This is a genomic window from Moorena producens 3L (assembly GCF_000211815.1).
GTDB classification, from domain to species: domain Bacteria; phylum Cyanobacteriota; class Cyanobacteriia; order Cyanobacteriales; family Coleofasciculaceae; genus Moorena; species Moorena producens.
The window spans coordinates 1-56369 of sequence record NZ_GL890907.1; the positions used below are offsets into that span (position 1 = coordinate 1).

Here is a 56369-nt window from a genome sequence, read left to right on the forward strand (position 1 = left end):
CTCCCTTATGGGGTATTTAGGGATGAAATAACTAAAAGCCAATACACTCGAAAATGTGTCGATGACCTAAAAAATCGATTTAACATACCAAACATTTATATTCATATTGGGGATGCAGACGCGCTTAGTCTCAAAGTTCCAGAGGAGCAATCTCGACACGGTCATTATCAACCCATGGGTTTATTTTCCAAGTACGACCAACTCCTTACACGTCATCAGACTAAAGGAAGACAACTCCCCTATCTTGCCAGCGGTGGGTACGAGCTGCGTCAAGGGGCTCAGGGTGGAGATTTGCCTGCTGATGACGATTTGAGTGTACTGGCTAATAAAATTGATATGAAGGTTCGTCGGATTATTTCAAAAGTAGATCCCAGGGCACCATATTTTCCTGAACCTAATACACTTATAAAGTATGAAGCACTCTTAAATGATCCAACAGACCGTAACAGCGGACTCAAAAATCGATTGTTCGGTATCAAAGGTGGGGAAGGAAGGGAGCTTATGAAAAATGTACTCGGCGGCCTCCGAGGAGATCTCAAGGAATATGCCTTCTTCAAGCCCAAGGCGGCAATAGCTACATCAACAGCAGGTGGAGGCGAGCGCCTCAAAGCAAGACCCCTACCAAACTACAACCCTCGCGAGAAGCAGTTGATTTTAAGAAGGAATATTCCTCCAAATATACTCCGATCTGCTTTGAGAAAGGTTTTGACATCGGCACAGTCTCATGCCCACCCAAGAGGCTGGATAACTCAAGTCGGAATGGGTCTAGGTTTAGATTGGTATGGAGTTCAGCAAATTTATCAACAACAGGTTAATAACTCTGGAAATGCTGAGATTATAAAAGTTTTAAATGACTTGCTCCCAAATTTTAATCAAGGAAGACCACGAAGGATAACCAATGCTCAGAGAGGTCTAGTTGAAAGGATGGCACAATCAACAATTACTGCCATCGAGAGTTTCTTAGCAGAATTGGAACAGATCATCATAAAAAAAGCCCAATAGTTGAAGTGGATGGGGATATTCCCAATCCAGACTGACAGTTTCACTCCCCTACACCGATAACCTACTCGGTAATATGATTGGTTGTTAATTTCGCAAACTATTTAAGATTTAGTCAAGCTCATGGGTAATCTACGACAAAGCCAAACCAGAAAGACTCTAACTCGAGATCAGTCTCAAGTATTAGGAAGTAGAAAGCCAACATACCACCCAATCGAGGAACTGCAAGGGATAATCGGCAACCGAGCACTGGGTAATCTAATTAAATCCCAGCAATACAAATCTGGAGAAGTTCATCGTTCCCAAGATCCTCTGCTGAGTAGTGTCTCCCCTGTTAGTGGGCAACCAATCCAACGTCAGCCAATGTTTAGGGGACTTTCCCATGAGTTAATGGGCCATTGGCAGCAGGGCAATCCAGTACAGGCGAAGCTGACTATTGGTGAAGCTGGGGACAAGTATGAGCTTGAAGCTGACCGAGTAGCATCGGAAGTAGTGGATCGGATCAACACACCAGTTACTAGTCACAGCACTCAACCAGACTCAATTCAAGCTCAAGGTCAGCAAGATGAACTGATGAGGAAGCCAATGGTGCAGCTAATGTCTGTTGAAGGTGGGATGGCAGCTACCCCAGAGTTGGAAAGCTCAATCCAACAGGCAAAGGGGTCGGGGATGCCCATCGCCGAAAGTATCCGGAAACCAATGGAACAGTCGTTTGGGGCAGATTTTAGTGGGGTGAGGGTTCACAGTGATGCCCAATCTGACCAGTTGAATCAATCTATTCAGGCTCGTGCTTTTACTACAGGTAAAGATATCTTCTTTCGGCAGGGGGAATACAACCCTGGGAGTCGAGGAGGGCAGGAATTGATTGCCCATGAGTTGACTCATGTGATTCAGCAAGGAGGTGGCAAAGTTGTGACTAATCAATCGGTTAGGGTCAGCGCAGCTCCTGTAGCTAGGATCCAGTGTATGTCTTTGATGGAGTTCCAAAATAGATACGAACTAAAAACTGTTAAAGATCACAGACAAAATCCTCCTCGGACTTCCTATGTACATCAAAAGTTAGTTGGTCATCGACCCAATCAACCATATCCCCAGTTTAATTACGGCTATGTGGCAAATGTTCCTACCTATCCGGGAGGTACAACTCCAAACGCAATCGCTACTAAGTATGAGGAGGGGTTTGAAGATAAAACAGAGATGTCTTATCGATTTAGGCTAGTAGTTGGGGTGAATAAATACAAAAGCTTAATGAGGGCTAGAAGTGAGGATGAAATCAGAAATGTGATCGATAATACAGGCAATTTTAACTATCCAGGGATTGTTTTTGGATTTACATGGGAACCGTTTTGGTTGGACAACTCTACAGGGATACAGGCTAATTCACATAAGATAGAAGCAGACTTCCGGACACTTGCTGCTGCCGATCAGCAAGAAGCAGAACGCCCATTAACACAAGCCGAGTATCTCCCTTATGGGGTATTTAGGGATGAAATAACTAAAAGCCAATACACTCGAAAATGTGTCGATGACCTAAAAAATCGATTTAACATACCAAACATTTATATTCATATTGGGGATGCAGACGCGCTTAGTCTCAAAGTTCCAGAGGAGCAATCTCGACACGGTCATTATCAACCCATGGGTTTATTTTCCAAGTACGACCAACTCCTTACACGTCATCAGACTAAAGGAAGACAACTCCCCTATCTTGCCAGCGGTGGGTACGAGCTGCGTCAAGGGGCTCAGGGTGGAGATTTGCCTGCTGATGACGATTTGAGTGTACTGGCTAATAAAATTGATATGAAGGTTCGTCGGATTATTTCAAAAGTAGATCCCAGGGCACCATATTTTCCTGAACCTAATACACTTATAAAGTATGAAGCACTCTTAAATGATCCAACAGACCGTAACAGCGGACTCAAAAATCGATTGTTCGGTATCAAAGGTGGGGAAGGAAGGGAGCTTATGAAAAATGTACTCGGCGGCCTCCGAGGAGATCTCAAGGAATATGCCTTCTTCAAGCCCAAGGCGGCAATAGCTACATCAACAGCAGGTGGAGGCGAGCGCCTCAAAGCAAGACCCCTACCAAACTACAACCCTCGCGAGAAGCAGTTGATTTTAAGAAGGAATATTCCTCCAAATATACTCCGATCTGCTTTGAGAAAGGTTTTGACATCGGCACAGTCTCATGCCCACCCAAGAGGCTGGATAACTCAAGTCGGAATGGGTCTAGGTTTAGATTGGTATGGAGTTCAGCAAATTTATCAACAACAGGTTAATAACTCTGGAAATGCTGAGATTATAAAAGTTTTAAATGACTTGCTCCCAAATTTTAATCAAGGAAGACCACGAAGGATAACCAATGCTCAGAGAGGTCTAGTTGAAAGGATGGCACAATCAACAATTACTGCCATCGAGAGTTTCTTAGCAGAATTGGAACAGATCATCATAAAAAAAGCCCAATAGTTGAAGTGGATGGGGATATTCCCAATCCAGACTGACAGTTTCACTCCCCTACACCGATAACCTACTCGGTAATATGATTGGTTGTTAATTTCGCAAACTATTTAAGATTTAGTCAAGCTCATGGGTAATCTACGACAAAGCCAAACCAGAAAGACTCTAACTCGAGATCAGTCTCAAGTATTAGGAAGTAGAAAGCCAACATACCACCCAATCGAGGAACTGCAAGGGATAATCGGCAACCGAGCACTGGGTAATCTAATTAAATCCCAGCAATACAAATCTGGAGAAGTTCATCGTTCCCAAGATCCTCTGCTGAGTAGTGTCTCCCCTGTTAGTGGGCAACCAATCCAACGTCAGCCAATGTTTAGGGGACTTTCCCATGAGTTAATGGGCCATTGGCAGCAGGGCAATCCAGTACAGGCGAAGCTGACTATTGGTGAAGCTGGGGATAAGTATGAGCTTGAAGCTGACCGAGTAGCATCGGAAGTAGTGGATCGGATCAACACACCAGTTACTAGTCACAGCACTCAACCAGACTCAATTCAAGCTCAAGGTCAGCAAGATGAACTGATGAGGAAGCCAATGGTGCAGCTAATGTCTGTTGAAGGTGGGATGGCAGCTACCCCAGAGTTGGAAAGCTCAATCCAACAGGCAAAGGGGTCGGGGATGCCCATCGCCGAAAGTATCCGGAAACCAATGGAACAGTCGTTTGGGGCAGATTTTAGTGGGGTGAGGGTTCACAGTGATGCCCAATCTGACCAGTTGAATCAATCTATTCAGGCTCGTGCTTTTACTACAGGTAAAGATATCTTCTTTCGGCAGGGGGAATACAACCCTGGGAGTCGAGGAGGGCAGGAATTGATTGCCCATGAATTGACCCATGTGGTGCAGCAGAATAGAGCCTCTGTGCAACGCCAATTAAACCAGCATAATGGGAGTGAATTTGACCATAACGATAAAATTAGTACTAATGAAAGTGCTCCCGTAGATGTTGTACAGCGTCGAGTGGGATATGAATTTGAAGCACAGTGGAATGTGCGAAATGTAAGTAACTGGCAACAAGCCCAGCAAGACTTTCAACGTGCTAAGACTCAACGGGATTTAGCGATCAATATTAAAGTGGCTAAAGTAATGGCTGAACAACCTTCCATAAAAATAGTTGAGCTTACTAACCACGAAAAGGGATTGGATCAACAAGGTCGTTTAGACCTATGGTTTACTGACGATAGTCAATCTACTCTAACTAATGCCGGTCAAGCACTAATGACCAGAGTAAATGAGGACAGTCAGGACTACCAGGCAATGGTTTTTAGCATGTATGTAAATAAACAACTTAGTGAGCCTCCATTACTCGGTCAGAATGTTCCCAAAGCAACAGCTTTTATTCGAGGTGATAAATTTGATCTAACTGCTGATGCAAGTCCTTCAGGAGGCTCTAACTTAGAATGGGTCACAGAGCCACTAGAAAGTAAAAGTGAAGTTGAATCAGTAATGGATAACATTGTGGCAATGGCAAGTTATCTGAATAGTCGTAAAGGAGAGGAGTTTATTCCATCAGAGGACGTAACAGCAGGTGGAGGAGAACCTGATTCTAATCTCCGAATTTATCCAGATGGAAAGGAATTAAGCTTTTCCCCTCAGCTTACGGCTGGTTTACATATTGGAAAGATTAGCGATCTTGTCGAATACGTTACTGTTAAGGAAGACTTGAATGTCACTGGATGGCTCAATCAAAATCTCTTTAAAAGAGAACGTCATAAACAACAATCTCGTAAGCAAAAAGCAAATAAAGATTTATTTGGTAAAGGAGACTTATCATTTTTATCTAAGGCCGATGCATGGGTCAATGATCAAGTAAAGAGATTAAATGTAGGGGGAATTGATGATAGTGTCAGTAAAAAAGAATTAATGGGACTAGTGACTATCTTGGTAAATTATCTCCACAAAGCAACAAACATGACGGATAGAGATAACTCAAAAGCCATTGCGGGAGCGATGATGGCTCGAACTGATTTTGCCCACAACTTTGGATTAATTCCCGAACCCTACAGGAATTACTTTAAAACTAATCCTAATCAATTCGCTGAGTTAGTCTTAAATGCTGCTGGGTTCACAGGTGAAGGGGGACAACCGATTTTCCCAAAAACAATTGAGAAAGGTATGGTGGGAAATATTCAAGAAGTCCGGATTACTTTAACTCGTCAAGAATGGCTAGAACATATTCCTACTGGATATGACCTGTTAAAGAACTATGTTAACCTTCCCGAGGAAATTAAAGCAGCGGATGAAGATGAGTCAGCAGACAACTTAGTCAAATTAGTCAAAGACAAGCGAGCTGATTTTGAGGCAATTCATAACTCCCTTGGAGCTTTAGGAAGTGTTGACGATTTGGTTGGGCTGAGTGACAAACCAGTTAAAGCCTTGGTGGTTGAACTTCGTCGGATGCAAGATGACTTGAAAGTCGGTGATCTAAAGCCGATGGCAGTTTCTGCCTATAATCTAATTGAGCGACTTAATGAGAGTAAAAAGCTCAAATACAAGAAATAGTAGGTGTGAAGGAAGCATTCGGAGTAAAACTTTAAGGGATTAGGAAAACTTCTAACTAGATACAAAAATGCACCATGCTTTAAAAGCCAATGTCAGTCAATGTAATGCGATCGCTCCCGTCCTCCCACAATCCCTTTGATCTCAAAGGCTATATGATAATTACACTGTGATTGATTGTTGCCGACTCTTAATTTAACCAAGCTCATGGGTAATCTACGACAAAGCCAAACCAAAAAGACACAAGCTCGAGATCAGTCAATAGTATCAGGAAGTAGGAAGCCAACATACCACCCAATCGAGGAACTGCAAGGGATAATCGGCAACCAGGCACTGGGTAATCTAATTAAATCCCAGCCAGACTTATCTCGACAAGTTCATCGTTCCCAAGATCCTCTACTGAGTAGTGTTTCCCCTGTTAGTGGGCAAACAATCCAGCGAATGCCAATGTTTAGGGGACTTTCCCATGAGCTAATGGGTTCAAGGTCCGATGGGAATTTAGTGCAGGCCAAGCTCACTATTGGTCAAGCTGGGGATAAGTATGAGCTTGAAGCCGACCGAGTAGCATCGGAAGTAGTAAGACAGATTAACGCACCAGTTTCTAGTCTGTCAACTCAAGCAGAATCGATTCAACCTCAACAAAAGCAAGATGAACTGATGAGGAAGCCAATGGTTCAGCTTGACTCTGTTGAAGGTGGGATGGCGGCTACCCCAGAGTTGGAAAGCTCAATTCAACAGGCAAAGGGGTCGGGGATGTCGATCGCTGAAAGTATTAGGAAACCAATGGAACAGTCGTTTGGGGCTGATTTTAGTGGAGTGAGGGTTCACAGTGATACCCAATCTGACCAGTTGAATCAATCTATTCAAGCTCGTGCTTTTACCACAGGTAAAGATATCTTCTTTCGACAGGGAGAATATAACCCTGGGAGTCAGGAGGGGAAGAAGTTAATTGCTCATGAATTGACCCATGTGGTGCAGCAAACTGGGGGGCAAATCCAGTGTAAGTCTCAGAGTGATAGTGTGCCGAGTTCTCCAACATTCCAGGTACACTTAGAGCAGAATAAAACTCTACAGCGGGCACCAAGCAAAAAAAAATACCCGAAAGAAGAACACCCGAAAAAATGGACGGATTCTCCAAATTGGCTTTCAATACATGACATACCCTTGGAGGAAGCAACACATGACATACCCTTGGAGGAAGCAACGCCGAGAATTAAACCGGAAGTTTTAAAGCAACTTGGGTTCGGCAATAAAGATGTTCAGAAGCAGTTTCAAAAATACTTTCAAGATATATACCTCAAAAAAAGAGGTGTTAATAAGCTCCTAAGTATTAATGAGCTAAATGTGATTCAAAATATGGCTAACGATGAAGAGGGTAAGCGATATCTAGAAAGCTTACAAATGTTTTCTTTGGAAGAAGCTAAAGAATACTTAAGAAAAAAAAGTGAGAATGACTGGCTCAAACTACATCCCAATCAAAGACTAATTGTGGCTAGCGTAGCTTGGCTATGCCGCTCAAACACTCAACTATTACAAGAACTTAGTCTCAGCAAAGAGTACTTATTTAAAACTCGTCCTTATCAAATGGCTTTACATTTCAAAGCTAATCAGCCAGGAGGTAATGAGTATCTGGATGAAATTCGGAGTAACACTGGTGAAGTTTGGCAAAAAACCCTTGATTTAGGGGAAAAAGGGAGTGAGAGAAAAGCCATAATTATTGAGGAAGCCAAGAAGCGTCAGCAAGAAATACATCAATACGGTAAGGCGAAAGGTAAGAAAGTTGATATAGGTGAGGCGATTGAAAAACATACAAAAGCCATAGGGGTGCTTAAAAAAGTATTTTTACTCATGCAAGCTGGATTAAAAGAATGTACTGATATTGGAACCGAGGGTAACTTGCCCAGATATGAAAAGTGGTCGGAAAATGTTGCTACCGCCCTATCTCATGGTGGCAGAGTCAATATTGTAATTCCTAAGCTAGCGAAAAAAAGTGAAGCAGGCGTAAGAGACCCCTATGCCTTACTCAATTGGCTTGGTGTAACTCAAGCAGGAAAAATAGACGAAAGTATCGGAGCGTTTAAACGTTCTTTCGGTACACACTTCATGAAAAGGTCGAGGCAGGAAGAAAAAGTTCGAGAGCAAGGAGGAAAGCTAGCAGCAATTAAAAATAAATTTTATGGAACAGAACTTTATGGCATAAATTTAGCTGTTGGTGGTATTGGTCAGACAGATTTCAACAGTGATATAATTTTGCCAGATGGAGCCCACGGACATTTGCTGATTGTTTTTCGACCTCCAACTACAGAAAAATTCGGAGCTCTAGAGGTTGGAGTAGAAACAACTGCTCCAGGTGGTGCGAGTAACGAGGGATATGTTCATAACTGGAAGTCAACAGAAGCAACCGCAAACCCTCTATCTAGTGCGGGAGGTGCTAAAGCTGAAAAACACGGAAAAGGAAAGCTCGATTGGAATCGCCTCAGTATAGTTTCTCTCGACGAGATAGATCAAACTACAGTAGTAGCAAAGGAAATGGAAAATTGGCTTGAAAAATTGGAAAGACTAAAAGCTTTCTATGATTTATTGAAAAAAAATGAGAGAATAATTACTCAAGACTTAGTTGGTAAACGAGACAATTTTAGGGGTAAAATCACCTCATAATATACAAACTATTAAATATTTCGTAAAACTCATGGGTAATCTACGACAAAGCCAAACCACAAAAACACTCACTTCTCAACAGCAACAACCATCACCTAGTACCAAGCCAGAGCTCCACCCCATAGAAGAATTGCAAGGGATAATCGGCAACCGGGCACTAGGTCATCTAATTAAGTCCCAGCACCAAAACTCTCAGTCAGAAGTTGGTTACCAACAGAAAGTTGCTCGAACTATTGACCCTCTGCTGAGTAGTGTTTCCCCTGTTAGTGGGCAGCCAATCCAACGTCAGCCAATGTTTAGGGGACTTTCCCATGAGTTAAGGGGCAATTGGTTCGAGGGGAATTTAGTGCAGGCGAAGCTGACTATTGGTGAAGCTGGGGATAAGTATGAGCTTGAAGCCGACCGAGTAGCATCGGAAGTAGTAAGACAGATTAACGCACCAGTTCCACGTCAAACCACTCAACATCAGTCGATTCAAGCTCAACAGGAACAAGATGAACTGATGAGGAAGCCAATGGTGCAGCTTCAATCCCAGGACGGTGGAATGGCGGCTACCCCAGAGTTGGAAAGCTCGATCCAACAGGCAAAGGGGTCGGGGATGCCGATCGCTGAGAGTATCCGGAAACCAATGGAACAGTCGTTTGGGGCAGATTTTAGTGGAGTCAGGGTTCACAGTGATACCCAATCTGACCAGTTGAATCAATCAATTCAAGCTCGTGCTTTTACTACAGGTAAAGATATCTTCTTTCGGCAGGGGGAATATAACCCTGGGAGTCGAGGGGGGCAGGAATTGATTGCTCATGAATTGACCCATGTGGTGCAGCAAACTGGTAGTACAGTACAGCGATCGCAATCGCAGAAGATTGGAAGAGTCTTCGACGAAGTAAAGCAGTTATCTTCTCCAGTCATTCAGAGAGCTCAGGCATGGACACGACGGGCAGATGATAACTTTGACAGCTTTGTCTTAGAGCTAGACAAACTTGTAAATAATCTTGCCGACAATATCCTAAAAAATCCCCTCAGAATTCCAGATGTAGATGGTTACACAAAACGATGGATAGCTCTAGTTACATCATTTACGGATACATACAAGATGAGTGGCAGCTTGGATGATGCCCTTAAAAAGGAGCCATTCATTTATGCATCCTACGGTTATGCAGTTGAATCCCTAACTAATGCTTCAATAAAAACAAACAAACTTGACCCCTATCTGCCAACAGGAATGCAGATTGTACTTCAGGGGACACGGGGTCATACTCGACCAGATCTTGTTATTAAGGAGCAATTAACTGACAAGGATATCGCTTGGTTTGACATTACAGCATCACAAAGCGAGGCACACATAGATCAGAAGACAGGTAGTGGTTGGTCTAATCGCCCATATGTGGCTGAGGTAACCTATCCGTCTTTAACTAGGAAAAGTCTTGAGGAATTAGCTGACGCAGTGCTTAAAAATCATCTATCACCTCAGGAATTGGAAGACTTGAAAAAACTTGTGGAAGCACATAAATTTGAACAAGATAAGCAATTAAATAAGGCAGCTGACTTAGTTAAGCAAGCAGTAGACTCGGTGCAATATCAAACAAATATGGCAAAGAGAAGGACAGAATTTGAAACAGAAATGGCACGATTGCTTGGCGAAACGAAGAAATTGCGTCCGCAAGAGGCAAAAGGATGGATTACTGTGGTACATTCTAGGTTAGGTTACTCCTACACCAAACTTGCCGCAGAAGCTGGTTACAAAGGTGAAACCGCCAGAGGACCCAATACAGAGCGAGCAGCGAGTATTATATATAGTCTATGATCAAACATGATTACGCCTCGCTTAGGATATTGCTCTGTCTAGAAAGTTGTATCTGGAGCCAGCAGTTCTTGACTAACTAACCTGCGGAATGTGGAATTACTCCACTAAGTGTTTCCCTAAAACCTAACACCTTAATAATGCGATCGCATAAGCGCGGAAGCTGAGGCCTTTCGGCCACGCTTTGCGAACGCTTCCGGAGCGTAGCGTGGCCTACGGCCAATCGCTTTTGTCGGGTGGGCAAATGGACATAATTCCGGATTCAATTGCCAAACTCTCATTATTTGCCCACCCTACGCTACTGTGGAACGGGCAACCCTACTGTGGAACGGGCATCTTGCCGTGGAATGGGCATCTTGCCCGTTAAAATCTTCCGGCGGGCAGGATGCCCGTTCCACTCCTATTAATCCCGCCCCTCAGCAATGCCAAAAAATAAGTAGTCCCCGGTATAATTTGAATATATCTGTCAAAAATTAGGGCTTATGAATAAGAGTGACTTAGGGGAAATTGAACGTGCTGTCAGTCAACTTTCTAGGGAGGATCTAGCCAAATTTCGGGCTTGGTTTGCAGAATTTGATGCAGCAAATTGGGATCGACAATTTGAGACAGATGTTGCGGCTGGTAGACTTGATGCCCTAGCAGATAAAGCACTGAAAGATTCACGACAAGGAAATTGTACTGATTTGTGAAACATCTTGCTACACCTGATTTTTGGTATTCTTATCGACACCTACCATCGTAAATCCAAGAACTTGCCGATAGATGTTATGAGTTGCTCAAACAAGATCCTCGATATCCCTCACTACATTTCAAGAAAGTAGGTCGGTTTTGATCAGTTCGAGTAGGTTTACATTACAGAGCGATTGCGGTGGAAAAGGATAATGATCTAGTTTGGTTTTGGATCGGAACACACGCCGAATATGACAAAATATTAGGCTCAAAGTAGCGTACGCCTAGACTTGTAGTGCTTAGGCTCAAGTCCGGTGGGCAAATGGACATGATTCCTAATTAAATTGCCAAACTATCATAATTTGCCCACCCTACCCCTGAGGTTAGCAAATCCACTACCGTCTACCCTGTTGTTAATTGGTTTATCGGTTAAAATTGTAGAGCAAGTCAAAAAAATCTTAACCTGCTGAATAGGTGACAAGCAAGACCGATCGCCTGATTTTGTAGGGTGGGCAAATGGGCATCAGAGCTGATGAAATGATCAAATTCTCAAAATTTGCCCACCCTACCCCTACTGGCACAATTGGAGACAACCCTGAAATGGTACAATCACAACCAAAAATACTGACATTGGAGGAGTTTCTGAAACTACCGGAAACAAAGCCTGCTAGTGAGTACCTTGATGGAAAAATTATTCAGAAGCCCATGCCTCAAGGAAAACATAGTCGTCTTCAAGGAGAACTAATACCCGCAATCAATAGTTTGGTAAAAGCTAAAAAAATTGCTTGCGCTTTTCCTGAATTACGTTGTACCTTTGGGGGTCGCTCAATAATACCTGACATTTCAGTATTTCTTTGGAACCGAATTCCCTGTGATGATAATGGAGAAATTGCCAATGTATTTAACCTGACTCCAGATTGGACTATTGAAATCTTATCTCCAGACCAAAGTCACACAAAAGTAACCAAAAATATTCTTCATTGCCTCAAGCATGGAACCCAGATCGGTTGGTTGATTGACCCAGAGGAAAAAACTGTGTTTGTTTACCATTCTAAACAAGAAATTGAGGTATTCGATCAACCCGATATGTTACTTCCTGTACCATCTTTTGTAAGTGAGCTAAATCTTACAGTTAAGGATTTATTTGCCTGGTTATTACTGTAACTATGGAGTCCTATAGCATTTTTATTTTAGTTGTGAACATAGATTTTGTAGGGTGGGCAAATGGACATGATAGTAAGCATTCAGCTATCAGCTTAAGCGCTACGCGCACGCTACTTGAGGTGCTATCAGCTATCAGCTTATGAGCTATGGGTAAGTTACGGGAAAAGTGCTATGAATCTTGTCAGTGCGATCGCATAAGCGCGGAAGCTGAGGCCTTTCGGCCACGCTTTGCGAACGCTTCCGGAGCGTAGCGTGGCCTACGGCCAATCGCTCTTGTAGGGTGGGCAAATGGACATGATATTTGATCTAATTGCCTTTCTCTCATAATTTGCCCACCCTACCCTACGGAATGGGTACGCCTAGCCAATAGTATTGTAGATCATGCAGACAGACACGGTTTTAAAGGGAATTATTTAAAGTATCTCAGAAAAGCCGCTAATTTTAACAAAAAATGGTCGCGAAAAACCCAATTACCCAATGGGGCATTCAGATGGAATAAAGGAACTGAATTTCTTATAGAAAGAGACAACAAAATTATTTATTACGGCTAAACTTAAAAAAATCATGCCAAACTTAGATATTTCCAACAAAGCTGATAATACCATAACAGCCAAAGGATATATTGAGCAAATCTTAAATCAATTGCTCATTGACTATCAAGCTACTCAGGCAGAAAGAGTAAAAATTTACCGATGGGAATAAAATCAAGACGTTAGTATATTAGGGATTATTGAACTATTAACCGATACTATTAGAGGATACGCCTTTCAAGTGATTAATGATAATTCATTAAATACCCAATAAATTAGTAATGAATTACAGAAAATAAAACTAGTAGAAATCCCTAAATTTACTGAATGGTATTTTTCACAATACTTTGATTATCCTAAAATGAAACACTATGTCGAAACCCTGAACTATTTACGTTTATTAATAATCGAATATATCAGGGATATCAAAGCTCTTGTAGAGTGCGTTAATGAAGTGTAACGCAGCTGTCAATGTCCGCTTGAAAGTGAGTACGCGAATAGTGTAGGTTGGGTTGAGACAACAAAACCCAACAAACCGATGATATGACACAATAAAGGTAGTGAAGTGCGATCGCTTTTGTCCGGTGGGGAAATCGACATGATTCCTAATTAAATTGCCAAACTATCATTATTTGCCCACCCGACCACTTGTCCGGTGGGCAAAGGCACATGATAACTGATCTAATTGTCAAACTATCATCATTTGCCCACCCTACCCTACTAAAAACTCTATAATTTGAGTATATCTGTCAAAAATTAGGGCTTATGAATAAGAATTCCTTAGAGGAAATTGAACTTGCTGTCAGTCAACTTTCTAGGGAGGATCTCGCCAAATTTCGGACTTGGTTTGCAGAATTTGATGCAGCAAATTGGGATCGACAATTTGAGACAGATGTTGTGGCTGGTAGGCTAGATGCATTAGCAGACAAAGCACTGAAACATTTACGACAAGGAAATTGTACTGATTTGTGAAACATCTTGCTACACCTGATTTTTGGTATTATTATCGACAGCTACCGTCTGAAATCCAAGAACTTGCCGATAGATGTTACGAGTTGCTCAAACAAGATCCTCGATATCCCTCACTACATTTCAAGAAAGTAGGTCGGTTTTGGTCAGTTCGAGTGGGTTTACATTACAGAGCGATTGCGGTGGAAAAGGATAATGATCTAGTTTGGTTTTGGATCGGAACACACGCCGAATATGACAAAATATTAGGCTCAAAGTAGTGCGATCGCGTAGCGTGGCCTACGGCCAATCGCTCTGGTAGGGTGGGCAAAGGGACATGACAACTGATCAAATTGCCTTTCTCTCATTATTTGCTCACCCTACCCCTGATTTTGTTGGGTGGGCAAATGGACATGATATTTGTTCAAATTGCCTTTCTCTCATTATTTGCCCACCCTACGCTACTACTAAGCTGACCGCTGACCGCTGACCGCTGACCGCTTACTCTAAAATCTAAAATTTCAATCTTCTGGCTCTACACCCATTGCTCGCAATTGAGCTGCTAGACGTTCAGCTCGTTGATGTTCTCGTTCAGCTCGTTGACGTTCTTTTTCAACTAGCTGTCTTTCTTTCTCAACCGGTGTAGGAATCCAATTTTCTGCTGCATCGTACCAACGCAACCAAAGTCGGTTTAACTCTTGATAGTTTCCTGACCACAATCCTAAACCTAGTTCTATTTCTGGAAGCCAGAATTTGTCACCGTTGAGAATCACTTCCCGATAGCTGCTGCGCACTAATTCAAACAAGCGCAGTTTATTGCTATTACCATTGAAGACCACGTAATAGGGAATCCGTAGCATCCGTTCGTAGACTTCCCATTTAGTTGGGGGTTGGTTGGCTTGTGGTCTAACTTCTCCTAAGTCTTCTTTCTGTGTACTAGGAGAAAGTAATTCGATGGCAATAAAAGGAGCTACTCCTTCCTGCCAGATCACGTAACTCAAGCGGGATTCTCTTTGTTCGTACAAACGATCCACTCCCAAGACAGCAAACCAATCGGGACGTTTATACCAAGTAGGATGTTTGAGATTGTAGTAAATATTCAGATCGCTAGCAACGAGAATTTGGTTTCTAGGATAATTGGGTGGGAAAAACGTTTTCTCCAGTAAGTCTGCTTGCCAAATATGGTATTGATCTGGCAATCCTGAATCCTCCTTTTCTTCGCTAGGTAGATCGTACATTGTCGGTAGGATTTCTTTCGGGGGTCGGGGCGGATCTGTTTGTTGATACATATAGAGCAAAGGGAACAGGGAATCGGGAATCGGGAATCGGGAATCGGGAATCGGGAATCGGGAATCGGGAATCGGGAATCGGGAATCGGGAATCGGGAATCGGGAATCGGGAATCGGGAATCGGGAGTAGGGAGTAGGGAACAGGGAATAAAATTCCCACAATTCCTACACGGATTGTTATAACTTCGATTTTAGATATTAGATTGATGATTGGGCGCAGGTTGGTGCGCCCCTACTCCTGGGTTCCCGCTACCCTTTGGTTTGGCCAAAGTGCGTACGCTCTTGTCGGGTGGGCAAATGGACATGATCACTGATCCAATTGCCAAACTCTCATCATTTGGCCACCCTACCCCTTCTCCCTGCTCCCTGCTTCCTGCTCCCTGCTCCCTGTTCCCTGTTCCCTGTTCCCTGTTCCCTTGCTATAATCCATGATTAACCAAACCGAGGCTTTCCCTCCCAACCCCCAATTTCACCAACTCTTTCTGCTGTTACAGCGCTTAGACCGACTGCTAGAAAGAGCTCTAGCTGCTGCTCAAGTTACCTATGGTTCCATGGCTGCAACTAATCCCTATCGGGGGATGCAAGTTGACCAGGAAGAAGTGGAACAGTTGATGACTCGGCCACCAGGAACACCAGTATTGCAGGTAGATACAGAAACATCACAGGAGTTACCCTCTGATGCTATCCTGGCAGGCTCTTCACTAGCATGGCTGCAAGAAACCTTTGCCCTCTCTGCTTTCGATGTCGATATTATTGCGATCGCACTCGCCCCGGAACTAGACCGGCGCTATGAACGAATTTATACTTATCTCCAAGACGATATCCGGTGTAAACGACCCACTGTGGATCTCGTCCTGAATCTGCTCTGTCCAACTGGGGAAGCGAAACTGGCGCGCCGTAGTCACTTTACCCCGGAAGCTCCTCTCCTACGTCATAGTCTACTACACCTGGTCTCGGACCCTAATCAGCTCCAACCAACTCTGCTCGCTCACAATCTTAAACTGGATGGGCTAGTCCTGGCTCTGCTGTTGGGAGAAAAAGGATTAGATCAGCGACTAAAACGCTTCTGTACGTTACTTGAGCCGACTATTTCCCTGGAAGAACTACCGTTAGCTCAAGAAGTAAAGCAGGCTTTATTAACACTGGTTGTGGAAGATTGGCAAGCAAGCAAACCCCTGGCACTGTATTTTGAGGGTGCAGATAGTAGTGGTAAACACCGTGCCGCCCAAGCTATTGCCAGGGCTGTGGAAGCACCATTGCTAACCGTAAATTTAACTGGGATTATAGAAGCCAAAGCTGACTTGGAGCTAACCCTGAAACTAGCTTATCGTCAAGCCTGGTTTCAGAAGGCTTTGCTTTACCTAGAAGGACTAGAAACTCTACAACAAACTATACAAGGTTCCGAGAATTCCAGTCAATATCTATCTCTGCTAAGAATCATAGCAGACCATCAAGGAATTACTATCCTCGCTGCTGAAAAACCCTGGAGGCCAGAGAAAACTATCGCAATCGGAATAGTTACTGTTCCTTTTCCCATCCCTGAGTTTACTGTTCGTCGCTGTTGCTGGCAGAATCAACTAACGGCAGCTGGTATTTCCCTAGATGGACCAGAGCTAGATGCTTTATGCGATCGCTTCCGCCTCAATTCCGAGCAAATTACCGATGCCGTGATTGATGCCTGTAATCGAGCCCGTTGGCGCATTGCCCAAAACACCTCCCCCACTCCTCCCACTTCCCACACTCCCCATCAAAAACCAACCTTGTCCGAACTATTTGCAGCAGCTCGTGCCCAATCTGGTCATGAACTAGGTTCCTTGGCACGTCAAATTCAGCCTAAGTACAGCTGGGATGATATTGTCCTGCCAGTTAATCAAAAGGCTCAGTTGCAGGAAATTTGTAATCAAGCCAAATATCGACAGCTGGTGTGGGAAGAGTGGGACTTCCAGAGCAAGCTTTCCCTGGGCAGAGGACTGAATGTCATGTTTTCTGGCCCACCAGGGACTGGTAAAACCATGGCAGCGGAAATTATTGCCCACGAATTAGAGCTTGACCTCTATAAAATTGACCTGTCCCAAGTGGTCAGTAAGTATATCGGGGAGACAGAAAAAAACCTCAATCGCATCTTTACAGCTGCTGCCAATGCTAACGCCATTCTCCTGTTTGATGAGGCAGATTCCCTCTTTGGCAAGCGCTCTGAAATTAGCAGTGCCCATGACCGCTACGCCAATATTGAGGTTGGCTATCTCCTGCAAAAGATGGAGGAGTACGAAGGAGTGGCGATTTTGACTACCAACCTCCGCACTAATATGGACGATGCCTTTGTCCGGCGGTTACGTTTTATTATTGAGTTTCCTTTTCCTAATCTCAAAGACCGCCGCCGGATCTGGGAGCAAATCTGGCCTAGTCGTGTACCTCGCTCTGAGGAACTGGATTTAGATTTTATCGCCCGTCACTGCGAGATTGCTGGGGGCAATATTCGTAATATTGCTCTAGCTGCTGCTTTTATAGCAGCAGATGATGGTGGAATTGTCAAGATGAATCACCTGCTTCGTGCAGTCCGGCGAGAGTATCAGAAGATGGGAAAAGTGTTAATAGAGGGGGAATTTGGTCAGTATGCTGGGCTGATGTGATGATTCGTAATAACTTAAATAACTGTGCAACCGATTCACTAAGTACTGATAACTTGTATTTATTTTTGTTACGGAGAAGACTTAAGGGGCAGAAAGCATTCTAAGGTTGATACTTGGTAACGCTAAATTGCCAATTGACCTCAGCTAGTTGGCTGATGATTTGGCGACCTGCGCGCTTGAGTGAGGGAATGAGATGATTCACGACCTGGATAAAACGTTGGAGGAATTGCTCAAGGGCGAACTCCCTCCTGACCTAATCTCGTCAGTTACGATTAGCTTTGCCACACCTGACAAGGATTTTAGTGTCAAGCCAGCGATTAATCTCTTTCTTTACGATGTGCGTGAGAATCTGGAGTTACGCAACACCACCTGGTCAACAGAACGCAGTAATGGCAGGGCGACCAAAAGGCGTAATCCAGTGCGAGTGGACTGCTCTTACCTAATCACCGCTTGGTCTGCTCTTACAGGTACAGGTAATGGTCAAAGACCAGAGCAAGAAGAGCACCAATGGCTGGGGGAGGTAATGAAAGTGCTACTGCGTCATCGTATGATTCCAGCGGCTGTATTACAGGGAAACCTCAGGGGGATGGAACCTCCGATCAGGACAGTTAGTCTCAGTCAGAGCAACCTACAGAGTTTGGGGGAATTCTGGCAAGCAATGGGAGGAAAGCCCAGACCAGCATTGAACTACACCCTGACTATGGCTGTGGAAGTCGATGATCCGGTTGACGCAGGAACCTTGGTAACCGATATGAGGATTGGGTGAGGGTAGGCAACAGGCAACAGGCAACAGGCAACAGGCAACAGGAGACTCGTATCTATGGTTTTTATTTGATTTCAGCAATATGCAGTTTAAATGCACAACAGCTTACTACTCTCAAAGTCCCCCGCCCCCCTAACCCCCCAATACTGGGGGGAATTAGCGGATGCTTCGCTTTTTGACAGAGGGGGATTGAGGGGGCGATGTTTAAATCCTGTAGTTGACTAAGGAGATTGTGCTGGTGTCAAATAAGATCAGGTTGGAGACAATCCGCCATCGGGTCGCGATCGCTGGGCAGGTTAAAGATGCCCAAACTGAGCAGGTGATTCCCGGAGCAGTGGTCGAAATTGCCGATATGCCCGAAAGCTTGAAAAGCAAGATAGATCTGCTAGCTGGCCTGTACGGAGATGACTGGGAAAAGAGGGTCGAGCGACCTGACCGCACTCGTACCAGAGTTGACGGCTATTTTTACTTCCAGGATCTCCCTGATGGGAAATATACCTTGACGGCTTCCTTGCCAGGTACGGGTACTCGCTATAGTGCTGACCCAACCATCAAAACTATACCGCCTGGTTCTGATCCGGAATCCGATCAGACCGAGGTTGAGGTGTCAAGAGATCCAGAAACTGGTGCGATCGCGATACCTACTGTTAATTTCTATTTCCAACCAACTGCTCTCGAGGGTAACGTCACCAACAACTCAGACGATCAAGCTGTCGTTATGGCCAAAGTCGAGATTGAGGGGAGTGGTGAGTATACCTTTGCTGACAACGATGGGAACTATCTCCTGAGTGGTTTAGAAGCATCTAGGGATACATCAAGTCCTCGCCAGGTTATAGTTAAAGTTGTTGCCCAAGGCTACCAGCAAGAAACCTCTCAACTTGTAGACTTGAACCAAGGGCAAGTGACCATTCAAGATTTTTCTCTGACCAGAAAAAATGGGGTAGTAAACACCTAGTTATATCAACCGAAGAGTTAGAGAGCTTTAAAGATTTTTCTCTGACCAGAGTAAATAAACTAGGAAACACCTAGTTATATCAACCGAAGAGTTAGAGAGCTTTGCTCACATCCAGCCTTTGATTTGACTTATTCAAGGAGTAGAGAAAATGCCAACCTATTTATCGCCCGGTGTATACGTCGAGGAAGTTTCCTCCGGTTCTGCTCCAATTGTGGGAGTGGGGACCAGCACAGCAGGTTTTATCGGTGTCGTACCGGACTCGATAGACGTTCCAGAACCAAACCCTGCCTATGACCCAAGCCAAGACATAGATCCAACCAATAATCCAGCTCATATTACAAAGCCTTTTTCATCTCCTGTTACTAGTGGTGAGGTAAAGCTGTGTACTAACTTTGGTGAGTTCAAGAAGTTCTTTGGAGACTTCTCAACCGATCCAGGTCAGCGTCAGCTAGCTCACGCCGTCTATGGATTCTTTAACAACGGTGGTACTCGCTGCTATGTGGTGCGGGCAGCAGCAGAGAGTGAGATTACGGCTGACTTCCTAGAAAATACATTTGAGCCTATTGACGAAATTGCGATCGTTGCTGCCCCTGGCATTACCAACAGCAGTGTTGTCGATGCCATCATCACTCACTGTCAACAGAAGACCCAGGATCGCTTCGCTATCTTGGATAGTCAGGAAAATTTGGATGATACTTGGAAAACCATGCAACCAGGGGATGGCAATGTACCTAGCAAATCTGATTATGCCGCTTTTTACTTCCCCTGGATTCAAGTCTTCGATCCAGCCACCAACACACAGAACCCCAAAGGCGATGGTCTGCTCTATGTAGCGCCCAGTGGTCATCTCGCCGGTCTCTATGCCCGCGTCGATACACAACGAGGAGTCCACAAAGCCCCAGCGAATGAAACAATATTAGGAGCATTGGGTCTCAAGTACAACATCAGCAAAGCCCAGCAGGATGGACTCAACCCTCAAGGCATCAATTGCATCCGTAATCTCAATGGCAATATTCGAGTCTGGGGAGCACGCACCATCGGTGGTGATGCCAATGGAGAATTTAAGTACATCAACGTCCGCCGCCTGTTCAATTATCTGCGGGAATCTATTGACGAAGGTACTCAGTGGATGGTATTTGAACCCAATAATCCTGAACTTTGGGCGCAGATTACCCGTAATATTAACGCCTTCCTAACCAATGTCTGGAGTACAGGGGCTTTATTTGGGAATACACCTGAGGAAGCCTTTTACGTCAAGTGTGATGAAGAGACCAATCCCCCAGAAGTCAGAGATTTAGGTCAGGTGGTAACAGAAATTGGTGTAGCAGTGACCAAGCCAGCTGAATTTGTGATCTTCCGCCTGAGCCAGTGGGCAGGACCTAGTGGTAGCTAGGCCAGTAGGGAGTAGGGAGTAGGGAAGTAGGGAGTAGGGAGTAGGGAGTAGGGTTTTTTTGCTCAAAATCTTCCCACAGCGCGCGCCCGGGTCCCACCCCAAAGCTTACACCCCAAAGCTTACACCCCAAAGCTTACACCCCAAATCCATAGGAACAAGGAAGATCAAAGTATGGTAACTTCCCAGCAACTGACACCAGGTGTCTACCGAGAGGAGATATTCCCTAAACCAGCCCCTGGACTGTTCACAGGTGTACCTGTATTCCTAGGGTTTGCCGAGACTGGACCAATTAACTCCCCGCAGTCACTTACCCTATGGTCCCAATTCACAGAAACTTTTGGTCAGCCTCTAGCTGACGGTTACCTAGCTTATGCTGTGCGTGGGTTCTTTGAGAATGGTGGCAGCTTCTGCTTGGTTGTGCGGCTAGAAGACACAGTTTCTATCACAGAAGCACTGGGAGGACCGGGAGATGATAGTGGAGGACTAGGAGCGATCGCATCCTTGAATGAGATCGATTTGGTCTGTGTGCCAGATCTAATGCGGGGAAACCCTGACCAGGATGACGTGTTGAGGATGCAGAATGTCATCTTAGAACACTGTGATCTGCTTGGCGATCGCTTTGCCATCTTAGACTCGCTCCCTCCAGTAGCAGTACAGGTGACTCAGTCTCTAGAGAGGGTAACAGAGCAAAGGTCGAAACTGCAAGGCAAAAACGGTGCTTTGTATTATCCCTGGATTAAAGCTGAAAACGGTCCCGACTGGATGCCCCCCTGTGGTCACATTGCTGGAGTTTACGCCCGTAGCGATCAACAATTTGGCGTTCACAAAGCACCAGCCAACGAAACTATTGAAGGAATAGTGGATCTAAAGTTCAATCTGACCAATCGCGAGCAGGACATTCTCAATCCCCTTGGGGTTAATTGCCTGCGTGCCTTTCCCGGACGAGGTATTCGAGTTTGGGGAGCACGTACCCTCAGCGATGAAGCGAATTGGATCTATGTCAACGTAAAACGGCTATTCCTGACAGTGGGCAGATGGCTGGAACTGAACCTAGCAGATCTGGCCTTTGAGCCAAACGAGCTGAAGTTATGGGTACGGATTGAGCGAGAGTTGACCGCCTATTTTGAAGACTTACTCCAGCAAGGTGCCCTTAAAGGACCAACAGAACAAACAGCTTTCTACATTAAATGTGATGCTGAAACTAACCCACCCGAAGTGCGGGAAGCAGGGATGGTAGTCACAGAAATTGGTCTAGCACCTGCTATTCCCAGTGAGTTTATTACTGTGCGTATTATTCTCGGTGCTAGTGGTGTGAAAGTAGCAGCATAGGTCTGGGTTAGCAAGGCAATAGGCAACAGGCAACAGGCAATAGGCATGCTAGCAACAGTCAACAGCAATTATTAGGATATTAGGAGGTTTTTGACGATGGTATTTTCTCGAAAAGATCCATACAGAGGTTACAACTTCAAAGTAGAAATCGATGGTATCACCCGCGCCGGTTTCAGAAGCTGCTCAGGGATAGACACCACTCAGGAAATTAGCACCTATCGAGAGGGTACCGATAGAATGCTGAATATGCGCCAAATCCCTGGTATGCTCACCCTCTCCCAAGTCACTCTCAGTCGCGGCATTACTGATGACAGGGAATTATGGGACTGGCGAACCAAGGTAGCAACCGCGAAAGACCCCTCCGAGTATCGCAAAAATATGTCTATCGTCCTCTGGGATGATGCCGGAAATGAAAAAGTGCGCTGGAACCTGATCAACTGTTGGCCAGTTAAGTGGACAGGCCCAAGCCTTGATGCTACTTCCAATGAATTAGCCATTGAAACCCTCGAAATTGTCCACGAAGGGGTTACCGTAGAAAACGGTAAATGGCAGTAGGGAATAGGGTGTAGGGTGTAGGGTGTAGGGTGTAGGGTGTAGGGTGTAGGGTGTAGGGTGTAGGGTGTAGGGTGTAGGGAGTAGGGAGTCGGGAGTCGGGAGTGTCAATTAGGTTTCGTTAGATTCCGCGCTTTGCTGCAAGCAACCTACACCTGTTACCAACTGCCAATTCCCAATTCCCAATTCCCAATTCCCGTTCCCCTCCTGGGAGGGGTTAGGGGTGGGTTCCGATTCCCGATTCCCAATTCTAAATTCTAAATTCTCAATTCCCGACTCCCGACTCCCGATTCCCGACTCCCGATTCCCGATTCCCAATTCCCGATTCCCAATTCTAAATTCTAAATTCTCAATTCTAAATTCCCCACAAGATAATGCAGACAGAGTTTCCTTTTACCCTACCCCAGGGCTACGTAGATTCGGAGGGTAATCTCCATCAAGAAGGCATGATGCGGATGTCCACAGCCTACGATGAGATTATGCCCTTAAAAGACCCTAGGGTTCAGGCTAATCCAGGTTACTTGGTGATTATCCTGCTGTCGCGGGTGATCACTCGTCTGGGCAGCTTAGACTATATCAATCCCGTCATGATTGAGGGTCTATTCTCGGCTGACTTAGCCTATCTGCAAGACCTCTATCAACGGATTAACCAAAATGGTCACAGCCGCCTTTTAGTTTCTTGTCCTCATTGTCAAGGAGAGTTTGAAGTGGAGACTGCTACGTTGGGGGAGTAACTTGCTACCCCTCCGAGAGGCTGTTAGAGGAGGTAGCCTATATTGCTTATCACTTGCACTGGTCCTACGACCAGATTATGAGTCTGGATCATCAAGAAAGACAGCGCTGGGTGGCACAAGTGGCAAGTATTAATGAGAAGTTGAATGAGCAGATAATTGGGTAATGGGTAATGGGTAATGGGTAATGGGTAATGGGTAATGGGTAATGGGTAATAGGTAATAGGGAATAGGGAATAGGGAATAGAAAATAGGGAATAGGGACTTCGGAGCAGGGACTTCGGAGCAGGGAGCAGTGAAACAATTATGTGTACCTCATTTGCTAGTCGCAATCGCGCCGAAGCGTGAGGGACTAAGATCTGGCACCAGTACAAAAAAACTTAATAACGGCAGTGATAACAATCAATTTCAGTACTTAAAAAGTCAAATCTTATCACTGTTCCCTGTTCCCTATTTCCTGTTCCCTACCTTGACAGGTAAATTTTAAACTTGAATTGTAGGAGTGAATGATGGCAAGTTTAGCATCGGTTGTGCCTTTAGGAGCAAACGCGGCTTACGCTGGAGTAACTGGGGCGTTGGGAGCTCGCCTTGATCCCTACCAAGGCTTTAACTTCCTGATTGAAATTGAGGGGTTAGTGACTGGTGGGTTTATCGAAGTCAGGGGTCTAGAAAGTGAGATTGAACTAGAGGAGCGTCCTGAGGGAGGTCAGAATCGGTACGTTCATCAGCTACTAGGTCGAACCAAATATCCGAATTTGACCCTCAAACATGGTTTGACAGGTATTGACAGTTTGTGGACTTGGTATCAGGCCACTAGCCGGGGTGTAATTCGGCGCAAGAACGGCACAATTATGCTGCTAGACCGCCAACAGATACCAGCCATGTATTGGAATTTCAAGCAGGCTTTGCCAGTGAAGTGGACTGGTCCAGAGTTTAATGCCAGCAGCAATGAAATTGCTTTCGAGACCATTGAGTTAATTCACAAGGGGATTAGCAAACCACTTCTGAGTCAAGCACTATCTGGAGGACGAGCCGTTGCTGGACTAGCGGGAGCATTGTGATGGCATCTCAACCTCAGGTCAGTAACAATCAGACTTGGTCAGAGAGTCTCAACCCACAACTGACGAGGCGACTTCTGCGCCCAATCGTCAGCCCTGGTGTGATTGGTACTCAAGTCGCAGGGTCAATTATCTCCCGGGTCCAAGGGATGACCAACCAACTGCCCTTAATGGCTAAGTTGATTCAACGCCAGCATCGGTTAGAGGGTCAATCAGCAGAAGCAGTTCCTATCGTCTATGCTCAGCCAATCCGGCCAGCAGCAGAACCGGTAGAGACGGGACATGTTACTTCTCCAATTACCTCTACCAATGTGGCCTCTGGAACTAAAGTAACAGGAGAAGAACTACCTTTGAGATCAACTAGATTTCAGGTGGAAAAAGAAACCTCAGTACAAAAAAGTACAGGGTCAAATTCCCAGAAATCTACAGAAAACCCTACACCCCAAACTTCAAGTTCAATCCCCTCTGAAAGGGGCAAATCTGGGACAAAACCATTAATTGTCCAGGCAAAATTTGTCAACTCCACTAAGAGGAATTCCCGGAGAGTAGATTCTGATAACAAACCCCTAGTTTCTGGTCTTGAATCGTCTAGGGAAACTAGACTATCCTCTGACTTATCCTGGCCAGTTGTGCAAGCCAAACCCATAGACTTCTTGCAGAAGTCGGGAACAGGGAACAGGGAACAGGGAACAGTGGACAAGAATTTAGACAAACACTATCAGAAAACTACTTTACAGTCTAAGCGATCGCTAGGCAGTTCCGGAAACCTGACCCAGTCGCCAGTGATTCAACGCTCCCCAAAGCGATCGCTAATTAAAGAGATAGTTTCTAGCCCATCCCAGGGAAACCAGCCACTGATTCAACGCACTCCGGAGCGACCAGTGATCAAGGAGATAGTCAACAGCCCATCCCAGGGAAACCAGCCACTGATTCAACCCACCCCCGAGCGACCAGTGATCAAAGAGATAGTCAAGAGCCCATCCGAAGGAAACCAGCCACTGATTCAACGCTCCCCGGAGCGACCAGTGGTTAGAGAAATTTCAGGAAAAGATGGTTATCAATTATCTGCTCCCCTGATTTTTTCTGCCTCTGGGGTCAATAGAACGTCAGTTTCTGGCAACGGACTAGGAGTTAGTAGTGGCCCATCTATGGCTCATAATGGCTCTGGAGTTATCCAAAGAATGCCATCTGTCAACGGTGCATCAGTATCAACACCTGTATCAACTACTAGGTTACAGGCAAATACCGTGATTCAGAAAGCATCAGAAAATACTTCAGCCGCTACCACAAATAATCAGTCTGTGGAGGACATTGATGTTGATGAACTAGTAGACAAAGTACACCATAAACTGATGCAGCATCTGACCATAGAAAGTGAGCGGAGGGGATTAACACAATGGCATTAACAGGGTTTAAGAATCTAGCCCAAAAAACACTAAACCAAACCAAAGGATTAACAAGTAGCCTCTTCGGCGCAGAGTTAGATAAATTAACCATCCTCAAGGAGCAGCCAGGAAAAAGATGGCAGATGGTTTTTCCAGAAAACAAACCAATGCCTCTATTCAATCCTAATGAAATTCAAATTACCAAGACAACCCAATGGCGTCATGAAACTCTCAAAAACCGCGATCGCGGTGATACTAAATTTATTGGTGGGGATCCAGCAACCCTGACTCTCGACCTGTTTTTTGACACCTACGAGGGACTACCTGAGAGTATATCCGGGGGCGGCAGCTCTCCCCTCAAACGAGTTGCATCGGGAGCGGCAACAGCGGCTTCATCTTTAACTGGTGTGTATGGATTATCAGCACCCAATGCCGTAGATGTTCGAGAGTATACGAATAAGATTTTTGAGTTGACTCTGATTGACTCTGATTTAAAACGCCCCCCTGTATGTGAACTGTGGTGGGGGGCATTTAACCTGATTTTTAAGGGGTATCTCGGACAACTAACCCAGCGCTTTACTATGTTTACCCCTAATGGGATGCCAGTCAGGGCCGCTCTCAACTGTACTTTCCAGCAGTTCATCCCTGAAGAGGATGAGGAACGGGAAAAGCCCAGTTCTCTAGCACGGGATGACGACCCGATCCATGTTGTCCGACGTGGAGAAACCCTGAGCAGCATTGCGGGTGTTGAATATAATGACCCGAGCTTCTGGCGAGAGATTGCCAAGGCTAATGGGATTACTAATCCCCGTAACCTGACACCAGGTCAAGTTCTGACCATCCCGGTACTTAATCTAACCTAAAATTAACCATGCTCTCGACACCTCCTCAAGCTAGTACCAATAGCATCGCTACCTCAGTCCCTGGCTTCAGAATTCTGATCAGGGGACAACAGTTGCGGTCTGATGTGATGGCAGTAATTGTGGATGAAAACGTTAGTACTCCCACTATGTTTACGATCAAGCTTGCCAACTGGGATCAAGAAAATCAGGAGTGGATTGATCCGCAACTGTTTAAGCTAGGCAATGAGGTAACGATTTTTATGGGCTACGGGGGTAGTGGAGGGAAACTGCAAAAATTGATGATGGGTCAGATCACCGGTCTGGAACCAGAATTTGCCCATGGGGAAATTCCTCTGTTGACAGTGCGGGGCTACGACTACAGTCATCGATTGCTTCGGGGTTACAACACTCGCTCGTTTACTAAAAAGAAAGACAGCGATATCGCTAGAGATATTGCCAAAAAAGCGGGTCTAAAGTATGGGGGAGTAACCACAAAGCTGGTTTTGGACTATGTACTACAGCATAACCAAACAGATATGGAGTTTCTTCAGACCCGTGCTCAACGACTTGGTTATGAGGTTGTGGTTCAAGATAAAACATTATATTTTCAGCCCCATCAGGATAAATCCAAGTCAGTGTTGACTCTAGTTCAACGAAAGGATCTGCTCAGTTTTTCTTCCCGACTGACCAGCTTGACCCAGGTGGGACAGGTGGAGGTGCGCGGTTGGAACCCGAAGGACAAGAAAGCCTTCATTGGGCGATCCAACCCTGGTTTTAGTACTAACAAAAGCGGTGCTAAGGCTGTAGATCCGGCTTTGGGTAGTCGAAAAAAAACCAGCGAACGTTTGTATCGCCCTGTGTTTAGTAGAGAAGAAGCTGAGCAAATCGCTCAGGGGGGATTTAATAACATGGCTCTGGAATACATCAGTGGGGAGGGCTTGTGTGTCGGACGCTCTGACTTGCGAGCAGGTACCGTTATTACTATCCAAGGGGTGGGCAAACAGTTTAGTGGTGACTACTATGTGACCTCCACCACCCATACCTATTCCCATAAACGAGGTTATCGCACAGCATTTAAGGTTAGGAGGAATGGGACATCATGATCTTTTATAGGGAGATGGGGAGATGGGGAGGTGGGGAGGTGGGGAGATGGGGAGTGTGGGAGATCACGAAAGTATAGCGGTTTCTAGTCTAATCAGGTACACAGGATTTTTTCACTATTCCCTGTTCCCGATTCCCGATTCCCGATTCCCGACTCCCGATTCCCGATTCCCGATTCTAAATTCTAAATTCGCGCATTCTAAATTCCCGATTCCCGACTCCCGATTCCCGATTCCCGATTCCCGATTCTAAATTCGCGCATTCTAAATTCTAAATTTCCGATTCCCTATAAAACCCATAACTATCTACTTAACAAACTATCAATTATGACAAGCATCGATTTACTAACTAATTTGCTAGGTCCCCCTGAAATACGAGGTCGTTTCTATGGGGTGACTATGGGAATAGTGACTAACAATGGCGATGAGGAAAACTTAGGCCGAGTCAAGGTCAAGTTTCCTTGGCTCTCAGATGATGATGAAAGCTATTGGGCTAGGGTGTTAACTCCCATGGCTGGTAATGACCGTGGTATTTACTTTTTGCCGGAAGTTAACGATGAGGTGCTGGTAGCTTTTGAACAAGGTGATATCAATTTTCCCTATATCCTAGGGGGGTTATGGAATGGCAAAGATCAACCCCCTGAGTCTCCTGAAAAAGACAAAGAAGATAGTAAAAAAAAGACTATTAATAAGCGTACAATAAAATCCCGTAGTGGTCATATTATTCGCTTAGATGATACTAAGGATGAAGAAAAAGTTGAGGTTATTTCCCATAATAAACATACTATCCGTTTAGATGATACTAAGGAAAAAGGTAAAATTGAAGTAATTGCTCAAAGTGGTCATGCTATTCGCTTAGATGATACTAAAGGTAAAGAAAAAATTGAGGTGATTGATAAAACTGGCAAGAATAGTATCATTATTAATACCAAAGACAATTCAATTACCATTGAGTCTAAGGAAGGTAAACTTAAACTTGGTGGTAAGGGGATCGAAATTATTTCCGAGGAAGATATCAAAATTACTGCCAAGAATAACCTGGATATGAAGACAGATAAGTCATTTAAAGTTGATGCTAATGGTAGCAAAATTGAAACTAAGAAGGGGATGCATTTTAAAGCTAGTAAAGACGTGAAGATTACCGGTAATACGGTATCAATTAATTAAGCAATCAGCTTTCAGGAATCAGCTTTCAGCAATCAGCTTTCAGGAATCAGCTTTCAGGAATCAGCTTTCAGCAATCAGCTTTCAGCAATCAGCTATTAGCTTATACCTTAACTTCACAGCGTCGAAGCTTGTGCCACTCTACTTGAGGTGCTTTTGAATAAAATATAGCGCAAGGCAATAGGCAATAGCTGAATATAATAGCTTTTGCTGCTTTTATAAATGTCAAGTGCTATAACCTAACAGCTGACCGCTGACTGCTGACCGCTGACCACTGACCACTGACCACTGACCGCTGACCACTGACCACTGACCACTGACCACTGACCACTGACCGCTGAAAGCTGAAAGCTGACCGCTGTTATTTAAGTTTTATGGAGTATGAAAAATCATGGGTAAACCGGCAGCCAGAAAAGGCGATTTAGTGGTGACATCTTGTACGCACCAAGTCCAGGGTCAACCACCTGCTCCTGCGCCGCCTATTGTAGCGCCAATGCCAATTCCTTTCCAAGGAAAATTCGAGCAAAAGTTGAGTAAAAAGGTCAAGATTGGTGGTAAATTGGTGGCCTTAAAGGGCAGCCAGGGAAAAACCCAGGTACACCCACCGATACCGCCACCGGGAACGTCACCAATCAAGTTTGTCAAGGAACCTAACAAAACAGCTGAAATTACTAAGGGTAGTTCTTCTGTGAAAATTGAGGGTAAACCAGTGGCGCGCATTGGTGACCCAGTTAAGACCTGTAGTGAATTACCCCCTCCCCACGGCACAGTATCCCCTGGGCCTGGTAAGCCGACGAAGGTATTTATTGGCGGTTGATAAGGAGATGTAACCATGACGACTACTGATTTTCTCGGAGTGGGATGGAATTTCCCCGTAGTACTCGACGAAAATAAACAAATCGAAATGGCCCAATATGAGGATAGTGTCCGCCAGTCGATTTGGATGATTCTGAGTACTTCTCCAGGAGAACGACTGATGCGCCCGGATTTTGGCTGCGGTATTCATGATTTAGTATTTGCCAGCAACAGCGCTGGGACAGCTGGACAATTAACAGTGGAGGTACGCCGAGCCTTGACCCAGTGGGAACCGCGCATTGAAGTTCTAGATGTAGGTGTCTACCCGGATGAGACCCAATTTAATCGTCTCCTGATAGAAATTAACTACCAAGTGCGCCGTACTAATAATCGCTTTAATTTAGTTTATCCATTCTATTTAGATTATTAATTTGGAGTGTGGGGTGTGGGGTGTAGGGTGTGGGGTGTGGGGTGTGGGGTGTGGGGTGTGGGGTGTGGGGTGTGCCACAGAATGCGATCGCATTCAAATTAATCACTCGGTTAATCTTCGGGTGGGCAGTGCCACAAAACGCGATCGCATTCAAATTAATCAGTCTCAAGCACTGCCCACCCTACATCTAGATCAACTTGTGATTAATCAAATGGTGGGGTGTGCCACAGAATGCGATCGCAACCAAATTAATCTTCGGGTGGGCAGTGCCACAAAACGCGATCGCATTCAAATTAATGCCATGATGCACTGCCCACCCTACATCTGTTCCCTAGGTGGGCAGTGCCAACAAATGCGATCGCAATCAAATTAATGCCATGATGCACTGCCCACCCTACATCTACTGTTCCCTGTTCCCTGTTCCCTGTTCCCTACTCCCTACTCCCTACTCCCTACTCCCTAATTTCTTATGCAAGCTCCAAAGATTGATCAACGTAGCTATGAAGACATCGTTACCTATACGGAGGCGTGCGCTAAGGCGTTCACAGACTGGCGTCCTTTGGCAGATAACAAGCCGGATGGTGGTCGGTCACTAATTCGTATTTTTGGTCATCTGGCAACGATTGTCAGCGATCGCATCAATCAAGTCCCGGATAAAAACTTCCTCGCCTTTCTGGATTTGATTGGCACTAGCATTGGACCACCTAGACCAGCGCGAGTACCCTTGACCTTTTATTTGGCAACTGGTAGCACAGAAGCCTTGGTTCCTGCTCAGACGGAGGTGGCAGCACCGCCCACAGAAGGAGAGGAAGAAGAGGTCATTTTCGAGACCGAGCGTGATTTAGCCTTGACCAATGTGCAGCTGCAAGCAGTGTTTGTGCGGGAACCAGAACAAGACCGCTATAGCGATCGCACTCAGCAAGCAACGGGTCAAGAAGATGCTGCTTTTCTAACCTTTGCAGGGGATCAGCCCATCGAACATTCCCTCTATTTGGCTTGTGACGAGCTGCTCACCTTACCTGAATCGAAAACTCTCACCCTAACCATTGACTCTCCTAATGCAGTTGGGTTAGCAGCAGTACCAATCACTTGGTCTTACTGGAATGGTGAGGTTTGGAAACCAATACTAGGAATTATTGAGGGCTTAGAGGTTGAAATTGGCTATGGTGAAGTTATCGTCCAACCTGGAAAGGCGATAGATTACCAAGGTCGAGAGATTAATCTCCTTGAAAAATATGACCTTGACCTGAGCAGCAACACCAATCAAACTAGGCTAGTAGTAATTTCCTACAGTGACTCAGAACCAGTGGTGGAACTGATTGCTGAGACCGATACTAGCAAACCAGCGAATAGTCATATCCGTTTGGCCCGTCTAGACATTGACGACCAGAACCAAATTAGCAAGTCCTTCCCAAGCTTGACTAATTCAGGTGACAGTGAGTGGGAAGTGTCCATTGAGAATCTGCCAGTCCCCAGTCAGGAGAGTATTAATGGGATCAATGCTGCCTGGCTTAAAGCTCAGCTTACCAATACTCCTTTACCTCCACCTCAGTTATTGCCACAGATCAATCACATTAGTGCCAGTGTGCAGATTAATGGCAGTGATGTAGCACCAGAGTTGTGCTTTTTCGATACCGATGAACTGGATCTGAGCAAAGATTTCTATCCCTTTGGTGAGGAACCTGGTTTCAACGATACCTTTTATCTGGCTAGTCAGGAGGTTTTATCCAAACCTGGAGCTGAAGTTACCGTTGATTTGGTTTTAAGTAGTGATGCTCCACCGGTTAATACCACTGGGGGTGTGGAAGTCCGCTGGGAAGTCTGGAATGGTAGTACTTGGGAGATAGTTAAACATAATAGTTCTGGTCTGTCTGCTGCCAACTTCACGATTGGCGGTGCATTTACTTTCACCCTCCCTGACCAGATGGGACCCCAGCCAGTAAATGGGGAAAGTAATTATTGGCTTCGTGCTCGGATTATCACGGGTAATTATGGTACTGAGGAAGCTACCGCAGAAGAAACCAGTACCACACTCCAGCCATCTCGTGCCATTAGCACCACACTCACTCAAGCTGTCAGCAGTGGAGCCAATACCCTACAGGTCAGTAGCGCTAGTGGCTTTCAAGATAATGACTCTATTCTGATTGGGGCAGACACTAGTCAACCGGAATATGCGCAAATTAGTAGTATTAGCTCTAATACCCTAACTCTGACCAATACTATCTATTCCGACCATGCCAGTGGAGCAACGGTGGAACTTTTTGAACAAGAGGTCAGCAGTGGTATCAACACCATCAAGGTAGATAGTGTCAGAGGTTTTTTGCCTAGCGATCGCATTCGGATTGATCCAGGTACTGACAAGCAGGAAGACTTGGAGATTGCTAGTATCAATTTCAACGAGAATACCCTCACCCTGACGAGCAACCTCACTCAATCTCATCCAGTGGAAACGAGTGTGGTACTCCTACCAGCCTCAGCTTTAGCTCCACCAGTGCTAAAATCCCTCACCCTAAGCTATAGCTACAACTCAGGTGATTCCCCTCTCTCAGCTTGCTTGACCTACAATGATTTCACTTATGTAGATTGCACCACTCAAGCTAACCAAGATGGCTCCCCCTTTGAGGCTTTTACTCCCACTCAAGACCTGAGACCCACCCTTTACCTAGGCTTTGACGCCCCCTTCGCCAACCGCTCCACCACTATCTATGCCCAGGTAGAACCCCCAGCACCAGGGGAATTGGCCACAAGTCCTACCATAACTCAGCCAGCAGTGGTAGTAGGAGAATATTCCAGCCCTGAATATACCAGTCCTGACCGTTGGATGCGTTTAGGCGTGGAAGCTGATGAAACCGCTGCCATGAGTCAACCGGGTTTAGTCCAGTTTATTGGACCAACTGACTTGACAAAGCAATCAGAATTTGGTAAAGAATTATATTGGCTGCGAATTCGCTGGCAAGGGGGTGATTTTAGAGTGCCACCCCGACTACGGCGGTTGCTGCTGAATACAACTTGGGCAACCCAGGCAACCACCATTGAGAATGAAATCCTTGGTTCGAGTAATGGGAATCCCAATCAGACCTTCTCCACCCTCCAATTTCCTGTGTTAGACGGTCAACAACTAGAGGTCCAGGAAGAGGAAGAAACGGATCTACAAGAGGAGGTGTGGTTAGTTTGGCAAGAAGTATCAGATTTCTATGGTTCCGGACCGGAAGACCGTCACTATGTTCTCAATCACCTGACGGGAGAAGTAAGCTTTGGCAACAACCAACAGGGAAGGATACCACCCCTAGGTAGCAACAATATCCGTATGGTTTACTACCGCACTGGTGGTGGTAAACAGGGTAATAAAGCAGCTGAGACTATCACCGAACTCAAGACCACAGTGCCTTATGTAGATAGTGTCACTAACCTAGAAGCTGCTAGTGGTGGAGCCGATCAGGAGTCTCTAGAGTGGGTGAAGGAACAAGGGCCGAAGACATTGCGCCATCGGTACAAAGCTGTAACTGCCGAAGACATTGAGGATTTGGTCTACCAAGCATCTACCGATGTAGCTAGGGCATGGGCAATTACTCCTGAATTTAACCCAAAAGACTTACAGTGGTTGCCAAACTACTACCTGCCGTTGGAGCAATCAGGGACGATCACGGTCAGTTTATGGTCCCAGGGTAATAATCCCCCAACCAGCTATCAGCTACAGGTCAAGATTAATGGTCCAGGACAGACCATAGCCTATGAGGAAAAAATCTTTACCGAGGAAGCTAGCGGACGCGAACTGAGTTACCCAGTCACACCCAGCCAATTCAGTCTTGGAAGCGAATGGTACGTGACTATGGTCAACTTGGGCGATGTTAACGTTAGCGGTGATGTCACCATCGAGTACCCTGATGGTTCTCTGACAGGAAATTTCAACCTACCCCCCAAGACCACAAGTGACCATGCTGACAATAGCCCTTATCTAGACAGAGACGATGTCGGTCAAGTGGAACTGATTATTCTACCGGATTCTTCAGCACGGCAACCTACTCCCAGTCTTGGTTTGCTCGACTTAGTAGAAGAATACATCCTGGCTCGCTGTGCCCCCACCCTAGACCTGCGAGTGACGGGACCCTATTGGGTAGAAGTTACAGTCACAGCTGAGGTTGTACCCCTCTCCTTAGACCTTGCCGAAGAAGTTGTAATTGGGGTCAACGATGCCCTGAACCACTTTTTACATCCCCTGACTGGTGGCGTGGATGGTCAAGGCTGGCCTTTTGGTCGTCAACCCCATAAATCAGACCTGTATCGGTTAATCGAATCCGTCCCAGGTGTGAATTATGTTAACTATCTCTCCATTGACCTAGGCGAGATACCTGAGGAACAAAGCAACCGATTCCTAATCTATTCCGGTGAACATCAGATTAGTTTGGGTCAGTCTTATTGAATTAAGAATGTATAATTAAGAATTAATAATGTAGAATTAAGAATGTAGAATTAAGAATTAATAATGTATAATTAAGAATTAAGAATGTAGAATTAAGAATTAAGAATGTAGAATTAAGAATGTAGAATTAAGAATGGTGAAGTTAGAAGTTAAAATGGTGAAGTTAGAAGTTAAAATGGTGAAGTTAGAAGTTAAAATGGTGAAGTTAGAAGTTAAAATGGTGAAGTTAGAAGTTAGAATTCACCATTCACCATTCACCATTCACCATTCACCATTCTGCCTTGTGCCTTGTGCCTTGTGCCTTGTGCCTTGTGCCTTGTGCCTTGTGCCTTGTGCCTTCTGCCTTCTGCCTTCTGCCTTCTGCCTTCTGCCTTGTGCCTTGTGCCTTCTGCCTTCACCATTCTAACTTCTAAATTCTGCCTTCACCATTCACCATTCTGCCTTCACCATTCTGCCTTCACCATTCTGCCTTCACCATTATAAATTCTACATTCTAAATTCTAAATTATAAATTATAAATTCTACATTCTACATTCTAAATTCTCACAACCAACTAATGACAAATGCCACTACCACTACCTAACCTAGATGACCGTACTTATGCTGACCTTTTGGAAGAGGCTATTTCTCTAATACCGAAAGAGTATCCTGATTGGACTGACCACAATCCTACTGACCCTGGCATCATCTTGATCGAGATGTTGGCTTGGTTGACGGAGATGGTGATTTACCGGACTAATCAGATTCCAGATGAAAACCAAAAAATGTTTCTGAAGCTGCTTAATGGTTCCCAGTGGCAGCTGGAAGGGGATTTGGAGACAGCAGTGCAGCAAACCATTGTGGATTTGCGGCAACGCTACCGGGCAGTCAGTAGTGAGGACTTTGAACAACTGGTACTACAAGACTGGCAGGAAACACCAACCGCTAAGGCTCTTGGTCCTTTTGGGGTAGTCGCTAGGGCTAAATGCATTTCTCAGCAGAATCTGGCTTTGAGTGAACCAACTGCCAGAGAAGAACCAGCCCCAGGAAACATTAGCTTGCTGGTGGTTCCTCAAACGTTGGCTGATAACTACAGTTTGCTCTCCTTTGATGGCCAGGATGATTATCTGGAAATCCCTCACTCAGACCAACTCAATTTTGCTAACGATCACGATTTTGCTATTGAACTTTGGGTAAGACCTGAAAAAGTACAATCTAGAACCCAAGAAACCCATAATAGTATCCTAGAAAAAGGTAGTGGTTCTGGGGGTTTTCCTTATGGGATTAGATATGAAAACCAATCGGGTAAATTACAGGTAACTAGAAGTGATGGTACTAACTTTGCTACCATTAGTTCTACCAAAGCGATTAATGATGACAACTTTCATCACGTTGCTTTTGTAAAAGATAGTTCAACACTGTACTTATATCTTGATGGAGAATTAGAAGGCTTTACTGAAGATATCACTTCAGATAATACAATTAATAATTCATCCCTTTATCTTGGCTGTCGAGGTAACCAAAGCAATTATTTCCAAGGCATAATTACTCAATTGCGGATTTGGGAGGGAGTCCGCTTGCAGGCAGACATTAAACAGGAGATGAATGACTTTCTTAAAGGTACAGAAAAGGGATTAGTTGGTTGCTGGGATTTGGGTGAAGGCTCTGGTAGCATTGCTAAGGATAAGACTGCTAACCAAAATCATGGAACTATCCAAGGAGCCAGTTGGTATCAACCCAATATCACTGCTTCACTGTTGCAAGGCTTATGGTCTTTCTTGGATGAACGGCGGTTGCTGACTGTACGCCATCACGTAGTTACCCCAGACTACCTACCCTTGCGAGTTTGGGCGCGACTCTATCTAGTGGCGGGGGGCAATGCCCAGCAGGTTCAAGACCAGGCAAACCAGGAAGCACAAGCTTTCTTCCACCCAGTTAATTCCCAGTCTTATTGGGATGGTCAGGGTTGGCCTTTTGGTAGGAGTATTTACGTTTCGGAGCTATATCAATTACTGGATCGCATCCCTGGAGTGGACTATGTCGAGGATGTCATGGTTCATACTCATGAGCTAACCACTACTGTTTTAACTCAGGCAAGCTCAAGATCCCAGACTCAGATTACGGTTCAAGACACCACCGGTTTTAACCTAGGGGATACTATTCAACTAGACCCCAGCAGTAGTGATCAGGAATACTATACTATTAGTAGTATTGAGGAAGGACTAAAACAATTGACCTTGTCTTCAGGTTTAAATAAAGCTTATGGACTAGGTACCATGGTTTTCCGTCCCCTTAGTTTTGAGATTACCGAAGTTATCTCCAACCTTGAGTTCAAGGTGAATCAAGTAACGGGATTGGCAGCGGGGGATACGGTTGGGATCATTCCTACTAATAGCAATCCAGAAAATCGAGAAATTGACACTGTTGATTTTTCCAGCAATAAAATTACCCTCAAACAAGCTCTCAGCCAAGCTCCAACCACAGGTACAAAGGTGGTTCAGTTAGGAACCTGGCGGGAGGAACGCAGTAAACCGAAAGACACCTACCAGTTTATCGAAAAAGAGCTGATCAGAGTTAAGCTTAAAAACTATGAGTTAGTAGACTTTAACGTAAAGTTGAATTTAGTAATCATGGAATACATAGGGGAGCAATGGCAATTAACTAGCTAGTAAGGGAACAGGGAATCGGGAATCGGGAATCGGGAATCGGGAATCGGGAGTAGGGAGTAGGGAACAGTGAGTGGAATCGTAGTAGGGTGGGCATTGCTCTCGGAAGCTCTTTGATCAGTTCCCGGATCAATTAAATGGGCAATGCCCACCGATGCCCTCAAGGAACTCCCAGGATGGAATAGGGAATCGGGAACAGGCAAGTGATCTCCCCATCTCCCCATCTCCCCATCTCCCCATCTCCCCACTATTCCCTATTCCCTATTCCCTATTCCCTTTTTCAACAATTCGTGTGTTTAAAACCTAGATACAAACGCGCTTATGTCCAACAACCCAAGTAGCTATCTAAACTATCTACCAGCTAACTTTCAGGAAGACCCTTTTGTTGGTCGGTTCCTGCTAGCGTTGGAGCGGGTAATGAGTGGCTTTTTACCCAGGGATACTGATGATCCGAATCCTGAGCAGTTGGCTCTAGAAGAGTACATTGACCGTATCCCTACTTACTTCAATCCCTATAATCATCCTGATTTACCAGTAGAGTCAGAGATAGCACCAACTGAGTTTATACCTTGGCTGGCCAGTTGGGTGGCTTTAAGTTTGCGAGATGATTGGAGTGAGGAGACTAAACGCCGATTTATCAGCAATATTGTGCCTCTCTATCGCCAACGAGGGACTAAGGCGGGAGTGAAGCAAATGCTAGAACTTTACACTCAAGAAGAGGTCAAAATCTACGAATTTGAACAACCTGCTCATTACTTCCAGGTGACAATCACCTTGAACGAGCGAGACCCTAAACTGCTGCAACGTCAGGAAGAGATTGCTAAGGCAATTGTGAATCAGGAGAAACCAGCTCACACCTTTTATGCTTTGCGGGTGTTAATACCCGGTATGCAAATTATTAATCAGCCCACTGAAAGTAAACCAGGCATCATCGTTGGGGAGACTACACTATTGGGCACCACAACGATATCGTAACTAAGGGAGAATTAAAATGGCAGATTATACTCAGTATCCTTACATTGACAAGCGAGTACGCTACTTCGATGGTGAGTTTTTAAAAGACCAGGATTTTATTGATGAACAAAAATATCATATTGACCGACAGCGCCGCCTAGACCAATTCCTCCGGGTTTCGGGCATTTGTGATGGTTTGACTCTTGAGACTGCTACTAATCAGGTGATTGTCAAACCTGGTACGGCTCTTGACAGTCAAGGCCGACAGATTATTCTGAGTACAAACTCTCCGCCAATTGATCTCAGTGCCCACAAAAATCAGGAAGTTTACTTAGTTATTTCCTATCAAGAAGAACAATCGGATCAGACAACTGATGGAGGTTTGGGTAGCAGTGGTGCCAGGCGCTGGCACGAAAAGCCCAATATCCAAGTTGCTACCCTGGGAAATGTGCCTGAGGACTCGATTGTTCTGACAAAGCTGGCAATTGATGGCAGCGGTAATGTGACTCCTGATCTCAGTGTACGCGAGTATTCTGGAGTGCGTTTGCCTAGTGGTAATTTGGATAGTGGTGCAATCACTGGACCGACCCTGCGTTCTGGTGGTAATAGTGCCAGTAGTTTGGTTGTTATTGATGGGGATTTGAGTGTCACTGGTGATACCACAGTAAATGGAAGTTTAAGCTTCAGCAGCAACACCTCTGGTGAGCGACCTCTGCTGATGGAAGCTCCCAACAGCAACAATCATCGCGGTGACGGTACTCAAGGGGCAACCGGCTTAGTCTATCGAGTCCAATCCAATCCCAATAACGGTGACCCGATCTTCCAAGTGAGAAGCGAAGGGGAATCAGTTCGTTTCTTTGTAGAGCATGATGGATGGACTGGCAGTGCAGACAATTCTGCATGGTTTGGAGGTACTGAAGATAACTACTTCGCAGGCAAGGTTGGTATCGGCACAACAGATCCAGGTTCATCAAAATTAAAAGTACAAGGGAATTTAACTGTCACTGGCAGCTTTAGTGCTAGCAGCAACACCTCTGGTGAGCGTACTCTGCTGATGGAAGCTCCCAACAGCAATAATCATCGCGGTGACGGTACTCAAGGGGCAACCGGCTTAGTCTATCGAGTCCAATCCAATCCCAATGCTGGTGAGCCTATCTTCCAAGTCAGAAGCGAAGGGGAAGCAGTTCGTTTATTTGTAGAGCATGATGGATGGACTGGCAGTGCAGACAATTCTGCATGGTTTGGAGGTACTAGAGATAACTACTTCGCAGGTAGCCTTGGTATCGGCACAACAGATCCAGGTTCATCGAAATTAAAAGTACAAGGGAAGTTGACGGTTAGCGCAGGCGAGATTCAACTCGATGGTGCTCAACAAATTGTCTTTACAAATAGTGACACTACCAACAACCTAAAATTGCAACTTTGGGATGGATACGGACTGGGTATCAATAGTCAGACTTTATTTTATGCTGCCAATGGCAACCACTCCTGGAGAGATACTAATGGCACTAATGAGAGAATGGTGTTAACCACAGCAGCCAATGGTGGTTTGACTGTCAAAGGTACAGGCAACTCTTCCTTTGCAGGTAGCCTTGGTATCGGGATAACTGGACCGAGCAAGAAGCTTCATGTGGAAAGCGGTGAATTGAGAGTTAGAGCCAGCCATAACAACGCAGATGCTGATATCGGGGCATTCTACGCCCAAAATCTCACCCAAGGGATTGGAATTGGCTACAATCGGATCGAAGCGATTGGAAGTAATACTGATCAGGATATTAACCTTATACCAAAAGGTAATGGAGAACTAATTGTAGATGGAATTGTTAGGGCAAAGGATGCCTTCAGACCTTCAACAAATGATTGGGAAATAGCCAGAAATGGTGAGAATCTAGAAATCAGGGAACCGGAGGAAAGTAATAAAGTTTGGGCAAGATTTACAGATGATGAGAGCTTTCATTTGATTGGCACACCTAATCTGTTGGTAGATGGTGAGATTCGTGCAGGTAATTCAGATATTTACTTTACAAAAACTAATCATAACCACACTGGAATAGGAAATGCTGATGGTTATGCTGCTATTGAGAATGCCGCCAACCACGATGCTCTGATGATTCTGGGAAGGAGTGGTACATCAGTGGGAAGGCAAGTTAAGCTCTGGGATTATTTAAAAGTCCACGGCAGTGTCTCAATTACAAACAGTTTATATGTTGGGTCTTTACCTTATCGTGATGATCGCAATGTGCAGTGGGATGACAGTACTAAACAAATATGTTACGACAATTCTTCCGCTAGATCGAAGGAAAATATCATTTCTCTGGAAGACGATTTTTCTAAAATTTTGACAGTAGAACCCAAGACTTATACACGACCTAACCATCCCAATCGTTGGGAAATTGGATACATTGCTGAAGAGCTTCACGAGATTGGTCTTAACAAACTTGTTTACTACGACCAACAGGGGTTACCTGAAGCAATTAATTACCGAAAAATCAGTATGTACTTAGTTGAAGTTATCAAAGATATGGCTCACAAGAGCAGCAACTATGAACAACGGATCAATCAATTGGAACTTCAACTAAATCAACTAGTGTCAGATGACTAAGTTGAGCAAGATTGGGAGGTAGGGTAAAATGATGGGATTGAAAGCCCAACCAAACAACAACAATCGTAGGGTGGGCATTGCTGATAAAGATCATTATTGAACACCGATCAATGAAATGGGCAATGCCCACCAATGCCCAACCAACCCAATATCCATAGTTTATTGACCACGATTTTTACCTAGAAATACCTTTTACTTACTGATTAAACTAAACCATGAAAGAAAAACTCGAACAACGCTTACAATCCCTAAAATCTGAATATGAAGCTGGTCAAAAAATGCTAGCCGAACTAGAAGCGAAACAAGCTAACCTCCGAGAAACTTTACTCCGGATCAGTGGCGCAATTCAGGTACTCGAAGAAACCTTAGGGGAACCGACTGATACAGCGGAAAACAACACTAAGCCATCGGAGGTAGTTGGTGCTCAAGTAGAGTAGGGAGTAGGGAATCGGGAATCGGGAGTCGGGAATCGGGAGTCGGGAGTCGGGAGATATATTGTAGGGTGGGCATTGCTGATAAAGATCATGATTCAACGCCGAACAATTAAATGGGCAATGCCCACCAATACCCAATTAGAATCGGGAATCGGGAATCGGGAATCGAATCGTAGGGTGGGCATTGCTGATAAAGATCATGATTGAACCCCGAACAATTAAATGGGCAATGCCCACCAATACCCAATCATAATCGGGAATCGGGAATCGGCAATCGAATCGTAGGGTGTGCATTGTTAATTACAATCATGATTGAACCCCGAACAATTAAATAGGCAATGCCCACCAATATCCAATCATAATCGGGAATCGGCAATCGAATCGTAGGGTGGGCATTGTTAATTACAATCATGATTGAACCCCGAACAATTAAATAGGCAATGGCCACCAATATCCAAAAATCCATGGGTACTCTGGTTGGTGGGCATTGCCCAGATGAATTCCGGCAGCATAGGGGGTTGGAAACAGGCTTTTCCCACCCTACAAAATGATCATGATTTAACGGCGAACAATTAAATAGGCAATGGCCACCAATACCAAAAATCCATGGGTGCTCTGGTTGGTGGGCATTGCCCAGGTGAATTCCGGCAGCATTTGGGGTGGGAAACCAGCAATGCCCACCCTACAGAATGCTACAAAATGCGTACGCACTAAGGAAATGGCCACGCTACGGGAACGAGGTTTATGTTAAGCTGTTCGGTGTAGCGTGGGTCCAAGGCTCACGGCTGACAGCTGACCCCTGAATGCTTAGGTTATGGAAACGACAAAATTGTTGAGTCAAGGTCAAGTTATTATTCCTAAGTCTCTGCGAGATGCTCATGACTGGGAAACAGGTCTTGAGTTAATCGCAATTGATACGGGAGATGGGATTCTTTTAAAACCGAAAAACCCTTTTCCAGAAACACTATTAAATCAAGTGGCTGGTTGTTTAAAGTATGACGGCACTCCTAAAAGTCTTGAGGATATGGATGAGGCGATTCGGCAAGGGATAGAGGAGTTATGGCATGATCGCTGTTGATACGAATGTAGTTGTTCGGCTATTGACTCAGGATGATCAGTTACAGTTCAACAAGAGTGTAGAGATTTTCAGGAAGCAAGAGGTTTTTATTGCAGATACGGTAATTCTAGAAACGGAATGGGTTTTGCGTTTTGCTTATAAGTTCAAACCCGCCGCTATCTGTCAAGGGTTGAGAAATCTTTTTGGTTTACCCAATGTTCATCTTAGCAACCCTAGCTTGATGGCTCAAGTTATTCAATGGCATGAAAATGGTTTAGATTTTGCTGATGCCTTTCATTTAGCCCTGAGTCAGCATTGTTCAGAGTTTTACACCTTTGATCAGAAATTTGCTAAAAAAGCTCAAGGGTTAACCCAATGTCGGGTAGATAAGCTCTAAAGAATGCGCGAATGCGCGAATTTAGTCGGGAGAATCTTTGGGTGGGCATTGCTGTTGAAAGAACAAAATTGTTCAGGGATCAATTAAATGAGCAATGCCCACCAATCCCCAAGCAGGGGTCAAGTATAATCGGGAATCGGCAATCGGGAATCGGCAATCGGGAATCGAATTTTTGGGTGGGCATTGCGCCGTTCAATCATGATTTAACGGCGATCAATTAAATGGGCAATGCCCACCAATGCCCACTTTTGGAGCATCGCACTAATCCGACCCCATGCAGTTAAAGTGCCTGATAGCTGATAGCTGACGGCTGAATACTTACGTTTCAAGAGTGTAGTTTTCTTCAACACAAAGCTGGTGCAATTGAGCGAAAGCCTCGGCTATTGAGGGCTTTTGACACTGCTGACGCCAAGCCAAGAACTCTTGAAAAGTCTGAGCCTCTACCACCACCGCCACCAGTTGATTGTGGTCGTAAATCAACTGAGGCTCAGTAGCTGTAGCAGTTATCAGTTCAGATAACTTTTGCTGTGCCTCTTCAATTCTCCAAACCATCAGCTTACCTCACTGCTTTATGCTTTGCGTCCGGGATTGCCTTCCAAGCTAATTTATTTAGCTACACCTACTCTAGTATAGGGATACTTTGGAAGGATTGGGGGTTGGAAGCCGGCAATGCCCACCCGACAAAAGCTACAAAATGCGATCGCGTAGCGGCTCTTTTGGAGCATCGCACTAGGGATTTAGCTAGACTATAGCCATGAACCATAGCCCTATAGCTAAAAACCCGAAAAATGTCTGAAGGATACGACTTAGCGGAAGCTCACGTACGCTTTGCTGAAATTGTCCATGATGCCGAACAGGGTAAGCCGGTACAGATTACGCGCCTGGGTAAACCTGTAGTGATTGTGTTATCACTCCGGGAGTATCAACGCTTGGCATCAGAGAATTTATCAGAGAATTTAGGATTTGGGCCAGCTTTGGGCGAATTTCGTCAGAAGTATCAAATACAGGCTTTAGATATCAATCCTGATCAAGTGTTCAACCAGGTTCGGGTAGGCTCTTGTGGAAACAATCAAACTACAGAGTGACTGGGATTCACTTGCCTTGATAGAGTTATTCTGCACTGAACCTCAAACTGTTCGAGCTCAGGATGGTTATTGGTGCTACGAAGTAACCGATACCTCAGATACCACTCTCAAGTTTGGGGTTAATACCATTACTGAATCTATACAAATAGAGCTAAAGCTTGCCGGAGAGTCCAAAGCAATCCTGAGCTTTGAATTAATAGAATCCATCGAAATTATAGACTATCATCAAGGAAAATTTTCCTTTATAGTCCCCCGCGATAATCAAGCAATAAAGACCGTAATCAACATTGAACTACGTCCTAAAATCCAGGTTCACTGTTCTACCCTAAGTCTATCACCTCAGAAAAATTAGGAATTTAGAATTTAGAATTTAGAATTTAGAATTTAGAATTTAGAATTGTAGGGTGGGCATTGCTTAGAAAGATCAAAATTGAACGGCGAACCATGAAATGAGCAATGCCCACCAATACCAAAAATAATGTAGAATGAAGAATTGAGAATTAAGAATTGAGTCGCGATAATTGTAGGGTGGGCATTGCTTAGAAAGAACAAAATTGAACGCCGAACCATGAAATGGGCAATGCCCACCAATACCCAAAATAATGTAGAATGAAGAATTGAGAATTGAGAGAATTGTAGGGTGGGCATTGCTGATAAAGATCAAAATTGAACCCCGATCAATGAAATGGGGAATGCCCACCAATACCCAATAATCTTTTCCCACCCGACAAAATGCGATCGCTATCAACCATTGGTGGGCATTGCTCAGGTGAATTCCGGCAGAATTTGGGGTTGGAAACCAGCAATGCCCACCCTACCAAATGTGTAATCTTGCTTCTTGTGTAGGATCAAGATAACAACAGAGTTCTCAGAGCGATCATGCAACTGGAAGATTATTTTGTTTTTCTTGCTCCTAATGATATCCGAGTCAGAGGCACAAGAGTAGGAATTGAAACCATCCTCTATGATTTCATCCATCGTCAACGTACTCCTGAAGAAATTTCCCAAAGTTATCCAACCCTGGAACTAGAGCAAATTTATGCTACGATTCTGTATTACCTGCATAACCAAGAAACGGTCAGTACTTACCTCACTAATTGGTTAGACCATGGTCGTAAAATGCTAGAACAACAGCAGCAAAATCCTTCCCCAGTTGTGGTCAAGCTGATGCAACTCAAGGCTGAACGAGAAGCAATCAAGAAGGGAAATGACCATTAAGTATCTACTGGATGAAAATGTTGATCATATCTATCAAACTCAACTGCGACTGTACAAACCAGGAATCGAATCGTAGGGTGGGCATTGCTAATTTAGATCATGATTAAACGGCGATCAATTAAATAGGCAATGCCCACCAATATCCAAGAATCCATGGGTACTTGGTTGGTGGGCATTGCTCAGGTGAATTTGGGCAGCATAGGGGGTTGGAAACCAGCAATGCCCACCCTACAAAATGCTACAAAATGCGAACGCGCCCCGCGTGATCAAAGGTCAATCGCGTAGCGTGACCAAAGGTCAATCGCGTAGCGTGACCAAAGGTCAATCGCACTGTAGCGAAGGCCAAAGGCCACGCTATGGGAACGAGGTTTATGTTAAGCTGTTCGGTGTAGCGTGCGCCATTCGCGTAGCGTAGCCCAAAGGCCAAGCCTCACGGCTGACAGCTGACCCCTGAATGCTTAGGTTATGGAAACGACAAAATTGTTGAGTCAAGGTCAAGTTATTATTCCTAAGTCTCTGCGAGATGCTCATCACTGGGAAACAGGTCTTGAGTTAATCGCAATTGATACCGGAGATGGGATTCTTTTAAAACCGAAAAACCCTTTTCCAGAAACACTATTAAATCAAGAAATGAGAATCGACTCGTAGGGTGGGCATTGCTGATTTAGCTCAAAATTAAATGCCGATAAATTAAATGGGCAATGCCCACCAATACCCAAAAATCTGATAAAAATCCAGAAGAGAAATGAGTGAAAGCCCGGTGTTACCAATTAAGATTCCCAAGGAAGAAATAGAGCAATTTTGCCAGCGTCATCATATTCGCAAATTGTCTTTATTTGGTTCAGTGTTGAGGGATGATTTTACACCGGAGAGTGATCTGGATTTTTTAGTAGAATTTGAACCAGGCAAAACCCCTGGTTTATTTACGTTAGCCAGTATGGAAATAGAACTTTCAGAACTAGTAGAAGGGAGAAAGATTGATTTAAGAACTCCTAAGGAATTAAGTATTTATTTTCGAGACAGAGTGATGGCTGAGGCGATGGTGCAGTATGACAGCAATTGACGATTTAACTCGCTTGCACCATATGCAGGATGCAGCAAGAGAAGCTCTCGGTTTTATGTCTGGAAAGATGAGAGAGGATTTAGCTAAGGATAGGATGTTGGTGTTGGCAGTTGTCAAAGATTTAGAAATTATTGGGGAAGCAGCGGGTAGAATTTCAGCTGAATGTAGGGGGAGACATGCTGATATTCCTTGGGCAGTGATGATTGGGATGCGAAATCGTTTGACCCATGCTTATTTCTCTATCGATTTAGATATTGTTTGGGAAACGGTGACGAATGATTTAGTGCCACTGGTTGAGCAATTGGAAAGGGTGATTCAGGAGGAACGTTGACAACAATCCTAGGGTGGGCATTGCTCAGAAAGATCAAAATTGTTCAGGGATCAATTAAATGGGCAATGCCCACCAATGCCCAACTCCGGTGAATTTGGGCAGAATTTGGGGTTGGAAACCAGCTTTTCCCACCGGACAAAATGCGTTCGCGTAGCGGCTCTTTTGGAGCATCGCATTCTGTAGTGCGATCGCACTCAGGTGAATTCGGCCAGGGTTGGGGGTTGCAAAGCACAAATGCCCACCGGACAAAATGCGTTCGCGTAGCGGCTCTTTTGGAGCATCGCACTAGAAAAATCTCCTGAGCCGGAGCGTCGAGCTAGGAAAGATGGTGAAGGTAAAACAGTTTTTTGAGTTTTCGGTGATGACGCAGGGAGTTAAACTAGGAAAATTTGTGGCATTGAATCGAAATGCCGCCATTCATCATACTAAGGCTTTTGCTCACCTAGAGAGTCTTGAAGGGAAGTATGGGAGGTGTGCTAAGTTGGGACAGTTTGGGAAGTTTGGGAATTCGACTAATTTCTAGTTATGAGAAATCCTAAAAAGCAGTTAACTATCTTATCATGGACTCACTACATGTTTGGGGGATTTTGCGGATTTTACTCCCTGTTTATACTAATGTTATATATTCCTTTTGGTCTGTTCATGATTGGTGCAACTGACTCAATTCCTGCAGACTTATCAGGAGAGTTATCAGAGTGGTTTAAGTTATCACGAAATGTATCATCGGACTTGCCTGGCTATTTGCTAGTCATTTCTGGTGCCATACTTTTCATCCTTGGAGAAATATTGGCTTTTGCTATCATTCTCTCAGGATATATGCTCAGAAAAAGCAAGAATTATTGGTTTTCATTTATGATAGCTTGCCTACTCTGCTGGTTCAGACCATTTGGCACACTTATTGGAATTTTAACGATTGTTGTTCTATCTCGGCAATCTGTAAAAAAATTATATCCTTTTAAGTATTAAAAGGGAATAGGGAATCGGGAATCGGGAGTCGGGAATCGGGAATCGGGAATCGGGAATCGGGAGTCGGGAGTCGGGGTGCATCTCATATTTGTAAAAAAGAAGGGAAGTGTGGAAAGTGTGGGGAGTGTGGGAATTTTATTAGAATTTTTGCCTAATTTCATGCATTGAGATGCACCCGGGAGTAGGGAGTAGGTAACAAAAATTATCACAATTCATTTAGGTACCCTATCGTGTGGATTAAATTGGATGCGTTCGCGTAGCGGCTCTTTTGGAGCATCGCACTATTCCTGATTCCCGATTCCCTACTCCCGATTCCCTACTCCCTACTCCCTACTCCCTACTCCCTATTCCCGACCATGAGGTTTAAGGAGACTAGCCAAATCAGGACCACTGGGAATAATTCCACCTGGATTGAGGGGGAACAGATTTCCGTAGTAATCGCGCTTGACATCCTCCAAGCTACAAGTATCGGCAACTCCAGGAAGCTGATACAAGTCACGCAGGTAGGGGCCTAAGTTATTGTAGTCCTGAATTCTGAAACGGTTGCACTTGAACAATCCATAATAGACCACATCAAAACGGAACAGAGTGGTAAATAGACGCACATCTGCCAGAGTTACCCTATCCCCACACAGGTATCTACTGGTCTCTAGGGCTCGATCAATCTTATCCAAGGTTGTGAATAGCTGGTCGCAAGCTTTCTCATAAGCCTCTTGGGTCTGGGCAAAACCGCAGCGATAGACTCCATTATTCACAGCGTGGTAGATAGTCTCATTCCACACATCAATGGTTTCCTTCAGTTCCTCTGGATAAAGGTCTAGGGTAGGATTAGTAGCGAACTCATTGAACTGTGAGTTCAGGATTACTATAATTTCTGCACTCTCATTGTTGACAATGGTTTTGCTCTGTTTATCCCACAGCACTGGAACTGTGCAACGACCGTTGTAGCCTGTTTTTGCCAGCTCGTAAAGCTCAGGAAGCGTGTCGCAGCCTTCCTGCTGCTGATTAAATACCCAAATCCCCTGATTGGAAGAAGGAGAGGCAATGAATACCGGTATTGAGTCTTGGAGTCCTTTGAGTGCCCTTACCACTAGAGTGCGGTGGGCCCAAGGACAACCGAGTCCTACATAAAGACAGTAGCGTCCTGCTTCCGGTTGGTAAGGATTCTCTGCTTCTGTCCCAATAAAATTCCTAAACTCGCTGGCAGGGCGAATGTACTCTCCAGAATTATTCCGTGGAGCCAGCTTCGACATCATCATTTGCCAGAGAGTTGTCCAGACAAACTTTCCCAACCTGATGATCAGTGTTGGGGGGAGTGACTTGCCTTTTTTCTTAGTTTCAGCAGCTCCGGTCATGTTGGGAATTTAGTAAGACATCTCTAAGATACCAACAAATTCTGACCAGTGGCCTGATTACCCTAGTAGTGCTGAAAAAGAACCCTAACTTACCGTGTTGAAGTCAGGGCTCTTTTTCAGTCAAATCTTCCGGTTTTCCCAACCAAACTACTCCGGTTTAGCTAGCTCTCTCCCTTTGAATTATCCTCTGAATCGATCTTTGGTACCCAATTAGGAGTTTCTGACCCTTCCCAACCAGCAGGACGTTTAGAGTTGTACCAGGCAATGGAGCCAATCACAACTGCTGCCACAAAACCCACAACATACACTAGGGTAAACCACAAGGGAAAACTGCCTGCTTCCATCAATACATACATAGCCGGTTTAGATTTTCTGGTATTTCCGTTATCGTACCATCCAGCCTGATGGCTTCGATAGCTTAAGCTATCAGCTATCAGCTTTCAGCCATCAGCTATCAGCTATCAGCTATCAGCTTTCAGCTATCAGCTTTCAGCTTTCAGTATTGAGCTATCAGCTTTCAGCTTTCAGCTTATGGCTTAGGTCACAGGGTCGAAGCCTGTGCCACAAAGCTGTTCGCGCAGCGTGGGCCAAAAGCCCACGGCTGATGGCTGACCGCTGACCGCTGACCGCTGACCGCTGACCGCTGACCGCTGACCGCTGATGGCTGACCGCTGACCGCTGACCGCTGATGGCTGACCGCTGACCGCTGACCGCTGACGGCTAACAGCACCTACTTTCTAGCTGCTGGGGGAGCTAACGGACCTCCTGCTGGCCTGCGTTGAGGCTTAGGACGAGCCACCGGTTTGGGAGCAACTCTGGGTGCTGGTGCTGGCCTGCGCCTTGCTCGTGCTGGTGCTGGTCTGCGCCTTGCTGGTGCTGGTGCATACCTGCGCTTGGCTGGTGCTGACCGTCGTCTCGGGGCAGTGTTTCTAGGCGTATAGCGTCTGGTGGTACTTTTACGGGGATAAGACCGTTTAGTTGTAGCTTTGCGACGGTAATACCGTTTGGGTTGAGAGTTCTTCCTAGACACCCTGACCCGACTACTACGCCGCCGTGTAGAACTGGCTCTTCTAGTTGAACTACCTCGTCTTGAACTAGTTCTTCTCCTTGACCGACTTGTGGAAGCGGTAACGGTAGTGGGAACAAATTTTTTGTTAATAACTCGTTTGGGTTTAATCGGCTGAGCTTCAATGGTAGCTTCCCTACCTGATAACTTCCTGGGGCGCTCAGTAAAAGACTCACGGTCTAAGTCTTCGATTACCTCCAACATGAACCGACGCCAGGTGGCAGCAGCAGTTGCACTAGACCCCCTGGTAGGCTTGTTATCATCATTACCTAACCAAACCCCAGCTACTAATTGGGGAATATAGCCCACAAACCAGAGGTCACGGGCATCATCCGTAGTGCCGGTTTTGCCAACTGCTGGTCGTCCAATTTGAGCCGCTGTCCCGGTACCCCCGGTAACCACACCCCTGAGCATCCAGGTCACAATGGCTGCTGTTTCTGCATCAATAGCTCGCTCACCCTCGAGTTTGTGGTCGTAAATCACGTTACCGTGCTGGTCAATAATCCGGCGAATCCCATGAGCATCGTGGTGAATGCCTTGGGCGGCTAAGGTGCCATAGGAACTGGTGAGTTCTAACAGGTTTACCTCAGATGCTCCTAAGGCTAGGGAGTAGGTGGGATGGAGTTTGGATTTAATCCCCATTTTTTGAGCCAGCTTGATAATCGGCTCCCAGCCCACATCCACTAGGGTTTTGACGGCTACCACATTCACCGAAGAAATCAGGGCATCCCGCACTGAGATCGAACCCCGGAATCTCTCACTGTAGTTTTTAGGTTCGTAACCATCTACTATATACCCCGCATCCATGTAGCCTTTATAGGGAGACATCCCTGTTGCTAGTGCTGCGGCATACACGAATGTTTTGAATGTAGAACCAGGCTGACGCTGAGCTTGGGTGACCCGATTGAGGTAATTATTGCTATCTAGGTCATTAAAATCCTTACCCCCGACCATGGCTTTGATCTGACCATTGCGGGGATCCACGGCAACTAGTGCAGCTTGTCCAAACCGCTGGTAACGACCATAGGTTTTCATGGTCTTTTGGACAGCAGTTTCAGCGGCATCTTGCCACTCTAAATTAATTGTAGTTTCAATGGTCAGCCCTTTCTTACCCAGTACTTCTTTGGAAACGTATTTGGGCAATTCTTGTTGAATATATTCCGTGAAATAGAACGCTTTACGCTCCAGTCGCTTCGGTTGGCTTGGCTTAATACTCAGGGGCTCGGCCATGGCTTTGTCGGCTTCAGCCTGGGAGATGTAGCCATTTTCCAACATCCGCTGCAATACTACATCACGACGTTCTTTGGCTGCTTTTTGCCTAGAGCTATTGATTTTGCCCTCCAACAATGGCGAGTAAACACTAGGAGCTGGGGGTAATCCCGCCAGTGTTGCCATTTCTCCCAAGGTCAGGTCTTTTACGGGTTTACTAAAATAGACCCAAGCCGCATCAGCAATCCCGTAAGCACCGGAACCCAAATAGACTAAGTTTAAATAGCGCTCCAGGATTTGATCTTTGCTCAAATCCTGCTCAATTTTCTGCGCCATGCGCATTTCTTTGAGTTTCCGTACGATGCTGCGTTCGTGATCAAAGAAAACAATTCTAGCGAGTTGCTGGGTAATCGTGCTACCTCCTTCTACTACTCCCCCAGCTTTGAGGTTAGCCACAGTAGCACGAAGAATACCCTGGGAATCTACCCCTTTATGCTCTTTAAAGCGTTGGTCTTCAATAGCAATGAAGGCTTCAATCAGGGTTTCGGGTATTTCCCAAATCTTGAGGGTCTCATGGCTAGCTGGCCCAATTTGCTGGATAATAGTGCTGTCGGCAGCTTTAATCGTGATGGTGCCATCTCGAACATAGGTCAAGACATCCTTAGTAGAATCTGGCAGAGAGCTTTCTAGCTTTTGCCAACCCCAACCCAATGCGATCGCACTGCCACCCACCCCTAGTCCGATCCAAAACCAGGAGCGACGATAGATTGCTTTTGGTCCGATTAGCGGTTTGATAACCGTAGTAGATACACGCTTGATTCCGTTTAGAGTTTGGGCAACTACCCTCGACCGCTTCCGCCGTCTTGGCTTTGATGAGGGGTGCTTGCCATCATTAGACGCAACACTCCCATTCAAATCCGATTTCTCCGTCAGTTTCTTTGAGGGATTCGGAGGGTTGTGACTATGTCGATCTTGGGGCTTCGGGGAAAATATTGACACATCAACTCCTTAGCAATACAAAAGCAGCCATAACTTTTTGTCTTATAACTTGTTGTCTATTTTAGGGCTTGAAATCTTTATTTAGTGGATCTGTCACTTTTTTCCTTCTGCTTGGGTAAAATCCGGATTTATACGTACTAGGTCAGCATTCAGCTATCAGCGAACAGCTATTAGCTTTTGAATAAAACAGGTAAGCATTGGTTTGATCTGAGTTACCTCTGCTGAGATGGGATTCATAGTCTTTGGCTAATAGTTAAGTTAAGATCTTCTGCCCGTAACAGCTGATCTTCAAGTTCACTGGCTGAACCCATAGCAATTTGAAGGAAACCGGCTAGTTCGGCAACTCCGTTCCCTTAAGCATTAAGCTGACTGCTGACAGCTGACGGCACCTCAAGTAGCACCATCTGTAGCCCATATGCTTACTCATGAACCAAGCATAATGAAAATATTAAACTAAACCTTATTTTTTGCTATTGTTCAACATTATTCGTCCTCTTTAAACCCTGTGGTATTTTCCTCCGAACGTCTTCTGTTTACACCAGCCACTCCTGACGACCATGCTATTCCTACTATTTTTGCCTTTCCTAATCAATACAACATCGGTATTACTAGTCTCGGCTATCAGATAGTGTGGGCATCTCTAGCCTTGCGCCCTGACCTAATGGTCAGCCGCTTGTTCACGGATTACCATGAGCCATTACCGAGACAGCCAGAATTACTTGGTTATTCTATATCATGGGAATTGGATTATGTCAATATCTTAGCGGGATTGGAATTTTTGGAGATACCCCTATACTCAGCACAACGGGACTCTAGCCATCCCCTAGTGTTTGGTGGCGGTCCCGTGTTAACCGCTAATCCAGAACCCTTTGCTGACTTCTTTGATGTGATTTTGCTCGGAGATGGGGAAATCCTGCTAGATAATTTTATCGATGCTTATCAAGAGGTTCGCACTGCTGAACGTAATACTCAATTGCAGCATCTGGCCCAAGTCCCTGGAGTCTATATACCCAGTCTATATCAGGTAACCTACCAGGACCTAACGAGTGCGATCGCATCCATTCAACCAGTGTCTGATCAGATTCCTACCACGGTATCTAAACAGACCTATCGGGGCAATACCCTGTCTGCTTCCACAGTGGTCACCGAAAAAGCGGCTTGGGAAAACATCTACATGGTAGAAGTGGTGCGCAGTTGTCCAGAGATGTGTCGCTTCTGTCTGGCCAGTTACCTCACTTTACCATTTCGTACTCCTAGCGCGATCGATTCTTTGATTCCAGCTATAGAACGGGGATTAAAGGTAACAGACCGGATTGGCTTACTGGGAGCATCAGTCACCCAGCATCCCGAGTTTGATGTGTTGTTAGATTACCTAAATCAGCCACAATACGACCATGTGCGCTTGAGTATTGCCTCGGTGCGAACTAATACAGTTACCGAAAAGCTTGCCCAAACCCTAACCAAACGTAACACCCGTTCCATTACGATTGCAGTAGAAAGTGGCTCACAAAGGTTGCGCGAGATTATTAATAAGAAGCTCAGCAATGACGAAATTATCCAGGCAGCAGTGAATGCTAAAGCAGGGGGATTAAAACGTCTCAAAATCTATGGGATGGTAGGAGTTCCGGGAGAGGAAATAGCAGATGTTGAAGAAACTGTAGGGATGATGGAACAGATTAAGAGAGCAGCCCCCGGTCTAGGCTTAACCCTCGGATGCTCCACCTTTGTTCCCAAAGCTCATACACCCTTTCAGTGGTTTGGTGTCAATCCCCAAGCCCAGAAGCGCCTCAAGTTATTGCAGAAAAAATTGCGATCGCAAGCCATAGACTTTCGACCAGAAAGCTACAACTGGTCAGTAATTCAAGCACTGATTTCCCGAGGGGATCGTCGCTTATCCCAACTCTTAGAACTAACCAGGCATTATGGGGATTCCTTAGGCAGTTTCCGCCGTGCCTTTAAACAATTGCGAGGACAGTTACCTGAACTAGACTTCTACGTCTATACCGACTGGTCAACAGAGCAAGTGTTGCCTTGGAGTCATCTGCTTGGGCCACTTCCCCAGGCCACCTTGCTCAAGCACTTAGGTGCTGCTACAGCCCTGGGGGTAGGGGATGGGGAATAGGGCGTGTGGGAAGTGTGGGAAGTGTGGGAAGTGTGGGGCGGGGGCGCGGGAAGTGTGGGGCGTGTGGGGGGAGGGGGAGAGAGCGCGGGAGGTGTATGAAGTGCTCCCGCAAACCATTGCACACAGCCCCTCCCCATTCTCGACAGCATCAAGATAATAAGCTGATGTCCATTTAAATTGGTTATTACCTATTCCCTATTCCCTGTTCCCTATTCCCTGTTCCCTTTGATTAATTTAGGTATCCCAATCTAAATGCTGAACAGCTTACTAATGCTGCTAGGTCTAAGGTTTTTTAATCAATCTTGTCCCAACTCCTGGAAAATTCCATTCCAGCTGCATGTGCAAGACAGTGCCAGGAGGACGACCAGCCACCAGTGGTACAGGAACAGCACCATATAAAATATGATCCGAGTGCAGGTGAGTGATGATTGATAATAGCCTGTTACCATCAATCCCTTTCTTAGCAGCCTCAGGAGGACAGAAATTCAATTGTCTGCTAAAAACCGCATTTCCTCGACTATTGGTGACGTAAGCATTTGGTACTCCACCAAATGGTTGCGGGAATATATTGCCATCGGCAGTATACCACATCGCCCAGACCGTGTACACCCGATTCGGGATCAGATTGTTTAGTCGGACTCTGACCCTGTTGTTTCCCCTAGAATCGCAATTAATTTGCATTTGTCCAGAAGCCTTAAACCAATCCGCTACAGTAATCGGATTTGGAGATTCCGGATTAGACTGAGAGCGAGAAACTACCGGAGCATCTAATTGAAATGGCAGTGGAGTTCGTACGGAGAGATCTCCTGAAACCCAGGTATCGATTTGACGCAGAGGTACGTTGACAGCCCCAGGGTCAGTGGTTTCAAGGTCAAAAACTGGGAAAATTGTTTCCAAGAAAGGATCCACGATTGATGCCAAAACAGCATCCTTTCGTGTCGAAGCAGTCAGAGGCAGAGGCTCCTTACCATTGGGGTTGTAGATACCCATTGTTGTTGCTCCTGCCAAGTTCAGGGGAGCAGACAAGAAGTCCCACCGATATCTTGGTTTTCCAAAAAGCCGATTCCAGCCTGTTACCACCTCTGCCTCGATAGTAACGTTAGTGTTTCTCCTCCTCTGTGCTTCAGCTGGGTTAACCTGTGATAAAAAGGCAAAAAGGCTCAAAAAAAACAGAATTCCAAACTTTTTCATCACGGATTTCTTCTCCTAATTAAAAGACCTGTTGCAAACGTCAACTTTTGCCAGGTTGCTGTAGTTGCTATCCTAGTTATCAGCTTGTTTTTCAAAAGTTATGCAAAACCAGCGCTAAAAAATTAAAAATTTGCTCAGCAACCAACAAGCTGCCTTGAGGCGTTGCGTCAGTCTTTTCATGAATAGGAGTAGAGTGGGCATCCTGCCCGCCCCAAAAGATCAAGGGACAGGCAAGATGCCTATTCCACCTCACTCTTAAAATCATTCCATTATTAAGCAACGCCCGAAAAACAACATAGATCAAGGCAAAGACTTCAACCTAAAGTACTGATCTGAACCAGAGCACCAACGCCACACCCGCAGTCGCATCCAGCCGCTTGGGCACGCCCCCACTGGGATAGCATTGAATTTGAATGGGGTAGAGTAATCCGTGCGCTGCGAGACGGTGCCGATGGTGCAATCAAGAACTCATTCCCTGGTGCCACTACAATGGCATCGTCCGGGATATCTTCCGTGACCTCCACCGGTCCAAACACCAGCACCCTAGCACCAATCTTCACCCCCTTACGCACTGTCGGTCCAAACAACACAGTGCCGTTGCCAATGGTAACGTCATCCTCGATTTCCAGTGGACCATGGAGAACTACCCGATCACCGATAACGCATCTAGCTCCTACTCGGCAAGAGGTGAACGTTAGCTGATGAAGGCTTGAGTTTTTACCAATAGTGGTGCCTTTACCAACTGACACAGTGGGAGCCACATCACCGAGAATATAGCTCCCCTTACCAACCACTACTCCTGATGCCAACTGGCACCCTCCCAGGACAATAGCATCTTTATCGATCAGTTCGGGGGACTTTACCACAGGGACAACGAACCTTGCACCAGCTTCAGGACTGTTTGAGGGCGGTGCATTCAAGCCCACTCCCCCAGCATCGTCCGCTGGCGTGCTTGGAGTTGGTACTGGTGTTAGAGGTTCAAAGCGCTCAAAACCCAAGTCTCCCAGAGTCGCTTGACGTGCTGGGATGACTCCGGTCCCACGTCTATAAATACTTGGTG

63 protein-coding genes and 2 pseudogenes (1 of these 65 running past the window's edge) are annotated in these 56369 nt (G+C 45.3%); 47 read left to right on the forward strand and 18 right to left on the reverse strand.

Annotated elements, in window-relative coordinates; all coding sequences use genetic code 11:
- The 12 genes and pseudogenes from LYNGBM3L_RS45090 to LYNGBM3L_RS13775 form a co-directional block, all read left to right on the forward strand.
- Positions 1-1002, forward strand: a pseudogene (locus tag LYNGBM3L_RS45090) (DUF4157 domain-containing protein); the annotation flags it as partial.
- Positions 1003-1122: 120 nt separating this feature from the next.
- The gene (locus tag LYNGBM3L_RS34870) at positions 1123-3465 is read left to right on the forward strand and encodes an eCIS core domain-containing protein (RefSeq protein ID WP_008184097.1); all 2343 of its coding nucleotides are present in this window, start codon (positions 1123-1125) and stop codon (positions 3463-3465) included.
- Between the two features lie 120 nt (positions 3466-3585).
- Positions 3586-6012 (forward strand): eCIS core domain-containing protein, encoded by a 2427-nt coding sequence (locus tag LYNGBM3L_RS47360; RefSeq protein WP_008184099.1) that lies wholly within the window; start codon positions 3586-3588, stop codon positions 6010-6012.
- A gap of 204 nt (positions 6013-6216) precedes the next feature.
- Entirely contained in the window at positions 6217-8667 is a 2451-nt protein-coding gene (locus LYNGBM3L_RS34880; RefSeq protein WP_008184101.1) for an eCIS core domain-containing protein, read from the forward strand.
- A gap of 31 nt (positions 8668-8698) precedes the next feature.
- The gene (locus tag LYNGBM3L_RS47365) at positions 8699-10471 is read left to right on the forward strand and encodes an eCIS core domain-containing protein (protein ID WP_008184103.1); all 1773 of its coding nucleotides are present in this window, start codon (positions 8699-8701) and stop codon (positions 10469-10471) included.
- Positions 10472-10734: 263 nt separating this feature from the next.
- Entirely contained in the window at positions 10735-10875 is a 141-nt protein-coding gene (locus tag LYNGBM3L_RS43460; RefSeq protein WP_154659778.1) for a hypothetical protein, read from the forward strand.
- 75 nt (positions 10876-10950) lie between these two features.
- Positions 10951-11157 (forward strand): hypothetical protein, encoded by a 207-nt coding sequence (locus LYNGBM3L_RS13755; protein ID WP_008184105.1) that lies wholly within the window; start codon positions 10951-10953, stop codon positions 11155-11157.
- 53 nt (positions 11158-11210) lie between these two features.
- Positions 11211-11414: pseudogene (locus LYNGBM3L_RS47370) on the forward strand (ParE family toxin-like protein).
- Positions 11415-11737: 323 nt separating this feature from the next.
- Positions 11738-12301, forward strand: a complete 564-nt coding sequence (locus tag LYNGBM3L_RS13760; protein ID WP_044493168.1) for a Uma2 family endonuclease — start codon at positions 11738-11740, stop codon at positions 12299-12301.
- A gap of 564 nt (positions 12302-12865) precedes the next feature.
- On the forward strand, positions 12866-13003 hold the full coding sequence (locus LYNGBM3L_RS46495; protein WP_008184109.1) for a hypothetical protein: 138 nt from the start codon (positions 12866-12868) through the stop codon (positions 13001-13003).
- 593 nt (positions 13004-13596) lie between these two features.
- Positions 13597-13803: a hypothetical protein gene (locus LYNGBM3L_RS13770; protein WP_008184111.1), complete on the forward strand. Its 207-nt coding sequence runs from the start codon at positions 13597-13599 to the stop codon at positions 13801-13803.
- Positions 13800-14060 carry a ParE family toxin-like protein gene (locus LYNGBM3L_RS13775; RefSeq protein ID WP_008184113.1) on the forward strand — a complete coding sequence of 87 codons (261 nt, stop codon included), beginning with the start codon at positions 13800-13802 and terminating at the stop codon, positions 14058-14060. The genes LYNGBM3L_RS13770 and LYNGBM3L_RS13775 overlap by 4 nt, the downstream gene beginning before the upstream one ends.
- 240 nt (positions 14061-14300) lie before the next feature.
- On the opposite strand, the gene LYNGBM3L_RS13780 is transcribed toward LYNGBM3L_RS13775, so the two are convergent.
- The gene (locus tag LYNGBM3L_RS13780) at positions 14301-15068 is read right to left on the reverse strand and encodes a Uma2 family endonuclease (RefSeq protein WP_008184114.1); all 768 of its coding nucleotides are present in this window, start codon (positions 15066-15068) and stop codon (positions 14301-14303) included.
- Between the two features lie 428 nt (positions 15069-15496).
- Here LYNGBM3L_RS13780 and LYNGBM3L_RS13785 point away from each other — a divergent pair, with 428 nt between their 5' ends.
- The 8 genes from LYNGBM3L_RS13785 to LYNGBM3L_RS13820 all read left to right on the forward strand — a co-directional run bounded on the left by LYNGBM3L_RS13785 (position 15497) and on the right by LYNGBM3L_RS13820 (position 23424).
- Positions 15497-17698, forward strand: a complete 2202-nt coding sequence (locus LYNGBM3L_RS13785) for an ATP-binding protein (RefSeq protein ID WP_008184118.1) — start codon at positions 15497-15499, stop codon at positions 17696-17698.
- 193 nt (positions 17699-17891) lie between these two features.
- Entirely contained in the window at positions 17892-18464 is a 573-nt protein-coding gene (locus LYNGBM3L_RS13790) for a Pvc16 family protein (protein ID WP_008184121.1), read from the forward strand.
- A gap of 235 nt (positions 18465-18699) precedes the next feature.
- Positions 18700-19416, forward strand: a complete 717-nt coding sequence (locus tag LYNGBM3L_RS13795; RefSeq protein ID WP_161603163.1) for a carboxypeptidase-like regulatory domain-containing protein — start codon at positions 18700-18702, stop codon at positions 19414-19416.
- A 148-nt stretch (positions 19417-19564) separates the two neighbouring features.
- Entirely contained in the window at positions 19565-20809 is a 1245-nt protein-coding gene (locus tag LYNGBM3L_RS13800) for a phage tail sheath family protein (RefSeq protein WP_008184125.1), read from the forward strand.
- A 171-nt stretch (positions 20810-20980) separates the two neighbouring features.
- Positions 20981-22138 carry a phage tail sheath family protein gene (locus LYNGBM3L_RS13805; protein ID WP_008184129.1) on the forward strand — a complete coding sequence of 386 codons (1158 nt, stop codon included), beginning with the start codon at positions 20981-20983 and terminating at the stop codon, positions 22136-22138.
- Positions 22139-22234: 96 nt separating this feature from the next.
- The gene (locus LYNGBM3L_RS13810) at positions 22235-22693 is read left to right on the forward strand and encodes a phage tail protein (RefSeq protein WP_008184132.1); all 459 of its coding nucleotides are present in this window, start codon (positions 22235-22237) and stop codon (positions 22691-22693) included.
- Positions 22694-22913: 220 nt separating this feature from the next.
- Positions 22914-23120, forward strand: coding sequence for a hypothetical protein (locus tag LYNGBM3L_RS47375; RefSeq protein WP_229414480.1), 207 nt, complete (start codon positions 22914-22916; stop codon positions 23118-23120).
- Positions 23062-23424 carry a hypothetical protein gene (locus LYNGBM3L_RS13820; protein WP_044493148.1) on the forward strand — a complete coding sequence of 121 codons (363 nt, stop codon included), beginning with the start codon at positions 23062-23064 and terminating at the stop codon, positions 23422-23424. The genes LYNGBM3L_RS47375 and LYNGBM3L_RS13820 overlap by 59 nt, the downstream gene beginning before the upstream one ends.
- Before the next feature lie 91 nt (positions 23425-23515).
- Here LYNGBM3L_RS13820 and LYNGBM3L_RS40630 read toward each other — a convergent pair whose 3' ends face one another.
- Entirely contained in the window at positions 23516-23725 is a 210-nt protein-coding gene (locus LYNGBM3L_RS40630) for a hypothetical protein (RefSeq protein ID WP_154659779.1), read from the reverse strand.
- 202 nt (positions 23726-23927) lie between these two features.
- Here LYNGBM3L_RS40630 and LYNGBM3L_RS13825 point away from each other — a divergent pair, with 202 nt between their 5' ends.
- From LYNGBM3L_RS13825 to LYNGBM3L_RS33940, 10 genes are all read left to right on the forward strand, one after another.
- A complete protein-coding gene (locus LYNGBM3L_RS13825; RefSeq protein ID WP_229414482.1) occupies positions 23928-24482 on the forward strand; it encodes a phage tail protein in 555 nt (184 codons plus the stop codon).
- Entirely contained in the window at positions 24482-25885 is a 1404-nt protein-coding gene (locus LYNGBM3L_RS13830) for a hypothetical protein (protein WP_008184141.1), read from the forward strand. The genes LYNGBM3L_RS13825 and LYNGBM3L_RS13830 overlap by 1 nt, the downstream gene beginning before the upstream one ends.
- Positions 25876-26727 (forward strand): CIS tube protein, encoded by an 852-nt coding sequence (locus tag LYNGBM3L_RS13835; RefSeq protein WP_008184143.1) that lies wholly within the window; start codon positions 25876-25878, stop codon positions 26725-26727. The genes LYNGBM3L_RS13830 and LYNGBM3L_RS13835 overlap by 10 nt, the downstream gene beginning before the upstream one ends.
- Positions 26728-26735: 8 nt before the next feature.
- Complete coding sequence (locus LYNGBM3L_RS13840) at positions 26736-27809, forward strand: phage late control D family protein (RefSeq protein ID WP_008184145.1); 1074 nt, start codon at positions 26736-26738, stop codon at positions 27807-27809.
- 22 nt (positions 27810-27831) lie between these two features.
- Positions 27832-28059, forward strand: a complete 228-nt coding sequence (locus tag LYNGBM3L_RS43465) for a hypothetical protein (protein ID WP_154659780.1) — start codon at positions 27832-27834, stop codon at positions 28057-28059.
- 74 nt (positions 28060-28133) lie between these two features.
- Positions 28134-28973, forward strand: coding sequence for a phage baseplate assembly protein V (locus LYNGBM3L_RS34890; RefSeq protein WP_008184148.1), 840 nt, complete (start codon positions 28134-28136; stop codon positions 28971-28973).
- A gap of 388 nt (positions 28974-29361) precedes the next feature.
- The gene (locus LYNGBM3L_RS13850; protein WP_008184150.1) at positions 29362-29787 is read left to right on the forward strand and encodes a PAAR domain-containing protein; all 426 of its coding nucleotides are present in this window, start codon (positions 29362-29364) and stop codon (positions 29785-29787) included.
- 15 nt (positions 29788-29802) lie between these two features.
- The gene (locus tag LYNGBM3L_RS13855; protein ID WP_008184152.1) at positions 29803-30195 is read left to right on the forward strand and encodes a GPW/gp25 family protein; all 393 of its coding nucleotides are present in this window, start codon (positions 29803-29805) and stop codon (positions 30193-30195) included.
- A 13-nt stretch (positions 30196-30208) separates the two neighbouring features.
- Positions 30209-30568: a hypothetical protein gene (locus LYNGBM3L_RS13860; protein WP_044493151.1), complete on the forward strand. Its 360-nt coding sequence runs from the start codon at positions 30209-30211 to the stop codon at positions 30566-30568.
- A gap of 96 nt (positions 30569-30664) precedes the next feature.
- The gene (locus LYNGBM3L_RS33940; RefSeq protein WP_008184156.1) at positions 30665-34615 is read left to right on the forward strand and encodes a putative baseplate assembly protein; all 3951 of its coding nucleotides are present in this window, start codon (positions 30665-30667) and stop codon (positions 34613-34615) included.
- 254 nt (positions 34616-34869) lie between these two features.
- On the opposite strand, the gene LYNGBM3L_RS43470 is transcribed toward LYNGBM3L_RS33940, so the two are convergent.
- A complete protein-coding gene (locus tag LYNGBM3L_RS43470) occupies positions 34870-35016 on the reverse strand; it encodes a hypothetical protein (RefSeq protein ID WP_008184157.1) in 147 nt (48 codons plus the stop codon).
- Between the two features lie 162 nt (positions 35017-35178).
- Between LYNGBM3L_RS43470 and LYNGBM3L_RS34895 the strand changes: the two genes are divergently transcribed.
- Positions 35179-37263 carry a LamG-like jellyroll fold domain-containing protein gene (locus tag LYNGBM3L_RS34895; RefSeq protein ID WP_008184160.1) on the forward strand — a complete coding sequence of 695 codons (2085 nt, stop codon included), beginning with the start codon at positions 35179-35181 and terminating at the stop codon, positions 37261-37263.
- Here LYNGBM3L_RS34895 and LYNGBM3L_RS13880 read toward each other — a convergent pair.
- Positions 37260-37484 (reverse strand): hypothetical protein, encoded by a 225-nt coding sequence (locus tag LYNGBM3L_RS13880; RefSeq protein WP_008184162.1) that lies wholly within the window; start codon positions 37482-37484, stop codon positions 37260-37262. The genes LYNGBM3L_RS34895 and LYNGBM3L_RS13880 overlap by 4 nt on opposite strands.
- Before the next feature lie 97 nt (positions 37485-37581).
- Here LYNGBM3L_RS13880 and LYNGBM3L_RS13885 point away from each other — a divergent pair, with 97 nt between their 5' ends.
- From LYNGBM3L_RS13885 to LYNGBM3L_RS13895, 3 genes are all read left to right on the forward strand, one after another.
- Positions 37582-38235 carry a phage tail protein I gene (locus tag LYNGBM3L_RS13885; protein ID WP_008184168.1) on the forward strand — a complete coding sequence of 218 codons (654 nt, stop codon included), beginning with the start codon at positions 37582-37584 and terminating at the stop codon, positions 38233-38235.
- Between the two features lie 16 nt (positions 38236-38251).
- On the forward strand, positions 38252-40816 hold the full coding sequence (locus LYNGBM3L_RS13890; RefSeq protein ID WP_008184175.1) for a tail fiber domain-containing protein: 2565 nt from the start codon (positions 38252-38254) through the stop codon (positions 40814-40816).
- A 215-nt stretch (positions 40817-41031) separates the two neighbouring features.
- Positions 41032-41253: a hypothetical protein gene (locus LYNGBM3L_RS13895; RefSeq protein ID WP_008184176.1), complete on the forward strand. Its 222-nt coding sequence runs from the start codon at positions 41032-41034 to the stop codon at positions 41251-41253.
- Between the two features lie 135 nt (positions 41254-41388).
- On the opposite strand, the gene LYNGBM3L_RS43475 is transcribed toward LYNGBM3L_RS13895, so the two are convergent.
- Together LYNGBM3L_RS43475 and LYNGBM3L_RS43480 are read right to left on the reverse strand one after the other, a co-directional pair.
- Complete coding sequence (locus LYNGBM3L_RS43475) at positions 41389-41544, reverse strand: hypothetical protein (RefSeq protein WP_154659781.1); 156 nt, start codon at positions 41542-41544, stop codon at positions 41389-41391.
- Positions 41498-41716, reverse strand: a complete 219-nt coding sequence (locus tag LYNGBM3L_RS43480) for a hypothetical protein (RefSeq protein WP_008184180.1) — start codon at positions 41714-41716, stop codon at positions 41498-41500. The genes LYNGBM3L_RS43475 and LYNGBM3L_RS43480 overlap by 47 nt, the downstream gene beginning before the upstream one ends.
- Positions 41717-41833: 117 nt before the next feature.
- On the opposite strand from LYNGBM3L_RS43480, the gene LYNGBM3L_RS45700 reads away from it, so the two are divergent.
- The 3 genes from LYNGBM3L_RS45700 (at position 41834) to LYNGBM3L_RS13910 (ending at position 42704) form a co-directional block, all read left to right on the forward strand.
- On the forward strand, positions 41834-42001 hold the full coding sequence (locus tag LYNGBM3L_RS45700) for a hypothetical protein (RefSeq protein WP_008184181.1): 168 nt from the start codon (positions 41834-41836) through the stop codon (positions 41999-42001).
- Positions 42002-42064: 63 nt separating this feature from the next.
- Entirely contained in the window at positions 42065-42328 is a 264-nt protein-coding gene (locus LYNGBM3L_RS13905) for an AbrB/MazE/SpoVT family DNA-binding domain-containing protein (RefSeq protein WP_008184183.1), read from the forward strand.
- Entirely contained in the window at positions 42315-42704 is a 390-nt protein-coding gene (locus LYNGBM3L_RS13910) for a type II toxin-antitoxin system VapC family toxin (protein ID WP_008184185.1), read from the forward strand. Before LYNGBM3L_RS13905 ends, LYNGBM3L_RS13910 begins: the two co-directional genes overlap by 14 nt.
- A 203-nt stretch (positions 42705-42907) precedes the next feature.
- On the opposite strand, the gene LYNGBM3L_RS48630 is transcribed toward LYNGBM3L_RS13910, so the two are convergent.
- Both LYNGBM3L_RS48630 and LYNGBM3L_RS13920 read right to left on the reverse strand, forming a co-directional pair.
- The gene (locus tag LYNGBM3L_RS48630; RefSeq protein WP_267872028.1) at positions 42908-43033 is read right to left on the reverse strand and encodes a hypothetical protein; all 126 of its coding nucleotides are present in this window, start codon (positions 43031-43033) and stop codon (positions 42908-42910) included.
- A complete protein-coding gene (locus LYNGBM3L_RS13920; protein WP_008184190.1) occupies positions 43023-43256 on the reverse strand; it encodes a type II toxin-antitoxin system Phd/YefM family antitoxin in 234 nt (77 codons plus the stop codon). Before LYNGBM3L_RS13920 ends, LYNGBM3L_RS48630 begins: the two co-directional genes overlap by 11 nt.
- Before the next feature lie 236 nt (positions 43257-43492).
- Between LYNGBM3L_RS13920 and LYNGBM3L_RS13925 the strand changes: the two genes are divergently transcribed.
- The 4 genes from LYNGBM3L_RS13925 to LYNGBM3L_RS13935 all read left to right on the forward strand — a co-directional run bounded on the left by LYNGBM3L_RS13925 (position 43493) and on the right by LYNGBM3L_RS13935 (position 45007).
- The gene (locus LYNGBM3L_RS13925; RefSeq protein WP_008184193.1) at positions 43493-43789 is read left to right on the forward strand and encodes a type II toxin-antitoxin system Phd/YefM family antitoxin; all 297 of its coding nucleotides are present in this window, start codon (positions 43493-43495) and stop codon (positions 43787-43789) included.
- Complete coding sequence (locus LYNGBM3L_RS13930; RefSeq protein ID WP_008184195.1) at positions 43764-44141, forward strand: hypothetical protein; 378 nt, start codon at positions 43764-43766, stop codon at positions 44139-44141. Before LYNGBM3L_RS13925 ends, LYNGBM3L_RS13930 begins: the two co-directional genes overlap by 26 nt.
- Positions 44142-44474: 333 nt before the next feature.
- A complete protein-coding gene (locus LYNGBM3L_RS45705; protein WP_008184207.1) occupies positions 44475-44618 on the forward strand; it encodes a hypothetical protein in 144 nt (47 codons plus the stop codon).
- Positions 44619-44668: 50 nt separating this feature from the next.
- The gene (locus tag LYNGBM3L_RS13935) at positions 44669-45007 is read left to right on the forward strand and encodes a DUF433 domain-containing protein (RefSeq protein ID WP_008184209.1); all 339 of its coding nucleotides are present in this window, start codon (positions 44669-44671) and stop codon (positions 45005-45007) included.
- Positions 45008-45245: 238 nt separating this feature from the next.
- Here the strand turns inward: LYNGBM3L_RS13935 and LYNGBM3L_RS43490 are convergent, their stop codons facing one another.
- Complete coding sequence (locus tag LYNGBM3L_RS43490) at positions 45246-45434, reverse strand: hypothetical protein (RefSeq protein ID WP_154659782.1); 189 nt, start codon at positions 45432-45434, stop codon at positions 45246-45248.
- A 38-nt stretch (positions 45435-45472) separates the two neighbouring features.
- Here LYNGBM3L_RS43490 and LYNGBM3L_RS13940 point away from each other — a divergent pair, with 38 nt between their 5' ends.
- The 3 genes from LYNGBM3L_RS13940 to LYNGBM3L_RS13950 all read left to right on the forward strand — a co-directional run bounded on the left by LYNGBM3L_RS13940 (position 45473) and on the right by LYNGBM3L_RS13950 (position 46401).
- Positions 45473-45655: an AbrB/MazE/SpoVT family DNA-binding domain-containing protein gene (locus tag LYNGBM3L_RS13940; RefSeq protein ID WP_008184214.1), complete on the forward strand. Its 183-nt coding sequence runs from the start codon at positions 45473-45475 to the stop codon at positions 45653-45655.
- A gap of 97 nt (positions 45656-45752) precedes the next feature.
- On the forward strand, positions 45753-46070 hold the full coding sequence (locus LYNGBM3L_RS13945) for a nucleotidyltransferase family protein (protein ID WP_008184218.1): 318 nt from the start codon (positions 45753-45755) through the stop codon (positions 46068-46070).
- The gene (locus LYNGBM3L_RS13950) at positions 46057-46401 is read left to right on the forward strand and encodes a HepT-like ribonuclease domain-containing protein (RefSeq protein WP_008184220.1); all 345 of its coding nucleotides are present in this window, start codon (positions 46057-46059) and stop codon (positions 46399-46401) included. Before LYNGBM3L_RS13945 ends, LYNGBM3L_RS13950 begins: the two co-directional genes overlap by 14 nt.
- A 43-nt stretch (positions 46402-46444) precedes the next feature.
- On the opposite strand, the gene LYNGBM3L_RS40640 is transcribed toward LYNGBM3L_RS13950, so the two are convergent.
- On the reverse strand, positions 46445-46687 hold the full coding sequence (locus LYNGBM3L_RS40640) for a hypothetical protein (protein WP_131827154.1): 243 nt from the start codon (positions 46685-46687) through the stop codon (positions 46445-46447).
- A 39-nt stretch (positions 46688-46726) separates the two neighbouring features.
- On the opposite strand from LYNGBM3L_RS40640, the gene LYNGBM3L_RS13955 reads away from it, so the two are divergent.
- On the forward strand, positions 46727-46924 hold the full coding sequence (locus LYNGBM3L_RS13955; protein ID WP_008184222.1) for a hypothetical protein: 198 nt from the start codon (positions 46727-46729) through the stop codon (positions 46922-46924).
- 2 nt (positions 46925-46926) lie between these two features.
- A complete protein-coding gene (locus LYNGBM3L_RS33945; protein ID WP_008184225.1) occupies positions 46927-47367 on the forward strand; it encodes a hypothetical protein in 441 nt (146 codons plus the stop codon).
- Here LYNGBM3L_RS33945 and LYNGBM3L_RS40645 read toward each other — a convergent pair.
- From LYNGBM3L_RS40645 to LYNGBM3L_RS49865, 6 genes are all read right to left on the reverse strand, one after another.
- The gene (locus tag LYNGBM3L_RS40645) at positions 47364-47576 is read right to left on the reverse strand and encodes a hypothetical protein (protein WP_131827153.1); all 213 of its coding nucleotides are present in this window, start codon (positions 47574-47576) and stop codon (positions 47364-47366) included. The two genes, LYNGBM3L_RS33945 and LYNGBM3L_RS40645, sit on opposite strands and share 4 nt — an antisense overlap.
- A gap of 135 nt (positions 47577-47711) precedes the next feature.
- Positions 47712-48722 carry a glutathione S-transferase family protein gene (locus LYNGBM3L_RS13965; RefSeq protein WP_008184227.1) on the reverse strand — a complete coding sequence of 337 codons (1011 nt, stop codon included), beginning with the start codon at positions 48720-48722 and terminating at the stop codon, positions 47712-47714.
- A gap of 161 nt (positions 48723-48883) precedes the next feature.
- The gene (gene psb35, locus LYNGBM3L_RS13970; RefSeq protein ID WP_044493155.1) at positions 48884-49078 is read right to left on the reverse strand and encodes a photosystem II assembly protein Psb35; all 195 of its coding nucleotides are present in this window, start codon (positions 49076-49078) and stop codon (positions 48884-48886) included.
- Positions 49079-49263: 185 nt separating this feature from the next.
- On the reverse strand, positions 49264-49452 hold the full coding sequence (locus LYNGBM3L_RS36470) for an AraC family transcriptional regulator (protein ID WP_154659783.1): 189 nt from the start codon (positions 49450-49452) through the stop codon (positions 49264-49266).
- Positions 49453-51996 (reverse strand): transglycosylase domain-containing protein, encoded by a 2544-nt coding sequence (locus tag LYNGBM3L_RS13975; protein WP_202799202.1) that lies wholly within the window; start codon positions 51994-51996, stop codon positions 49453-49455. It abuts the gene before it with no gap.
- A 233-nt stretch (positions 51997-52229) separates the two neighbouring features.
- Positions 52230-52307 (reverse strand): hypothetical protein, encoded by a 78-nt coding sequence (locus tag LYNGBM3L_RS49865; RefSeq protein ID WP_083374173.1) that lies wholly within the window; start codon positions 52305-52307, stop codon positions 52230-52232.
- 194 nt (positions 52308-52501) lie between these two features.
- Here LYNGBM3L_RS49865 and LYNGBM3L_RS13980 point away from each other — a divergent pair, with 194 nt between their 5' ends.
- On the forward strand, positions 52502-54118 hold the full coding sequence (locus tag LYNGBM3L_RS13980) for a B12-binding domain-containing radical SAM protein (protein ID WP_008184234.1): 1617 nt from the start codon (positions 52502-52504) through the stop codon (positions 54116-54118).
- A 282-nt stretch (positions 54119-54400) separates the two neighbouring features.
- Here the strand turns inward: LYNGBM3L_RS13980 and LYNGBM3L_RS13985 are convergent, their stop codons facing one another.
- Both LYNGBM3L_RS13985 and LYNGBM3L_RS13990 read right to left on the reverse strand, forming a co-directional pair.
- Positions 54401-55312, reverse strand: coding sequence for a hypothetical protein (locus LYNGBM3L_RS13985; protein ID WP_131827151.1), 912 nt, complete (start codon positions 55310-55312; stop codon positions 54401-54403).
- 311 nt (positions 55313-55623) lie between these two features.
- Positions 55624-56369, reverse strand: partial view of an LbetaH domain-containing protein gene (locus tag LYNGBM3L_RS13990; RefSeq protein ID WP_161603164.1) — the 3' end only. 784 nt of this gene lie beyond the right edge of the window; only the last 746 of its 1530 coding nucleotides appear in the window; its start codon lies beyond the right edge, outside the window — the gene reads right to left on this strand; its stop codon occupies positions 55624-55626.

Excerpts from the sequence above, each read along its gene's own strand:
- LYNGBM3L_RS34890 (WP_008184148.1), top strand. The coding sequence starts at position 28,134 with ATGACAAGCATCGATTTACTAACTAATTTGCTAGGTCCCCCTGAAATA.
- LYNGBM3L_RS13760 (WP_044493168.1), top strand. The coding sequence starts at position 11,738 with ATGGTACAATCACAACCAAAAATACTGACATTGGAGGAGTTTCTGAAA.
- LYNGBM3L_RS13880 (WP_008184162.1), bottom strand. The coding sequence starts at position 37,484 with ATGGGGAGATGGGGAGATCACTTGCCTGTTCCCGATTCCCTATTCCAT.
- LYNGBM3L_RS13945 (WP_008184218.1), top strand. The coding sequence starts at position 45,753 with ATGAGTGAAAGCCCGGTGTTACCAATTAAGATTCCCAAGGAAGAAATA.
- LYNGBM3L_RS43475 (WP_154659781.1), bottom strand. The coding sequence starts at position 41,544 with ATGCACACCCTACGATTCGATTGCCGATTCCCGATTCCCGATTATGAT.
- LYNGBM3L_RS13810 (WP_008184132.1), top strand. The coding sequence starts at position 22,235 with ATGGTATTTTCTCGAAAAGATCCATACAGAGGTTACAACTTCAAAGTA.
- LYNGBM3L_RS45705 (WP_008184207.1), top strand. The coding sequence starts at position 44,475 with ATGGGGAATGCCCACCAATACCCAATAATCTTTTCCCACCCGACAAAA.
- LYNGBM3L_RS13790 (WP_008184121.1), top strand. The coding sequence starts at position 17,892 with ATGATTCACGACCTGGATAAAACGTTGGAGGAATTGCTCAAGGGCGAA.
- LYNGBM3L_RS13770 (WP_008184111.1), top strand. The coding sequence starts at position 13,597 with ATGAATAAGAATTCCTTAGAGGAAATTGAACTTGCTGTCAGTCAACTT.
- LYNGBM3L_RS13950 (WP_008184220.1), top strand. The coding sequence starts at position 46,057 with ATGACAGCAATTGACGATTTAACTCGCTTGCACCATATGCAGGATGCA.
- LYNGBM3L_RS34870 (WP_008184097.1), top strand. The coding sequence starts at position 1,123 with ATGGGTAATCTACGACAAAGCCAAACCAGAAAGACTCTAACTCGAGAT.
- LYNGBM3L_RS13905 (WP_008184183.1), top strand. The coding sequence starts at position 42,065 with ATGGAAACGACAAAATTGTTGAGTCAAGGTCAAGTTATTATTCCTAAG.
- LYNGBM3L_RS13780 (WP_008184114.1), bottom strand. The coding sequence starts at position 15,068 with ATGTATCAACAAACAGATCCGCCCCGACCCCCGAAAGAAATCCTACCG.
- LYNGBM3L_RS13940 (WP_008184214.1), top strand. The coding sequence starts at position 45,473 with ATGGAAACGACAAAATTGTTGAGTCAAGGTCAAGTTATTATTCCTAAG.
- LYNGBM3L_RS13965 (WP_008184227.1), bottom strand. The coding sequence starts at position 48,722 with ATGACCGGAGCTGCTGAAACTAAGAAAAAAGGCAAGTCACTCCCCCCA.
- LYNGBM3L_RS13850 (WP_008184150.1), top strand. The coding sequence starts at position 29,362 with ATGGGTAAACCGGCAGCCAGAAAAGGCGATTTAGTGGTGACATCTTGT.
- LYNGBM3L_RS13885 (WP_008184168.1), top strand. The coding sequence starts at position 37,582 with ATGTCCAACAACCCAAGTAGCTATCTAAACTATCTACCAGCTAACTTT.
- LYNGBM3L_RS13800 (WP_008184125.1), top strand. The coding sequence starts at position 19,565 with ATGCCAACCTATTTATCGCCCGGTGTATACGTCGAGGAAGTTTCCTCC.
- LYNGBM3L_RS33945 (WP_008184225.1), top strand. The coding sequence starts at position 46,927 with ATGAGAAATCCTAAAAAGCAGTTAACTATCTTATCATGGACTCACTAC.
- LYNGBM3L_RS43465 (WP_154659780.1), top strand. The coding sequence starts at position 27,832 with ATGGGGAGGTGGGGAGGTGGGGAGATGGGGAGTGTGGGAGATCACGAA.
- LYNGBM3L_RS13890 (WP_008184175.1), top strand. The coding sequence starts at position 38,252 with ATGGCAGATTATACTCAGTATCCTTACATTGACAAGCGAGTACGCTAC.
- LYNGBM3L_RS47365 (WP_008184103.1), top strand. The coding sequence starts at position 8,699 with ATGGGTAATCTACGACAAAGCCAAACCACAAAAACACTCACTTCTCAA.
- LYNGBM3L_RS34880 (WP_008184101.1), top strand. The coding sequence starts at position 6,217 with ATGGGTAATCTACGACAAAGCCAAACCAAAAAGACACAAGCTCGAGAT.
- psb35 (WP_044493155.1), bottom strand. The coding sequence starts at position 49,078 with ATGTATGTATTGATGGAAGCAGGCAGTTTTCCCTTGTGGTTTACCCTA.
- LYNGBM3L_RS13920 (WP_008184190.1), bottom strand. The coding sequence starts at position 43,256 with ATGGTTTGGAGAATTGAAGAGGCACAGCAAAAGTTATCTGAACTGATA.
- LYNGBM3L_RS13830 (WP_008184141.1), top strand. The coding sequence starts at position 24,482 with ATGGCATCTCAACCTCAGGTCAGTAACAATCAGACTTGGTCAGAGAGT.
- LYNGBM3L_RS13895 (WP_008184176.1), top strand. The coding sequence starts at position 41,032 with ATGAAAGAAAAACTCGAACAACGCTTACAATCCCTAAAATCTGAATAT.
- LYNGBM3L_RS13910 (WP_008184185.1), top strand. The coding sequence starts at position 42,315 with ATGATCGCTGTTGATACGAATGTAGTTGTTCGGCTATTGACTCAGGAT.
- LYNGBM3L_RS13835 (WP_008184143.1), top strand. The coding sequence starts at position 25,876 with ATGGCATTAACAGGGTTTAAGAATCTAGCCCAAAAAACACTAAACCAA.
- LYNGBM3L_RS43470 (WP_008184157.1), bottom strand. The coding sequence starts at position 35,016 with ATGGTGAAGGCAGAAGGCACAAGGCACAAGGCAGAAGGCAGAAGGCAG.
- LYNGBM3L_RS33940 (WP_008184156.1), top strand. The coding sequence starts at position 30,665 with ATGCAAGCTCCAAAGATTGATCAACGTAGCTATGAAGACATCGTTACC.
- LYNGBM3L_RS13955 (WP_008184222.1), top strand. The coding sequence starts at position 46,727 with ATGGTGAAGGTAAAACAGTTTTTTGAGTTTTCGGTGATGACGCAGGGA.
- LYNGBM3L_RS13805 (WP_008184129.1), top strand. The coding sequence starts at position 20,981 with ATGGTAACTTCCCAGCAACTGACACCAGGTGTCTACCGAGAGGAGATA.
- LYNGBM3L_RS49865 (WP_083374173.1), bottom strand. The coding sequence starts at position 52,307 with ATGGGTTCAGCCAGTGAACTTGAAGATCAGCTGTTACGGGCAGAAGAT.
- LYNGBM3L_RS34895 (WP_008184160.1), top strand. The coding sequence starts at position 35,179 with ATGCCACTACCACTACCTAACCTAGATGACCGTACTTATGCTGACCTT.
- LYNGBM3L_RS13785 (WP_008184118.1), top strand. The coding sequence starts at position 15,497 with ATGATTAACCAAACCGAGGCTTTCCCTCCCAACCCCCAATTTCACCAA.
- LYNGBM3L_RS43480 (WP_008184180.1), bottom strand. The coding sequence starts at position 41,716 with ATGGATTTTTGGATATTGGTGGCCATTGCCTATTTAATTGTTCGGGGT.
- LYNGBM3L_RS46495 (WP_008184109.1), top strand. The coding sequence starts at position 12,866 with ATGCCAAACTTAGATATTTCCAACAAAGCTGATAATACCATAACAGCC.
- LYNGBM3L_RS45700 (WP_008184181.1), top strand. The coding sequence starts at position 41,834 with ATGGCCACCAATACCAAAAATCCATGGGTGCTCTGGTTGGTGGGCATT.
- LYNGBM3L_RS47360 (WP_008184099.1), top strand. The coding sequence starts at position 3,586 with ATGGGTAATCTACGACAAAGCCAAACCAGAAAGACTCTAACTCGAGAT.
- LYNGBM3L_RS13855 (WP_008184152.1), top strand. The coding sequence starts at position 29,803 with ATGACGACTACTGATTTTCTCGGAGTGGGATGGAATTTCCCCGTAGTA.
- LYNGBM3L_RS13825 (WP_229414482.1), top strand. The coding sequence starts at position 23,928 with ATGATGGCAAGTTTAGCATCGGTTGTGCCTTTAGGAGCAAACGCGGCT.
- LYNGBM3L_RS13925 (WP_008184193.1), top strand. The coding sequence starts at position 43,493 with ATGTCTGAAGGATACGACTTAGCGGAAGCTCACGTACGCTTTGCTGAA.
- LYNGBM3L_RS13840 (WP_008184145.1), top strand. The coding sequence starts at position 26,736 with ATGCTCTCGACACCTCCTCAAGCTAGTACCAATAGCATCGCTACCTCA.
- LYNGBM3L_RS13755 (WP_008184105.1), top strand. The coding sequence starts at position 10,951 with ATGAATAAGAGTGACTTAGGGGAAATTGAACGTGCTGTCAGTCAACTT.
- LYNGBM3L_RS13935 (WP_008184209.1), top strand. The coding sequence starts at position 44,669 with ATGCAACTGGAAGATTATTTTGTTTTTCTTGCTCCTAATGATATCCGA.